General features: G+C 70.6%; 51 protein-coding genes and 1 pseudogene (2 of these 52 only partly in view). 24 read left to right on the top strand and 28 right to left on the bottom strand.

Annotation, left to right across the window (positions count from 1 at the left end):
• Positions 1-225 carry the end of an ATP-binding protein gene (locus ACFQV6_RS24185; RefSeq protein WP_378029847.1) on the top strand. Its footprint begins 453 nt before the window's first position, so the window shows 225 of its 678 coding nt (coding positions 454-678); the start codon falls outside the window, past its left edge; its stop codon occupies positions 223-225.
• On the opposite strand, the gene ACFQV6_RS24180 is transcribed toward ACFQV6_RS24185, so the two are convergent.
• Positions 114-377 carry a PaaX family transcriptional regulator C-terminal domain-containing protein gene (locus ACFQV6_RS24180; protein ID WP_378029846.1) on the bottom strand — a complete coding sequence of 88 codons (264 nt, stop codon included), beginning with the start codon at positions 375-377 and terminating at the stop codon, positions 114-116. The two genes, ACFQV6_RS24185 and ACFQV6_RS24180, sit on opposite strands and share 112 nt — an antisense overlap.
• Positions 378-549: 172 nt before the next feature.
• Here ACFQV6_RS24180 and ACFQV6_RS24175 point away from each other — a divergent pair, with 172 nt between their 5' ends.
• From ACFQV6_RS24175 to ACFQV6_RS24165, 3 genes are all read left to right on the top strand, one after another.
• Complete coding sequence (locus tag ACFQV6_RS24175) at positions 550-1878, top strand: PHB depolymerase family esterase (protein ID WP_378029845.1); 1329 nt, start codon at positions 550-552, stop codon at positions 1876-1878.
• Positions 1879-2100: 222 nt separating this feature from the next.
• Positions 2101-3204, top strand: coding sequence for a ricin-type beta-trefoil lectin domain protein (locus ACFQV6_RS24170; RefSeq protein ID WP_378029844.1), 1104 nt, complete (start codon positions 2101-2103; stop codon positions 3202-3204).
• 3 nt (positions 3205-3207) lie between these two features.
• The gene (locus ACFQV6_RS24165) at positions 3208-4839 is read left to right on the top strand and encodes a glycoside hydrolase family 27 protein (protein WP_378029843.1); all 1632 of its coding nucleotides are present in this window, start codon (positions 3208-3210) and stop codon (positions 4837-4839) included.
• 465 nt (positions 4840-5304) lie between these two features.
• Here ACFQV6_RS24165 and ACFQV6_RS24160 read toward each other — a convergent pair whose 3' ends face one another.
• Positions 5305-6738 (bottom strand): non-reducing end alpha-L-arabinofuranosidase family hydrolase, encoded by a 1434-nt coding sequence (locus ACFQV6_RS24160; RefSeq protein WP_378029860.1) that lies wholly within the window; start codon positions 6736-6738, stop codon positions 5305-5307.
• 608 nt (positions 6739-7346) lie between these two features.
• On the opposite strand from ACFQV6_RS24160, the gene ACFQV6_RS24155 reads away from it, so the two are divergent.
• From ACFQV6_RS24155 to ACFQV6_RS24145, 3 genes are all read left to right on the top strand, one after another.
• Positions 7347-8822 (top strand): sigma-70 family RNA polymerase sigma factor, encoded by a 1476-nt coding sequence (locus tag ACFQV6_RS24155; RefSeq protein ID WP_378029842.1) that lies wholly within the window; start codon positions 7347-7349, stop codon positions 8820-8822.
• A 217-nt stretch (positions 8823-9039) separates the two neighbouring features.
• The gene (locus ACFQV6_RS24150) at positions 9040-10464 is read left to right on the top strand and encodes a non-reducing end alpha-L-arabinofuranosidase family hydrolase (RefSeq protein WP_378029841.1); all 1425 of its coding nucleotides are present in this window, start codon (positions 9040-9042) and stop codon (positions 10462-10464) included.
• A gap of 48 nt (positions 10465-10512) precedes the next feature.
• Positions 10513-11793: a cellulose binding domain-containing protein gene (locus tag ACFQV6_RS24145; protein ID WP_378029840.1), complete on the top strand. Its 1281-nt coding sequence runs from the start codon at positions 10513-10515 to the stop codon at positions 11791-11793.
• Positions 11794-11850: 57 nt separating this feature from the next.
• Here the strand turns inward: ACFQV6_RS24145 and ACFQV6_RS24140 are convergent, their stop codons facing one another.
• The 8 genes from ACFQV6_RS24140 to ACFQV6_RS24105 are packed head-to-tail and all read right to left on the bottom strand — an operon-like array spanning position 11851 to position 20324.
• Entirely contained in the window at positions 11851-12855 is a 1005-nt protein-coding gene (locus tag ACFQV6_RS24140; RefSeq protein WP_378029839.1) for a hypothetical protein, read from the bottom strand.
• Positions 12852-13733 carry a trypsin-like serine peptidase gene (locus tag ACFQV6_RS24135; RefSeq protein ID WP_378029838.1) on the bottom strand — a complete coding sequence of 294 codons (882 nt, stop codon included), beginning with the start codon at positions 13731-13733 and terminating at the stop codon, positions 12852-12854. The genes ACFQV6_RS24140 and ACFQV6_RS24135 overlap by 4 nt, the downstream gene beginning before the upstream one ends.
• Positions 13730-14629, bottom strand: a complete 900-nt coding sequence (locus tag ACFQV6_RS24130; protein ID WP_378029837.1) for a trypsin-like serine peptidase — start codon at positions 14627-14629, stop codon at positions 13730-13732. The genes ACFQV6_RS24135 and ACFQV6_RS24130 overlap by 4 nt, the downstream gene beginning before the upstream one ends.
• Before the next feature lie 9 nt (positions 14630-14638).
• Positions 14639-15991 (bottom strand): hypothetical protein, encoded by a 1353-nt coding sequence (locus tag ACFQV6_RS24125; RefSeq protein ID WP_378029836.1) that lies wholly within the window; start codon positions 15989-15991, stop codon positions 14639-14641.
• A 34-nt stretch (positions 15992-16025) separates the two neighbouring features.
• A complete protein-coding gene (locus ACFQV6_RS24120) occupies positions 16026-16559 on the bottom strand; it encodes a hypothetical protein (protein ID WP_378029835.1) in 534 nt (177 codons plus the stop codon).
• Positions 16560-16580: 21 nt separating this feature from the next.
• Positions 16581-17822: a hypothetical protein gene (locus ACFQV6_RS24115; RefSeq protein WP_378029834.1), complete on the bottom strand. Its 1242-nt coding sequence runs from the start codon at positions 17820-17822 to the stop codon at positions 16581-16583.
• Positions 17815-20019, bottom strand: coding sequence for a hypothetical protein (locus ACFQV6_RS24110; RefSeq protein ID WP_378029833.1), 2205 nt, complete (start codon positions 20017-20019; stop codon positions 17815-17817). The genes ACFQV6_RS24115 and ACFQV6_RS24110 overlap by 8 nt, the downstream gene beginning before the upstream one ends.
• On the bottom strand, positions 20019-20324 hold the full coding sequence (locus ACFQV6_RS24105; RefSeq protein WP_378029832.1) for a hypothetical protein: 306 nt from the start codon (positions 20322-20324) through the stop codon (positions 20019-20021). The genes ACFQV6_RS24110 and ACFQV6_RS24105 overlap by 1 nt, the downstream gene beginning before the upstream one ends.
• Positions 20325-20533: 209 nt before the next feature.
• Between ACFQV6_RS24105 and ACFQV6_RS24100 the strand changes: the two genes are divergently transcribed.
• Complete coding sequence (locus ACFQV6_RS24100) at positions 20534-21292, top strand: BTAD domain-containing putative transcriptional regulator (RefSeq protein ID WP_378029831.1); 759 nt, start codon at positions 20534-20536, stop codon at positions 21290-21292.
• Between the two features lie 85 nt (positions 21293-21377).
• The gene (locus ACFQV6_RS24095) at positions 21378-22028 is read left to right on the top strand and encodes an adenylate kinase (protein ID WP_378029830.1); all 651 of its coding nucleotides are present in this window, start codon (positions 21378-21380) and stop codon (positions 22026-22028) included.
• 18 nt (positions 22029-22046) lie between these two features.
• On the opposite strand, the gene ACFQV6_RS24090 is transcribed toward ACFQV6_RS24095, so the two are convergent.
• The 4 genes and pseudogenes from ACFQV6_RS24090 to ACFQV6_RS24075 all read right to left on the bottom strand — a co-directional run.
• Positions 22047-23699: a diguanylate cyclase gene (locus ACFQV6_RS24090; protein ID WP_378029829.1), complete on the bottom strand. Its 1653-nt coding sequence runs from the start codon at positions 23697-23699 to the stop codon at positions 22047-22049.
• 172 nt (positions 23700-23871) lie between these two features.
• Positions 23872-24726: a helix-turn-helix transcriptional regulator gene (locus ACFQV6_RS24085; RefSeq protein ID WP_378029828.1), complete on the bottom strand. Its 855-nt coding sequence runs from the start codon at positions 24724-24726 to the stop codon at positions 23872-23874.
• Between the two features lie 97 nt (positions 24727-24823).
• Positions 24824-25231 (bottom strand): hypothetical protein, encoded by a 408-nt coding sequence (locus ACFQV6_RS24080; RefSeq protein WP_378029827.1) that lies wholly within the window; start codon positions 25229-25231, stop codon positions 24824-24826.
• A 230-nt stretch (positions 25232-25461) separates the two neighbouring features.
• Positions 25462-25707, bottom strand: a pseudogene (locus ACFQV6_RS24075) (hypothetical protein); the annotation flags it as partial.
• A 13-nt stretch (positions 25708-25720) separates the two neighbouring features.
• Between ACFQV6_RS24075 and ACFQV6_RS24070 the strand changes: the two are divergent.
• Together ACFQV6_RS24070 and ACFQV6_RS24065 are read left to right on the top strand one after the other, a co-directional pair.
• Entirely contained in the window at positions 25721-26305 is a 585-nt protein-coding gene (locus tag ACFQV6_RS24070) for a sensor histidine kinase (RefSeq protein WP_378029859.1), read from the top strand.
• Complete coding sequence (locus ACFQV6_RS24065) at positions 26302-26973, top strand: response regulator (RefSeq protein ID WP_378029826.1); 672 nt, start codon at positions 26302-26304, stop codon at positions 26971-26973. Before ACFQV6_RS24070 ends, ACFQV6_RS24065 begins: the two co-directional genes overlap by 4 nt.
• 144 nt (positions 26974-27117) lie before the next feature.
• Here the strand turns inward: ACFQV6_RS24065 and ACFQV6_RS24060 are convergent, their stop codons facing one another.
• From ACFQV6_RS24060 to ACFQV6_RS24050, 3 genes are all read right to left on the bottom strand, one after another.
• Positions 27118-28107: a hypothetical protein gene (locus tag ACFQV6_RS24060; RefSeq protein WP_378029825.1), complete on the bottom strand. Its 990-nt coding sequence runs from the start codon at positions 28105-28107 to the stop codon at positions 27118-27120.
• On the bottom strand, positions 28104-28460 hold the full coding sequence (locus ACFQV6_RS24055) for a PadR family transcriptional regulator (RefSeq protein ID WP_378029824.1): 357 nt from the start codon (positions 28458-28460) through the stop codon (positions 28104-28106). Before ACFQV6_RS24055 ends, ACFQV6_RS24060 begins: the two co-directional genes overlap by 4 nt.
• 74 nt (positions 28461-28534) lie before the next feature.
• Positions 28535-30172 (bottom strand): PAS domain S-box protein, encoded by a 1638-nt coding sequence (locus ACFQV6_RS24050; RefSeq protein WP_378029823.1) that lies wholly within the window; start codon positions 30170-30172, stop codon positions 28535-28537.
• Between the two features lie 199 nt (positions 30173-30371).
• On the opposite strand from ACFQV6_RS24050, the gene ACFQV6_RS24045 reads away from it, so the two are divergent.
• From ACFQV6_RS24045 to ACFQV6_RS24035, 3 genes are all read left to right on the top strand, one after another.
• On the top strand, positions 30372-31331 hold the full coding sequence (locus tag ACFQV6_RS24045) for an SDR family oxidoreductase (RefSeq protein ID WP_378029822.1): 960 nt from the start codon (positions 30372-30374) through the stop codon (positions 31329-31331).
• A 37-nt stretch (positions 31332-31368) separates the two neighbouring features.
• A complete protein-coding gene (locus ACFQV6_RS24040) occupies positions 31369-32073 on the top strand; it encodes a VIT family protein (RefSeq protein ID WP_378029821.1) in 705 nt (234 codons plus the stop codon).
• Positions 32074-32164: 91 nt separating this feature from the next.
• The gene (locus ACFQV6_RS24035; protein ID WP_378029820.1) at positions 32165-34969 is read left to right on the top strand and encodes a TIM-barrel domain-containing protein; all 2805 of its coding nucleotides are present in this window, start codon (positions 32165-32167) and stop codon (positions 34967-34969) included.
• 215 nt (positions 34970-35184) lie between these two features.
• Here the strand turns inward: ACFQV6_RS24035 and ACFQV6_RS24030 are convergent, their stop codons facing one another.
• The 4 genes from ACFQV6_RS24030 to ACFQV6_RS24015 all read right to left on the bottom strand — a co-directional run bounded on the left by ACFQV6_RS24030 (position 35185) and on the right by ACFQV6_RS24015 (position 40192).
• Positions 35185-36750 (bottom strand): methyl-accepting chemotaxis protein, encoded by a 1566-nt coding sequence (locus ACFQV6_RS24030; RefSeq protein ID WP_378029819.1) that lies wholly within the window; start codon positions 36748-36750, stop codon positions 35185-35187.
• Between the two features lie 145 nt (positions 36751-36895).
• Positions 36896-37492: a hypothetical protein gene (locus ACFQV6_RS24025; RefSeq protein WP_378029818.1), complete on the bottom strand. Its 597-nt coding sequence runs from the start codon at positions 37490-37492 to the stop codon at positions 36896-36898.
• Between the two features lie 56 nt (positions 37493-37548).
• Positions 37549-38760 (bottom strand): sensor histidine kinase, encoded by a 1212-nt coding sequence (locus ACFQV6_RS24020; protein WP_378029817.1) that lies wholly within the window; start codon positions 38758-38760, stop codon positions 37549-37551.
• 73 nt (positions 38761-38833) lie between these two features.
• On the bottom strand, positions 38834-40192 hold the full coding sequence (locus tag ACFQV6_RS24015; protein ID WP_378029816.1) for a diguanylate cyclase domain-containing protein: 1359 nt from the start codon (positions 40190-40192) through the stop codon (positions 38834-38836).
• 805 nt (positions 40193-40997) lie between these two features.
• On the opposite strand from ACFQV6_RS24015, the gene ACFQV6_RS24010 reads away from it, so the two are divergent.
• From ACFQV6_RS24010 to ACFQV6_RS23995, 4 genes are all read left to right on the top strand, one after another.
• Positions 40998-41903, top strand: a complete 906-nt coding sequence (locus ACFQV6_RS24010; RefSeq protein WP_378029815.1) for an ABC transporter ATP-binding protein — start codon at positions 40998-41000, stop codon at positions 41901-41903.
• Position 41904: 1 nt separating this feature from the next.
• Positions 41905-42633, top strand: a complete 729-nt coding sequence (locus tag ACFQV6_RS24005; RefSeq protein WP_378029814.1) for an ABC transporter permease — start codon at positions 41905-41907, stop codon at positions 42631-42633.
• Between the two features lie 188 nt (positions 42634-42821).
• Positions 42822-44009, top strand: coding sequence for a sensor histidine kinase (locus ACFQV6_RS24000; protein WP_378029813.1), 1188 nt, complete (start codon positions 42822-42824; stop codon positions 44007-44009).
• A complete protein-coding gene (locus ACFQV6_RS23995; protein WP_378029812.1) occupies positions 44006-44611 on the top strand; it encodes a DNA-binding response regulator in 606 nt (201 codons plus the stop codon). Before ACFQV6_RS24000 ends, ACFQV6_RS23995 begins: the two co-directional genes overlap by 4 nt.
• Position 44612: 1 nt before the next feature.
• Here the strand turns inward: ACFQV6_RS23995 and ACFQV6_RS23990 are convergent, their stop codons facing one another.
• On the bottom strand, positions 44613-46955 hold the full coding sequence (locus ACFQV6_RS23990) for an SDR family NAD(P)-dependent oxidoreductase (RefSeq protein ID WP_378029811.1): 2343 nt from the start codon (positions 46953-46955) through the stop codon (positions 44613-44615).
• Between the two features lie 143 nt (positions 46956-47098).
• Positions 47099-47554 carry a hypothetical protein gene (locus ACFQV6_RS23985; protein WP_378029810.1) on the bottom strand — a complete coding sequence of 152 codons (456 nt, stop codon included), beginning with the start codon at positions 47552-47554 and terminating at the stop codon, positions 47099-47101.
• Between the two features lie 128 nt (positions 47555-47682).
• Between ACFQV6_RS23985 and ACFQV6_RS23980 the strand changes: the two genes are divergently transcribed.
• From ACFQV6_RS23980 to ACFQV6_RS23970, 3 genes are all read left to right on the top strand, one after another.
• Complete coding sequence (locus ACFQV6_RS23980) at positions 47683-47931, top strand: hypothetical protein (protein ID WP_378029809.1); 249 nt, start codon at positions 47683-47685, stop codon at positions 47929-47931.
• 3 nt (positions 47932-47934) lie between these two features.
• The gene (locus ACFQV6_RS23975) at positions 47935-48291 is read left to right on the top strand and encodes an HAD family hydrolase (protein ID WP_378029858.1); all 357 of its coding nucleotides are present in this window, start codon (positions 47935-47937) and stop codon (positions 48289-48291) included.
• A gap of 133 nt (positions 48292-48424) precedes the next feature.
• A complete protein-coding gene (locus tag ACFQV6_RS23970; protein WP_378029808.1) occupies positions 48425-48772 on the top strand; it encodes a nitronate monooxygenase in 348 nt (115 codons plus the stop codon).
• Here ACFQV6_RS23970 and ACFQV6_RS23965 read toward each other — a convergent pair.
• From ACFQV6_RS23965 to ACFQV6_RS23945, 5 genes are all read right to left on the bottom strand, one after another.
• On the bottom strand, positions 48769-49770 hold the full coding sequence (locus tag ACFQV6_RS23965; protein WP_378029807.1) for an NAD(P)H-dependent glycerol-3-phosphate dehydrogenase: 1002 nt from the start codon (positions 49768-49770) through the stop codon (positions 48769-48771). The two genes, ACFQV6_RS23970 and ACFQV6_RS23965, sit on opposite strands and share 4 nt — an antisense overlap.
• Before the next feature lie 143 nt (positions 49771-49913).
• Positions 49914-50483: a hypothetical protein gene (locus ACFQV6_RS23960; protein WP_378029806.1), complete on the bottom strand. Its 570-nt coding sequence runs from the start codon at positions 50481-50483 to the stop codon at positions 49914-49916.
• 139 nt (positions 50484-50622) lie between these two features.
• Complete coding sequence (locus tag ACFQV6_RS23955; protein ID WP_378029805.1) at positions 50623-51228, bottom strand: lytic polysaccharide monooxygenase; 606 nt, start codon at positions 51226-51228, stop codon at positions 50623-50625.
• A 245-nt stretch (positions 51229-51473) separates the two neighbouring features.
• Positions 51474-53327, bottom strand: coding sequence for a S8 family serine peptidase (locus tag ACFQV6_RS23950; protein WP_378029804.1), 1854 nt, complete (start codon positions 53325-53327; stop codon positions 51474-51476).
• Between the two features lie 99 nt (positions 53328-53426).
• Positions 53427-54302 carry a LysR substrate-binding domain-containing protein gene (locus tag ACFQV6_RS23945; RefSeq protein ID WP_378029803.1) on the bottom strand — a complete coding sequence of 292 codons (876 nt, stop codon included), beginning with the start codon at positions 54300-54302 and terminating at the stop codon, positions 53427-53429.
• Between the two features lie 195 nt (positions 54303-54497).
• On the opposite strand from ACFQV6_RS23945, the gene ACFQV6_RS23940 reads away from it, so the two are divergent.
• The 3 genes in view from ACFQV6_RS23940 to ACFQV6_RS23930 are tightly spaced (at most 35 nt apart) and all read left to right on the top strand, a layout consistent with a single transcriptional unit that may run on beyond the window.
• Complete coding sequence (locus ACFQV6_RS23940) at positions 54498-55199, top strand: GNAT family N-acetyltransferase (RefSeq protein ID WP_378029802.1); 702 nt, start codon at positions 54498-54500, stop codon at positions 55197-55199.
• Positions 55200-55234: 35 nt separating this feature from the next.
• The gene (locus ACFQV6_RS23935) at positions 55235-56197 is read left to right on the top strand and encodes an ATP-binding cassette domain-containing protein (protein WP_378029801.1); all 963 of its coding nucleotides are present in this window, start codon (positions 55235-55237) and stop codon (positions 56195-56197) included.
• Positions 56194-56803 carry the 5' portion of an ABC transporter permease gene (locus ACFQV6_RS23930; protein WP_378029800.1) on the top strand. The gene runs 176 nt beyond the window's last position, so the window shows 610 of its 786 coding nt (coding positions 1-610); the start codon lies at positions 56194-56196; its stop codon lies beyond the right edge, outside the window. The genes ACFQV6_RS23935 and ACFQV6_RS23930 overlap by 4 nt, the downstream gene beginning before the upstream one ends.

Raw genomic sequence — 56803 nt, 5'->3', positions numbered from 1 at the left:
GGGCGCGGGCTGTGGCTGGCCCGGCGGGCGGTGAGCAGCTTGCAGATCAGCACCAGTCCGTTCGGCGTACGGGCCACGGTGACGATGAAACTGCACTTGAGCACGGTGAACCGTCAGCCCCTCCCGCTGCCACCGGTCAGGCCGGCCGCCAGCTCGGCGACGGCGTGTGCCTCGATACCGGACGGCGGATCGCCGGTGAAGCGCGCGGCGACGGCCCGGACGTGATCCTGGGCGTTCGCGGCGAGCCCGTCGTAGACGGCGGTGAACAGGTCGCGAGCGGGTTCGCGCAGCCACCCGGGCGGAAGGAGCCGGCTGGGCAGCCCGGGGTCGAGGATGGGCAGGCGCCGATAGGTGCCCCATGACTTCGGTACGCGCACGCACGGCCTCGGGGCCGAATATCTGACCGGCGTGGATCCGGGTGCCCGCGCCCCACGGTTTTGATCGAAGGATGTCGATTGACAGTTTGTGCTCTCGGGGGGACGCTAAGTGTCACACATTGCTGGTTGCGCCGGGCGGAGCGCGCCGACCCTTCCTCCCAGGAGTGACCGCATGAAGATCAGACGCAAGCTGCTGCTGGCCGCCGCCACCTCGTTGGCCCTGGTCGGCATCGCTGCACCCGCCACCCGGCCCGCGTTCGCGGCCGCACTGACCGAGGTGACGAACTTCGGCAGCAACCCGGGCGGGATGCGCATGCACATCTACGTGCCGGACTCGCGCCCGGCCAACCCGGCGATCGTGGTGGCCATGCATGGCTGCGGCGGGTCGGGCCCCGCGTTCTACTCGAGCAGCGAGTTCGCCTCGCTCGCCGACCGGTACCAGTTCATCGTGATCTACCCGTCCGCGATGCAGGAGGCCGGCTTCGGCAAGTGCTTCGACACCTGGTCGGCGGCGGCCAAGCAGCGCAACGGCGGCAGCGACCCCGTCTCGATCGCGTCGATGGTGGCCTACGCCGGCAGGCAGTATTCCGCGGACCTCAACCGGGTGTACGCCACCGGCAGCTCGTCCGGCGGCATGATGACCCAGCACATGCTCGCCGTCTACCCGGACCTGTTCAAGGCCGGCGCGTCGTTCATGGGCGTGCCGTTCAACTGCTTCGCCGGCGCGGCCGACTACCCGCCGGGCGGCCAGTGCACCAGTGGGAGCATGAACCGGACGCCGCAGCAGTGGGGGGACGCCGTGCGCCAGGCGTATCCCGGATATGCCGGTCCGCGCCCGCGGGTGCAGCTGTGGCACGGAACTGCGGACACGCTTGTGCCGTACCAGTTGCTGCAGGAGTCGATCGAGCAGTGGACCGATGTGTTCGGGCTCAGTCAGACGCCTACCTCCAGCGATACCCCGCAGGCCAACTGGAACCGCCGGCGCTACGCCGATGCCGCGGGAACGGTGCAGGTGGAGGCCTACAGCGTGCAGGGTGCCGGGCACAGCCTGCCCAGTAGCGGGATGGCGGCTTCGGCGATTGCGTTCTTCGGTCTCACCACAACGCCGTCGCCGTCCACTTCGGCGTCAACGTCCAATTCACCGTCGCCGTCCACTTCACCGTCCACTTCGCCGTCTTCTTCTGGGGCGTGCCGGGTCACCGGCACGATCAGTGCCTGGAACACCGGGTTGACCGCGAACCTCACCATCACGAACACCGGTGCCACTGGTATCAACGGCTGGTCCCTGGGCTTCACCCTGCCGAGCGGACAGACCATCACCTCCGGATGGAACGCCACCTACTCCCCCACCGCCGGCCAGGTGACGGCCCGCAACGTCGGATACAACGCGGCCATCCCGGCCGGCGGCTCCGTCAGTGTCGGCTTCCAGGCCACACACACCGGTAACACCGCAAAACCGGCATCCTTCAGCCTCAACGGGATGCCCTGCGCCGTCGCTTGACACCCGGCCGACCAAAAAGTGTTACAGGCGGCGGCGCTAAATAGTCGAGGCGCTGATCAGCGTAGAAGTCCATTCTCGTACTTGAATGTCTGGAAACGTTCTGGCAACCTTACGAATTGAGATGTTAACGCTCTCATTTCTATCCGGAACGCCCAGCCATCCGGTTGACCAGCGGGTCCCGCACCGCGACCGGGCGTATCGATTCCAGCTCTTGGAGAACCGATGCAGAGACGAAGAACATGGATGCTCGCCGCGGTGCTCGCCACCGCGCTCACGCTGATCGGCGCCGTCCCACCGACCGGCGCCTCGGCCGCGGAGTCGAACGGCGGCGTCCGGGTCATGCCGCTGGGCGACTCGATCACCGAGGGAACCCAGGTTCCCGGCGGTTACCGCACCGGGCTCTGGCAGCGGGTGTCCGGTGCCGGGTACCGGGTCGACTTCGTCGGCAGCCAGTTCAACGGTCCCGCCGCCCTCGGCGACCATGATCACGAGGGTCATCCGGGCTGGCGCATCGACCAGATCGACGCCAACATCACCGGGTGGCTGGGCAGCACCAGCCCGCGCACTGTCCTGCTGCACATCGGCACCAACGACGTACTCCAGAATTTTAATCTCTCGACCGCGCCGGCCAGGCTCTCCACCCTCATCGACCGCATCACCACGGCCGCACCCTCCGCCGACGTGTTCGTGGCAACGATCATCCCGCTCGCATCGGCCGGGCAGGAGGCGGCTGCCCGTACGTTCAACTCCGCCCTGCCCGGCATCGTGCAGAACAAGGTGAACAGCGGTAAGCGTGTCCACCTGGTCGACATGCACGCCGCGCTGACCACCGCCGACCTGATCGACGGCATCCATCCCACCGCCGGTGGTTACGACAAGATGGCCGCGGTCTGGTACAACGCACTGCGATCGGTCCCCGGCAGCATCGGCGAGACCACCGGCACCCCGGCGAGCGGAGCCCTGGTGAGTGCCGCCTCCGGGCGCTGCCTGGACGTGCCGAACAGCGCCACCGCCAACGGCACCCAGCCGATCATCTGGGACTGCAGCGGCCGCGCCAACCAGCAGTGGGCCGCCAACGGTCAAGCCCTGCAATCGCTCGGCAAATGCCTCGACTCGCCCACCAGCGCCGCGGCGGGAACCAAGGTGCAGCTCTGGGACTGCTCGGGTGGAGCGAACCAGCGCTGGAACCGCAACGCGAACGGCACAATCAGCAACGTGGCGTCGGGCCTTTGCCTGGACGTCAACGGCAGAGGCACCGCAGCCGGCAGCCTGGTCATCCTCTGGACCTGCACCGGTGCCACCAACCAGGTCTGGACGGTTCGATAACCCATGAAGCGCTGGAAAACCATGCTCGCCGCGGGCCTCCTGCTGCTGTCGGGCACCGCCTTCGTCGCCACCGCCTCACCCGCGCAGGCCCTCGACAACGGGGTGGGCCGCACGCCGCCGATGGGCTGGAACAGCTGGAACACCTTCTTCTGCAACATCAACGAGGCGCTGATCCGGCAGATGGCCGACACCATGGTCAGCTCCGGCATGCGCGACGCCGGCTACCAGTACGTCGTGGTCGACGACTGCTGGATGAACCCGAACCGGGACGGGAGCGGCAACTTGCAGGGCGACCCGACCCGGTTCCCCAGCGGGATGAAGGCACTCGGCGACTACATCCACGGCAAAGGGCTGAAGTTCGGGATCTACGGTGCGCCGCTCGACCAGACCTGCGCGCAGTACTTCGACTCGTACCCGGGCGCGACCGGCAGCCAGGGTCACGAGGCCCAGGACGCACGGCAGTTCGCCGCCTGGGGTGTCGACTACCTGAAATACGACTGGTGCTCCCCCAGCGGCAGCATCAACGAGCAGGTCACCACGTTCGCGAAGATGCGTGACGCGCTCGCCGCCACCGGCCGGCCGATCCTCTACAGCATCAACTCGAACAGCATCCACTCGAAGACGGGACCGCAGCGCAACTGGGGTGACGTCGCGAACATCTGGCGTACGACCGAGGACATCCAGCTCTCGTGGGACACCGGCCAGACCAACGGCTACCCGATGGGTGTCAAGAACATCATCGACGTCAACGTGCCGCTGGCCGGGTACGCGAAACCGGGCGGCTTCAACGACCCGGACATGATGGAGGTCGGCCGGGGCACCCTGACCGACACCGAACAGCGCTCCCACTTCGCCATGTGGGCGGTCATGGCCGCACCACTGATAGCCGGCAACGACCTGCGCAACATGAGCACCGCCACCCAGACGATCCTGAAGAACCCGCGCCTGATCGCGATCAACCAGGACACCCTGGGCCTGCAAGCCGCCTCGGTGATCGCCGACGCCAACCAGCGGGTGCTCGCCAAGCGCCTGTCCAACGGCGACGTAGCGGTGGCCCTGTTCAACCAGAGCAGCACCACCCGCACGATCACGACCACCGCCGCGGCGATCGGCAAGACCGGCTCCTCGTTCTCGCTCGTCGACGCCTGGACCGGCAACACGACCACCAGCACCGGCGCCATCAGCGCGAGCGTCCCCGCCCACGGAACCGCCGTCTACCGCGTCAGCGGCGGCGGCACCGGCAACCCGCAGCCGCCGGCATCAACCAGCCTGGTCAGCACCTCCTCCGGCCGCTGCCTCGACCTCCCGAACAGCAACACCGCCAACGGCACCCAGCCGGTCGTCTGGGACTGCAACGGCGCCGCCAACCAGCAATGGACCGTGTCCGGCCAGTCCCTGCAGGTCCTGGGCAAATGCCTCGACGCCCCGATCGGCGCGGCGGCCGGGGCGAAGGTGACGATCTGGGACTGCAACGGCGGCACCAACCAGCAGTGGACCTTCCAGTCGAACGGCACCGTCCGTGGGAACCAGTCAGGCCTCTGCCTGGACGTCAACAACAACCAAACAGCCAACGGTACGCAGACCCTGCTCTGGACGTGCACCGGCGCCGCCAACCAGCAGTGGACCCGCCGCTGACCTGCTAACGATCGCCCTCGCGCACGCCGCGGACCTTTGGGTTCGCGGCGTGCACGGCCCGCGGCCCGGTCGCCGGTCGCCGGTCGCCGGTCGCAACGCGTGCACTTAATGCCACACGTTATCCATAACGTGTGGCATTAGCCGCACACGTTACGGCTAACGTGCGGCAATAGGCGCACACGTTACGGCTAACGTGTGCAAGTAGGCGCACACGTTAGCCACGGCGGCAGTAGCTGCACACATTGGAGTTCTGTGCGAGCCGGCAACGCCTATGACGTGGGTAAAAGCGCACGCAACACGACCGTGTGCGCCTACCCCCGCTCCAGCCGGGCCGCTCCAGCCGGACCGCTCCAGCCGGACGAACACGAGGCAAACGCAAACAGGCGCGCTCAATTACGGAGCCGAAAATGGAAACGCGAAGACGGCCGCGCCCAGAAACCCGGACGCGACCGCCATCGAAAACCGTCAGCGACGCAGAGTCAGCAACCCCGGCCGATACGGCAGCAGCCCGTAGTCACCCCCCGAACTCGGCGACCGCCCCTGATAAAGCAGCTGCAAATTACACGGATCAACAGTCATCGTCTGATCTGCACTCGTCCGAATCAACTCGCCGTGACTGATGTCGTTGGTCCACGTCGCACCACTGTTGGCCTTACCGGCGAACGGGTTGCTCTCCGTCGCCGCCTGCGGACTCCACGAACCACCCAAACTGCTGGCCGTGAACGACCGGAAGTACCGCCCGTTAGCACCGATCGCCTCGACGATCATCAGGTACTGGTTCTGACCCCGCACCTTGTAAACCTGCGGCGCCTCGAACAGGTTGTTCGTACTGTCGCTCATGATTGTCGTGTAGCTGGAGCCGAAACTACCGGGGAAGTTCCCGATCGGCATGCTCGCCCGATAGATCTTGCCGTTGTCGCCGGCGAAGAACAGGTACATGTTGGTGCCGTCACCGATCAGAGTCTGGTCGATCGGCCCCGTGCCGGACCCGGTGATGCTCCCCGTGAACAGCGTCTGCGGCGAAGACCATCCGTTCGCATTCGTCGGGTCGCTCGACGTCCGGTAGGAGAATGCCGTCCCACCCCACTGATACGCGAGCACCCAGATGTTCTTCGGCGCGAAGTAGAACAGCGACGGCGCCACCGTGGCCGACGACATCGCATTCTGGCTGGCCGACGCGAGATCGGACCAGTTGGTGATGAGCCCGAAGTTCATCGATCCCCAGGACGTCCCGTTGTCATGGGTAGTCGCATAGACCAGATGCCGGCCGTTGTAGGGAGCCGTGGTGAAGTCCTTCAGCGAGGCCCAGCCCGACCGCGGGTTCGCCAGCGAGCCCGTCGAGTTCCAGCGGTAGGTCGACGGAAGGGTGCACGTGCCGCCGGTCGGCGTGGTGGTGGGGGTGGTGCCGCCGAGCCGGACGAGTTGCCACTGCTGGTTGGCGCCGTTCCAGTCGGAGTACTGGACGATGTTCGCGCCGTCGGCGGTGGAGGCGCCCTGCACCTCGACCGCCTTGCCGCTGTTGCGGTTGATCAGCTGGATGTAGCCGTCGATGTCCTGGATGCTGAACTGCTGGTTGGTGGTGTTGTTGTCGGTCCACTGGACGATCGCGCCACCGTCGGCGGTCGACAGGTTGTGAACGTCGAGGACCTTGCCGGAGTGCCGCGACTTGAGCCGGTAGAAGCCGCTGCCGGAGTCGACGAACTGCCACTGCTGCTGGGCACCGTCGTTGCGCGACCACTGTGTGATCCGGGCGCCGTCGCTGGTAGCCAGGTTGTAGACGTCGAGCGCCTTACCGCTGTTGCGGTTGACCAGCACATATGAGGCGTTCGTGTCGATGGTCGCCGCCGAGGCGGACGAGGCGGTCACCGCGATGGCACCGCCTGCGGCGAGCAGGACCATCGCGGCCAGGGCGCTGCGCCACCGATTGCGGCGCGTCACCGTTGGTGCTTTTTCGGAAACTTCTGGGGGTACGGGGAAGCTGTTCATGATCGTGTCAGTTCCTCGGGGGATCGGTGGGGATGGCGGCACTACTCGTCCCGTAGATGAGAACGTTCTCAACCTGTTTCCGCATATTGCCAGAGCATTTCGCCCGACTCAAGGCCACTTCTCGAACAACAGCAAGTCGGCCGCATCACTGCGCACAGAATGTCATATAAGACCAGCTCAGAGGACTTTCAAGAAAGCGACAGGACCATGCGACTCGACGACAATGCCCGACATAACAACTCGCCGGAAACAGTTCCTCAAACCTTCTCCAGATCGCACACTGTGCGCGATAACAGCGGGTCGACAGGCGCTCGCGACTACGCAGGGCGGGTCCGCGTAACACTTTCCAGCAACCGAACTTTCCAGATGGCCGGTGATTGCCTCTTCCCGTCGCTATGCCGCAAGCGAGTCCTTATCACCCACCGTTCCCCAGGATCGCCGGAGCACGATTGACTCGCACGCGGATGTCGTCCACAGTCACCGATACGCTTTGAACCGCTGAAACGGTGGACGGTGAACGGATGAGAGCCACACCCACCGGGGCGACCGGAACCGCCCTCGTCTCGGCCGCACGCGACGGCGATCGCGACGCGCTGAACGAGCTCGCCAGACGGCATCTCCCGCTGGTCTACAACCTGGTTCGCCGGGCGCTGAACGACAGCCCGGACATCGACGACATCGTGCAGGACGTCATGCTGCGCGCGTTGCGACAGTTGCCGAAGCTGCGTACCCCGGAGAGCTTCCGTCCCTGGCTGGCGGCGATCGCCCTGCGCCAGATCGCCACCCATCGCAGCACCGGCGAGGTGGCCGCGCGGCGCCTCGCGTCCCTGGACCAGGCAACGCATCGGCCGGACCCCCGGGCCGACATCGAGCAGCCGGCGATCCTGCGGGCCGAGGTCACCCGCCAGCGACGCCAGGTGTCGCAGGCCGCCCGGTGGCTCACGGCCGAGGAACGCGCGGTGTTCTCGCTGTGGTGGCTGGAGACCGCCGGCGAGCTCGACCGGACCGAGACGGCCGCCGCGCTGCACGTGTCGGTCGCCCACGCCGGAGTCCGCCTCCAGCGCATGCGCACTCAGCTCGACCTCAGCCGATCGGTGGTCGCGGCCCTGGAGGCCGTCCCCGGCTGCCCCGGCCTGGACAGCGCCCTGACCGGGTGGAACGGCACGCCCGCACCGGCCTGGCGTAAGCGCCTCGCCCGCCACGTCCGCGAGTGCCCCGTCTGCCGGCAGGCCGTCGACGGCTCGGTGCCCACCGAACGGCTCCTCCTCGGTCTCGCCGTGTTCCCCGTGCCGGCCGCGCTCACCGCCGGCCTGCTCAGCAAGGATCCGCTCGGCTCCGCGGCCGTCACGAGCAGCACGAAGGGCCTGATCCTGAGCAAGCTCACACAGCTGACCGGGTCGCATCCGGTCGCGGCCACCATGGCGGCGGGGGCACTCGCCATCAGCGGGACCGCCACCACCGCCGCCTGGACGGGCTCGCCGCACACCAGCGCCGCCGTGATCGCGGCTCCCCTGCCGCCGGGCACCGGTGTCCGGTCGGCCCCGCCCGTCGGCCCGGTGACGCTCCCTGAGGGGAAGGTCTCGCTGGAGTCGGTGAACGCCGAAGGCCGTTTCGTCTCGGCCACCGACCAGCCCGGCACGCTGGCGGCGCTCACCGCGAGCAGCCCGGCTCCGCAGCGCCGGGCGGCCACCTTCGAGGTCGTCCGCGGCTTCGCGGATCCCAACTGTTACTCGTTCCGCGCCGCCGACGGCCGGTACGTGCGCCACCAGTCGTTCCGGCTACGGCTGAGCCCGGACGAGGGCACGGTCCTCTTCCAGCGCGACGCCACCTTCTGCGCGCGGGCCGGTGCGGGCGCGGGCGCCGTGTCGTTCGAGTCGTTCAACTACACCGGCTACTTCCTGCGCCACCTCGACGGCGACATCTGGCTCGACCAGTTCGACGGCAGCACCACGTTCCGTGCGGACAGTTCCTTCCGCGCCCAGCAACCACTCGGCTGAGCCGCCGGCCTTTCCCTATTCGCAAGAAACACCGGTCCGAAAATGGTTACGGCGAAACTATCGGATCGGTGAGCTGGGCCTTCTCCTTGACAACGGATTGCCTCATTGAGGGCATGGGAGCGCTCCCGTAACATGCCTGTCGCGGCTGTTAACGCTCACCCGGCTTTGATGCCGGCGAATGCGCAATGCCGCCATCCCCCGGTAAGGAGATCCCCTCATGACCAGATCCCGAGCGACAAACGCCGGCCTCGCGTCGGCCGGCGTCGCGCTGCTGGCCGCGGCCGCGGTCGCCGTGACGTTACCGGCCGACGCCGCGGCCGCGGGCTGTTCGGTGAACTACGCCCTGTCGTCGCAGTGGCAGGGCGGGTTCGGCGCCAACGTGTCGATCACGAACCTCGGTGACCCGTTGACCAGCTGGACGCTGACCTGGTCGTTCGGCGCCGGGCAGACGGTGACGCAGGCGTGGAACACGACGCTGACCCAGAGCGGCGCGGCAGTCACCGCGAAGAACGTCAGCTACAACGGCTCGGTCGCCACCAACGGCACCGTGTCGTTCGGCTTCAACGGGTCGTCCGGAGCCACCAACCCGGCACCGGCGAGTTTCGCCGTCAACGGCGTGGCGTGCACCGGCAGCACCGGCCCGTCGCCTTCCCCGAGCGGTTCACCCTCCCCGAGCAGCTCACCCTCCCCGAGCAATTCCCCCTCGCCGAGCACTTCGCCCTCGCAGCCCGGCACGTGCACCCTTCCCTCGTCCTATCGCTGGAACTCGACCGGCTCGCTGGCGAACCCGAGATCCGGCTGGGTCTCGCTGAAGGACTTCACCACGGCCCCCTACAACGGCAAGCACCTCGTCTACGCGACGACCCACGACCACGGGTCGTCCTGGGGCTCGATGAACTTCAGCCTCATCACCAACTGGTCCGACCTCGCCTCGGCGAGCCAGAACGCGATGTCCTCCGGCACCGTCGCTCCCTCGCTGTTCTACTTCGCGCCGAAGAACATCTGGGTACTCGCCTACCAGTGGGGTCCCACCGCGTTCAGCTACAAGACCTCCAGCGACCCCACGAACGCCAACGGCTGGTCAGCACCGCAAACGCTGTTCACCGGCAGCATCACCGGCTCCAGCACCGGGGTGATCGACCAGACCCTGATCGGCGACGGACAGAACATGTACCTGTTCTTCGCCGGCGACAACGGCAAGATCTACCGAGCGAGCATGCCGATCGGGAACTTCCCCGGCAGCTTCGGCTCCTCCTACACCACGATCATGAGTGACTCGACGAACAACCTGTTCGAGGCGCCCCAGGTCTACAAGGTCCAGGGCCAGAACCAGTACCTGATGATCGTCGAGGCGATCGGCGCCAACGGGCGCTACTTCCGCTCCTTCACCGCCACCAGCCTCGGCGGCACCTGGACCCCGCAGGCCGCGACCGAGAGCAACCCGTTCGCCGGCAAGGCCAACAGCGGTGCCACCTGGACCAACGACATCAGCCACGGCGAGCTGATCCGCACCAGCGCCGACCAGACGATGACCGTCGACCCGTGCAACCTGCAGCTGCTCTACCAGGGCCGTTCGCCCAGCTCCGGCGGCGACTACGGCCTGCTGCCCTACCGTCCCGGCCTGCTGACCCCGCGCCGCTGACAGGGAGGTTTTCCGATGACACAGCGAACAACACACAAAAGCAGGTTCATGGGTACGGCGATCGCGGCCTCGGCGATGCTGATCGTCGCCGGCGTGGCGGTCCTGACCGGCGGAACCGCGTCGGCCGAGCAGACCGGCGCTCTCGCAGCCACCGCCGGGTGCGGAAAGGCACCGACCCTGCGCGACGGCACCTACACGATCCAGAGCGGCGGCCGGGCGCGCACCTACATCCTGCGGCTGCCGGGCAACTACACCAGCAGCCAGTCGTACCGGCTCGTCGTCGGGCTGCACTGGCTCAACGGCAGCGCCAACGACGTGGTCGGCAACGGGTTCTACGGGCTGCAGCAACGCGCCGGCAACAGCGCGATCTTCGTGGCACCGCAGGGCCTCGACGCCGGCTGGGCCAACACCGGCGGGCGCGACGTCACCCTGGTCGACGACATCCTGCGGACGGTCGAGAACGACCTGTGCGTCGACACCTCCCAGCGGTTCGCGCTGGGCTTCAGCTACGGCGGCGCGATGAGCTACGCCCTGGCCTGCGCCCGGCCCACCGTGTTCCGGGCGGTCGCGCCGATCGCCGGTGCCAACCTCAGCGGATGCTCGCCGGGCTCCCAGCCGGTCGCCTACTTCGGCATCCACGGCATCCGGGACAGCGTCCTGAACATCTCGTCCGGCCGGTCGATCCGGGACACCTTCGTCCGCGCCAACGGCTGCACGGCGCAGAACCCCCCGGAGCCGGCACAGAACAGCGGCACACACATCACCACCGCCTACTCGGGTTGCCGAGCCGGGTATCCGGTCCAGTGGGCCGCACACGACGGCGACCACGTACCGCTGCCGACCGACCGCAACGCCTCGTCCTCCTGGGTCTCCACCGAGGTGTGGCAGTTCTTCAGCCAGTTCGGCAGCACGACCCCGCCCTCCAGCCCCACGCCCAGTCCCAGCTCACCCGGCCCCGGCTCGCCGAGCCCGTCCCAGCCCGGCAGCCCGAGCCCGTCCCAGCCCGGCGGTGCGGCATGCCGTGCCACCAGCACGGTCAACGCGTGGAACAGCGGGCTGACGGCCGGCATCACCGTCACCAACACCGGCAACTCCACCATCAACGGCTGGAACCTGGCATTCACCCTCGCGTCGGGTCAGACCATCACCAGCGGCTGGAACGCCACCTACTCCCCCGCCTCGGGACGGGTGACAGCCACGAACGTCTCCTACAACGCGGCGCTGGCACCGGGCGCGTCGGTCAGCTTCGGCTTCCAGGCCACCCACACCGGCAACAGCGGGCCACCGACCGCGTACGCGCTCAACGGCTCCACCTGCACCACAGCCTGACAGCGGCGCGATGTGGCGGCGCCGGGATTCCGGCGCCGCCACCGGCTGGCAGCGGCGTCATGGGGTGGTGACGGGTTTCCGGAGCCGCCACAGGCGTACCGGGGTGGAGAACCGGACGCCCTTCGTGTCGAGTTTTCGCTGCCACAGGGCCTGGGTGAAGGTGGTGATCTCGGCGTCGAGGGTGGTCGTGACCTCCCGGGTCAGGCCCCGGGTGAACTGGTCAAGCCAGTAGATGCGCCGGCTCGACCCGGTGAAGTCGACGAGCAGCATCACGCTGTGTGTCGCGTCGACGAGGGAGAGCCCGAAGGCGTACCAGCAACCGCTGTTGGGCGCACGGTCGACCACCGCGGCGAGCACGCTCGACCGTAGCGAGACCGGCGCCAGGCTGCCCGCGCGCCGGCCCCGGGAGTCGTTGAAGTCGATGACCAGCGGGCCGGTGGCGCGGCCCTGCCGGACCAGCTGGTTGAGGGCCCCGTCGACGGAGTTGACCGTCAGGACGCCCATCGGCACGGTCCGGGGCCGGCGCGGCATCGCCGAGGTGCGGCCACGGGCCGGGTGGTCGGCGGTGCGCAGGCTCAGCAGCCGGCCGAGCCCGACGTTGAGCATCACGATGCACGACGCCCGGTCGATGTTCTGGCCGGGCGGGTCGGAGGCCGCCGCGTCGACGTTCTCCTCGTACAGCCGGACGGTCTGAGCGGCCTCGTCGGCGGTGAAGCAGTGCGTCCAGCGCTGACGCCGGGGTGTCTGGAACTCGTCCTCCTGAGCCGTACGCCGAGCCGCCAGCGCCCCGGCCACCCGCTCCGCGTCGTCGTCAGTCTCCCCCTCGAGCAACACAGACGAAGGCAGCTCAGACGAGAGCGACTCAGGCGAGAGCAGCTCAGAATCGAGGAATTCCGGCTCGGCCAGCTCATCCTCCCCGGGCTCGAAATACTCCGGCTCTGCCGCGCCGAGGCCCGCCAGATACTCCAGCTCCGTCTCGGTCAGGTCGGCCTCGGCCTCCTCGGGTGCCTCACCGCGCATCAGCGGGCCAGGCTCCGGGACCAGCCGGAAAGTCGGGCTCATCTGCTCACTCCTGTCAGGTCGGGCATCCAGGACCGGATCAGCGTCAGCGTGTCCGCGTCCAGATGGCGGGCCTTGTTGGCGGTAACCGGAAGGTTCAGCCCGGTCTTCGCGTCCCGCAGCACGCGGGCACCGAGATGGATCCCCGCGAGGTATCGGCTGCCGTCGGTCGTGCGGAGCCACACCGGCGCCCCGCTCTGGCCCTCGAAGGTGTCGGCGTCGTACAGCAGCCGGCCGGGCAGCGTGGCGGCGAAGCTGACCGTGCCGTGGTGCACGAACGGCACGCTGGCGAAGTCCCGCCGGTCGCACTGCGCGCCGCGTACCTCACGCCCGCACCGGTCGGTGGGATAGCCGCACACGGTGACCGGCCTGCCCTTGAGGAAATCGCTGCCGAGCGCGCGCATCCGCGTCCGCTGACCGAGCTGCGGGTGTCCCCAGTGGCCGAGCATCTGGCCGGCGGGCCGGCCGGCCGGAACGATCCGGTCGATGTCGCGATCCAGCGTGATCATCGCGACGTCGACGGCCGACCCCGCGCGAACCTTCATCGCGCTGCCGGGCGGGGTGGTCAGAAAGGCCGACGGCACGCTGAAGGTGGAAGCGGTGAACGTGCCGACGGGAAACGTGCGCCCGGACCGTCCGGGGATCACCTCGACCGTCACCGGACCGGCCCCGTCGCTCTTGCGGTAGAGGCAGTGTGCGGCCGTCAGCACCTGCCGCGGGCCGACGAGCAGGCCCGTCCCGCGTCCGGCCGGCCCGGTCGCGTAGGTGATCCGCAGCGAGCAGATCCAGCGGAACGGAACAGCCCAGGTGTCGGTCACCGCTCGCCGGTCGTCGGTGCCTATCCGCTCCGCATCGAGGGCGTAGCCGGCCGGGGCGCTCATACGACGTTCACCCCCGGCATCCACGACTTGATCAGCGTGACCACCTCGGTGCTGAGGTGGACGGCATGGTTGTTCAGGGTCAGGCCGGTCGACGCGTCCTTGGTGCCGGGCCCGGTGTGGATGCCGATCAGATAGCGGGTGCCGTCGCGGAACCGCATCCAGACCGGCGAGCCGCTCTGCCCCTTGTGGGTGTCGGCGGTGTGCAGCAGCACCCCGGGCAGCCGCTGGTCGAAGGCCACGACCCCGGTGCCGGAGAACGGCACCGTCGACTGGTCGCGCAGCGCGTCGCAGGGCCCGTCACCGAGCCGCGCGGTGCCGCAGTAGTCGCCCGGGTAACCGGCGACGGTCACCGGTTTCCCGGCGAGGAACGTGCTCTCCAGGCCCCTGAGGTGGGTGAACCGGCCCTCGTGGAGGTGTCCCCAGTGGCCGTACGGGCGCGGATCCTTGGCCCGGTCGTGTACCACGTCGGCGACGTTGCGCTCCAGCGTGACCAGGGCGATGTCGAACCGCGAGTTCACCCGTGGGCCCCGGATCGTGGTCCGGCCCACGACCAGATCGCTGAGGTACGCGCTCGACACGCTGTACGCCACCGCCTTGACCCGCCCGATCGGGTCGGTACGGCCGTTGCGCCCCGGTGCGGCGTACACCGACAGCGGGGTGGCACCGTCACGGGTCCGGTAGATGCAGTGTGCGGCCGTGAGCACCTGCCGCGGACCCACCAGGACCCCGGAACCACGGCCGAATCGGTCCGGGTCGTTTCCCGGCCAGGTCACGTCCAGCGAGCAGACCCAGCGGTGTGGCACAGCCGAGGTGTCCCGGATGCGCGCGCGTGAGTCGTCGGCGCCGACACGTTCCCGCTCCGTCGCCGCGCCGACGACCGCGAAGGGCGTCTCCATGACGGCTCCTCAGTGGTTTCCGTTGCGTGAGGCGCTGGAGACCGCCGGTACGGGCGGCGCGCTCATCATCGGCGGCGCCGGGTTGAGGGTGGCGGCCGGCGCGACCTGCCTGCCGGTGCCACCACCGGCGGCCGAGGACGCCCGTGCGGCCGTGGGCAGGCCCGGTACCCGTACCGGCTGGTTGGGCCGGTCCTTGACCCGGTCACCGGTGGCGGACTGCCACAGGTCGATGATGCGGTTCATGTCGCGCCGCACCCCCTCGTTACCGGCGATGTCCAGGAACAGCGTCTCGGCGTCCTCGCCCCGGTCGAACAGGCCCAGCTCGATCGCCCGCAGCAGCGCGGACATCAGGTCGGCCAGTTCGAACAGCTCGTAGGAGCGCGGCGCCGCGGACATGCCGACCCGCTCGGCGATCTTCGCCAGCCGGTCCGCCGGGTTGGTCGCCTCGGCCTTGAGGTCGGCCACGATCGGCGTGTCGGAATCCAGGGTGAGGTGGAACCAGCTCAGCGTCGTGACGTGCACGAACTCCTCGCGGGCCAGCTGACCGCCGCGACGGCGCATGGTCATCATGTCGCGCAGGGACTGGCAGAGGAACGCGACGTACTCGCGGTCGGTGGCGTTCGGGCCGATGCCGTTGCGGGCGTTCTCGAAGCCCAGCCACACCTGGCGCAGCAGCTCGGTCCACTTCTCCCGGAAGCCGGAGTTGACACCCTCGCCGGTGTCGGCGCGCCAGCTCTGGTCGGCGTGGCCGAACTTGCGGTAGCGGGCGGGCACCTGGTGCGGCGGTTCCATGCCGAACATCCGCCAGTAGTTGTTGCGCCGGGTCACCCGCAGGTCCGGGCGGGCCTCGCTGACGATGCCGGAGATCGCGAACAGCGGTGGCTCGCGCAGGAACAGCTCCTCGGTTGCCCGTACCCATCGTGTGCCGTCGGCGCTGAGGGTGTTGAGCGTCTCGCCCACCGCGAACCGGCGGACGACCTCGGCCATCACCTCGACCACGCCGGTGCACTCCAGCAGATAGGCGTAGATCAGGTGGTCCCAGATCAGCGGCAGGGTCCCGCTGAACACCTGCCCGTTGAAGGTGCCGACGTCGGCCGGGTTGATGCCCGACGGGAACGGCGGTGCGACAGTGGCCGCCGACGGCGCCGGCAGGTCGAGGATGTCGACGATCTGGTCACTGCCGAGGAACGGCAGGGCGTTGACGGTACGGACACCGAACTCGGGTACCGTCCGGGCGGACACCCATGCCTCCTCCAGCCAGCGGCTGAGCTGGAACGGGTGCACGCGGAACACCTGGATCGCCGGGCCGGACGGGCCCAGCTCGGGAGGCGCGGTGATCAGCCGGGCCAGGTTGCGGAACATGGATTCCTCGTCTCGTCTCGATGAGAAGGTGGCGTCAGGACACGGGTGCCAGGCGCGGGCCGAGCGCCACGGCAAGATCCGCGGCGTCGCGCAGTTCGATCCGCGCGATCGGCTGGTCGTCGGTGACGTTGGCCAGCACGAACCCGACGACGGGTTCGCTGCCGCCGTTGCCGCGGCGGGTGCCCCGCTGCTTGCGGACCAGGTCCACGATCGGACCGTCGTCGAAAGCGATCTCGGCCACCTCGTCGGGCGCGACGCTGCGGCGGGTGAAGACGGCGACCTTGGCGGCGGTGGCCGGGATCTGCCCGTCGAACACCACCACCTTGTCGGTGAACCTGGTCGCCCCGACGGTGCGCCTGTTCCCGTCGGCCTGGCGGCCCACGAGCTCACGCAGCACCAGGTAGTCGACGATCGCCGTGGACTGGTCCTGGCTGGCCTGGCGTTCGTCCGCGTTGTCGACGATCAACTCGGAGCCGCGGTTGACGGCGGCGGCGATCGACTCGAGCGCGGTCAGGATCTGTGCGAGCGTCTGGTCGTACGGTGGCGGGTTGGTGTTCGTGGTGGCCATGAGAGGTCCCTTCGCGGAGAGTCAGGCTGCGCTGGGCAGCGGGATCGGTGCGAGTTTCGCCAGCCAGCCGTGCAGGCGGCGGGTGGCCGCGGCGGCCCGCGCGGGGTCCGGCGGCTCGTCGCGGGTCAGCAGCGCGACCACCTGGAGGGGCCGCCGCCGGGCGAGATGGGCCGAGGTGAGCAGGGCCGGCCCGGCCTGGAGTTCGAACGCCTCAAGGGCCGCCGGGGAGACCAGCCCGGGATCGGCGAGCGCGGTGATCGCCCGGCCGCCGAACGCCGGGAACGCCATGGTCAGGCAGGTCTCGGCGAGCCTCGGCAGCATCGGCAGGCTGGCCATGGCGACCCGGGCTCCGGCGGACTCGGCGCGCCGCGGGTCGTGCCGCAGGGTCCAGGTCCTGGTCAGGTCGTCCCAGGGCCCGGCGCCGTACGCCGCCCGGCACAGCTGCGCGTTGAACATCACCCGCAGCCACGCCGGCGGGTGCGGGTCGCCGATCCGGATCCGGTGCACGGCCGAGGTGGGCCCGTCGACGACCCGGGCCAGCGCCGGGATCGGTGACCAGCCGGCCAGCACGAAGGCGTGCACGTCGGCCGCGATCTCGCTCGCCCAGCCGGGCCACAGGTCCGCGACGGCCGGCGAACCGCCGGCCAGCACGCTGTGCAGGGCGTCCGCCAGCTGCGGCACCCAGCCGGTCAGGGCCGCCACCTGGTGGCCGGTCTCGTGGAACAGCGCGGTCGGGTGGCCGAGGTTGTGCCGGGTGAGCTTGATGGCGGCCACCGGCGACACGCCGCCCGGCCCCCACAGCCGTACGCCGGCCCGCAGGATCGCGGCGCCCATGCCCTTGTCGACGTAGACCAGAGCCGGCGGCACCTCGATGCCCAGCGGGCGCAGCACGATCTCCATCGAGTCGCAGGCGAGCGTGTCCAGCCCGCCGAGCACGGCGCCGAGCGCCGCGTTCGTCCGGGAGTTGACGGCGTCGCCGTAGAAGTCGACGACCGTTTCCACCTCGATGTACCTGCGGCGCAGCACGAGCAGCCGCTCGCGGATCCGGTCCGGCGACTCACCCACGTCGAGCGACACGGCGATCGCGCTGCCCTCGGCCGCCAGCACGGCGATCGACCGTTCGAGCCGTTCCCGCAGGCGCAGCCGCAGGTAGTCCTCCAGCATCGCCCAGGCGGCCGGTGCGGCCACCGTGTCGAGGTCGGACAGGCCCGTGATGGCTCCCCGCCAGTGGGCCAGCTCGGCGCGCAGGTACTGCTCAGTCATGGTGCGGCCCCGGCCGTACGGTCATCGTCGGCTCGCCGGGCTCCCCGCTCTGCAGCGCCTGCCGGTCGGCGAAGGTGAAGGCGAACGTCAGCGTGATCCCGGCGGCGGGATCCTTGATGGCCGCCAGGATCGCCGCCGCCGACCCCGGCAACTGCGCCGACAGCGCCCGCAGCATGCTCTCGACCAGATGGTTGGCCAGGGCCTCGCCGCGTGCCGGTGCCACCGCGGCGCCCACCGCCCGGCGCAGGCGCAGCACGAGCTTGCCGGCCAGATGGCGGCGGACGACCGGCCCGACCAGCTTGGTGACCGCGCCCAGCGCGTCCGGGTAGGCCTGCCGGGTCAGGTGGCCGGCGAGCACTCCGCTGCTGCGCTCGCCGAGGCGCAGGTGCAGCCGGAGCGCGGGCTGCGCTGCCGCACCGTCGAGCCGCACCACGAGGCGGGGACGGCGGCGCTTCAGCGTCCGTCCCGGCACCACCAGCCGGAAGAGCCGGCGGCCCGGCCCGAACGGCCGCGCGCCGGGCGGGAAGTGGCGGCCCAGTCCCGGGCGGCCGAGCAGCAGGGTGGCCACCTCGGGTGTCAGCTCCTCCAGCTCTCCGGCGTCGGCGGTGCCGGACTCGTCCTCGAACGCGCCGAAGTGACCGGGCCGGGTGCCGGGCATCGTCTCGAAGAGGCGCACCTCGCCGGTGACCGGCCACCTCTCGACCCCGGCCTCCTGCAGCCGCTCCTCCAGGGTGTCCTCGCCGCGCAGCACGATCGCGCGGGCCTGCGGGCGGCTGATGGTGACGTCGAAGACCCGGCCGTAGGTGCGGTAGCGGCGGCAGCGCGGTGTCCGCCGCGGCATCAGCACCCAGGTGGCCTCACGGTCGCCGGACTCGAAGGTGTCGAGGTCGGGTCGCAGGGCGGCGGCGGGCAGCAGCCGGGCGGCGGCCTCGGCCAGGGCGATGTCGGTCGCCGACTCCAGGCGCACCGGGTCGGCCAGCGACGCCTGCGGTAGCTCGAGGACCGTACGCACGGCCTCCTCCAGCGTGTCGGTGAGCGCCTCGGCACCGAGCCGCTCGGGGACCTCCGCCTCCAGCGAGAGCAGCCGCAGGCCGGTGTCGGCGATCCGCGGCGCGAGCGCCTTCGCCGCCTCCGGGCCGATGTGCGGCTGGATGAGGGTGGCGAGATGCGTGGCGAGGAACCGCACCACCCGATCCCGCCCGATGATCTTCAGACCGGTTCGGATCAGCGGCATCGCCGCCATCACCGCCGGGATGAACTGTTCGAGCTCCTCGGTGGGGGCCCGCCCCGGGTCGGCGCCGGCGAGCTGCTCGGTCAGCGTCGCGCGGGCCCGGTCCAGCCCGGTCAGCGGATCGGGTGCCGGCGCGGAGGCCTCCGCCTCCCACTCGGTGAGCAGTTCCTCGGCCAGCCCCTCGGTCGGTGCCGTCAGCAGCTGTGCCAGCTCCTGGTCGAACAGCTCGCCGGTGGAGAACGCCTCGGCGGTCTCGTCCTCGCTCAGGCCCAGCTTGGCCGCCAGGGTCCGGGCCGGTTCCTGCAACGGCGCCGGCAGCCGCCCGAGGGCCTTGTCGAGGACCCGCTTGAGCAGCGGGCGCGCCAGGCGGCGGATCAGCCGGAAGACGTGCCCCATCGGGAGCACCTTGCCGAGCACCTTGACGCCCGCCTTCGCCACCTTCATCGCCTTACGGACCAGGCCGCCGAGGAACTGCTCGGTCGCCGCGGCGGGTGATTCGTCACCGGACCGGCCTCCGATCGAGTCGGCGAGCGCCTCGGCCTCGGCCTCCGACAGGAACCGCTCGGCGTACTCCCCCTCGAGCCGGGTCAGCGCCCGGTCGACGACCTCGGCCTGGCCCGCCAGCCACGCCTCGACCTCCTGAGCGGCGGTGTCGGCGGTGTCGTTGCCCATCGGCGTACGGGAGCGAGCCCGCAGATAGCGCCCGGCCGCCTCGTCGGTGAGCGCCTCGAGGGTCTCGTCGAAGGACTCGTCGGCCAGCTCGTCCACCAGCGACTGCCAGCCGGCCTCCTCAGCCTGACGGCCGTCGGCGTCGCCCATCGCCTCGGCGAACGGTGACGCCGGGCCCGGTGAGTACCGCTCGAACGCCGGTGCGGGCAGCTCGGCCTCCCCCGCGAGGGCGCCCGGGCCGACCCTGGCGCCGGCGAACGGGGAGGTCCAGTCTTGCGTCGACTCCATCGTGTCCATCAGGTCTCCTCATCGCGGCCCTGCTGTCGGTCGGACACGCTAGGGAACGGCGCGATGCCCGACCGTCGTCGTGGCGTCTCCCCTTCGTCTCCGGGCGCCGGCCCGGCCTCGGGGGCGTGCCCGGAGAACTCGTCGAGCCACCGGGCGAGTCGGCGGCCGGCGGCCGAACCGGACGGCTCGTAGAACACCACCGCGCCGCGGTCGGCGTCGGCGAACGTCATCCGGACGATGCACCGCCCCTCCTGCACCCAGGCCCGCACCACGACGGTGGCCCACGGAAAGGAGGGATCCGGGTAGTCCGACATGGACCCAGGATTCGGCCGCGGCGCTCGCCCACCGTCCCTCCACCGTCTCCCCCGCGTCCCCGCCGCGGCGCAACCGGGACGGACCGGCCGGCCGGCCAAGTGTCGGCAGTCGGACCCCACGCGCGTCGCACCGGGAGACGATGCGTTGACGCTGAAGGCTTACGGTGGGACTGCAAAGGTGATCCGGCGGCTGGGGGGGTGCCCGGTTCATGTCAGTTCTCACCGCGGATGCCGCGCCGGCGCTGTCGGTTCTCGGAGGCTTTCAGCTGTGCTCCGGCGACACCGCCGTGGCGTTACCGTCGAACGCCCAGCGCGTGCTGGGCTTCCTGGCGCTGAACCGCACCAGTCATCAGCGCCACGTCCTCGCCGGGCGGCTCTGGACGAACGCCTCGCAGGAGCGCGCCCAGGCCAACCTGCGCACCGCGATCTGGCGGGTCCGGCAGAGCGTGCCGGGCGTCGTCGACTGCTCCCGCGACAGCGTGCGGCTCTGCCCGGCCGTGACCGTCGACTACCGATGGATGCTCGCGGTCGCCGAGCAGCTGTTCCACCGCGATCTCGGACCGGAGCAACTGCGGCAGGTTCCCTGCGGGCTGCTCGCCTCCGAACTGCTGCCCGGGTGGGACGAGGACTGGCTGCTCATCGAGCGCGAGCGGCACCGCCAGCTCCGCATGCACGCTCTCGAAGCCCTGAGCACGCAGCTGACCGACATCGCGGAGTACGGCCTGGCCGTCGACTGCGCCTACGCCGCGATCGGCATCGAGCCGCTCTGCGAGTCCGCCACCCACGCCCTGCTGCGGGCCTGCCTGGCCGAGGGCAACCGGGCCGAGGCGCTGCGGCAGTTCCACCGGTTCCGTCACCTGCTCGACGGCGAGACCGGCCTGCGGCCCTCGCCCCAGCTGATGGACCTGATGGGCGGAACGCTCGCCGGTGCCGGTGCCGCCGGCAAGGGTTCGCGCAGAGGTCCCTGAGGCGCGGTCCCGCACGGCGCGGGCTTACCATCGTCAGCGTTACGCTGCGGCGTCGGCGCCGGGCCGTCGGTGGAAGGACATGCGCATGCGGGTCTTGCTGGTCGCACCGCCCGGAGCGGGCAAGGGCACACAGGGCGCCCTGATCGCCACGCACTTCGGCATCCCGCACATCGCCACCGGTGATCTGCTGCGCGATCACGTGGCCCGGGGCACCGAGCTGGGCCTCGCCGTCCAGGACCACCTCGGCCGTGGTGAGCTGGTTCCCGACGAGATCGTGCTGGACATGGTGCGTGCCGCCTTCGACGAGGCCAAGCACACCGGTGGCGGCTACGTCCTGGACGGCATGCCGCGCAACATGGCGCAGGCGCGCGCGCTGTACGAGATCGGCCGCGGCCTGGAGATGACCGCGAACGTGGCGCTGCACCTGAAGGCCGACGACGAGGAGCTGACCCGCCGGCTGCTGGCGCGGGCGGCTCTGGAGGGCCGGTCCGACGACACCGAGGAGGTCATCCGCCGCCGGCTCGACCTCTACCACGAGGTGACCCACCCGATCGTCGACTGGTACGCCTCCCGCGGCATCCTCGTCGCGGTGGACGCCATGCGCCCGGCGGAGCGGGTCGGCCGGCAGATCCTCACCGCCCTGGAGGCGATGCGGCCTCTGGTCAACCTCGTCCCCGAGCACGCCCGGCGCTCGGTCGACCTCACCGGCCTGGGCGCCGCGTTCGGCACCAGCTGACCGCCGGATCAGTGCCGGTCAGCCGGCGTGCACCCGGTTCCGGCCGCTGCGTTTCGCCTCGTACAGCCGCTGGTCGGCCCGGCTCATCGCCTCCGGAAGCGACGCCGGGCCATTGATCTCGGCAAGACCGAGGCTGATCGTGACGGCCAGGCCCGGCTCGATCTGCTCCCACGGGTACGCCGCAACGCTCGCCCGCAGAAGGTCGCACTTGATCCGCGCGTCCTCCAGCCCGGCGGCGTGCAACGCGATCAGGAACTCCTCACCGCCCAGCCGGGCCACCAGGTCCGACTCCCGGACGTGGTCCAGCAGGATCCCGGCGATCCGGCGCAGCACCTCGTCGCCGACGAAGTGCCCGTACTGGTCGTTGACCCGTTTGAACAGGTCGACGTCGGCCACCGCCACGCAGATCGGGCCACCGTCGGCGGCCAGCTTCGGCAGCCGCTCGTCGACCGAGCGCCGGTTCGGCAGGCCGGTCAGCGCGTCCTCGGTCGCCTGACGCTGCCAGAGCAGGTTGTCAGCGGCCAGTTCGTCGCTGCGGGTCCGGTGCAGCTCGGCCTCCAGGCGGGCGTTCTCCGTCTCCAGCCGGGCGTTGTCCAGCTCGAAGTAGTACGCCGCCATCCGGGCACGGGCCGCGGCGACCTGGCTGTGCAGCTCGCGTTCGAGGTCGTGGAAGTTCCGGTAGTGGCCGAGCGCCGCCAGGTAGTCGCCGACCAGCTCGTACGCGCCGGAGAGCTCCCGCGAGATCTCCATCGCCATCGGTTTCTCCCCCGCCTCGCGGGCCCGGTCCAGGGCCAGGAGCAGGCCCTCGATCGCTTCGGCATGGTCGCCACGCATCAGGCGTACACGTGCCTGGTGTTGAAGTGCCCCTGACTCCAGCGTGCGATAACCGGCGCGGACCGCGATCTGGCGCGACTGCTCGATCGACTGCGCGGCACCGTCGAGATCGCCGGCCAGGGCCAGCAGCATCCCGTGGTTGTCCAGGCTGATCGACTCGCGGAACGGGTGGTTCGCCGCCCTGGCCAGCTGCAGCGCCTCCGCCACGTAGCCCAGCGCGCCGGTCAGCACCCGCTCGGCGGCCTCGGCCTCACCCCGGCCACGCAGCCGGCTCACCTCGTACACCGCGTTGTCGCCGACGTTGTTGAGGATGCAGAACCGGGCCTCGTCGTCCATCCCGTCGACCATGCTCAGCGCGCGCATCAGGTAGTCGGTGCTCAGCTCGTGGTCACCCATGCTGCCGTGCACCACACCGGTGCGGTTGTGCACCCAGTAGAGCAGGTCCCGGCTGCCCAGCCGCTGCGCGATGTCACGGGCCCGGGCCAGCGCGTCCAGGGCCTCCTCGTGCATGCCGAGCTCGATGAGCGGCATCGCCTCCAGGGTGAGCACCTCGCAGACACCCACCGCGTCGCCGAGCGCCTCCAGCTTCACGACCGCCTGCCGGCAGGCGGCGACCGCCTCTTCCTGCTGGCCCAGCCGCAGCAGCTGGTTGGCGAACGAGCGCAGCGCCTGGGCCTCACCGGCGGCGTCACCGGTCGAGGCGGCGAGGTCCGCGGCCCGGCGGGCCACCTCGCAACCGGACCGGTAGTCGCCGCCGAGCCGCATCTGCTCGGCGAGCGCGAGCAGGGCGTGAACCGTCTGCATCGAGTGATCCTGCACTACGTCAACGGTGGTCACGCCGTCCTCCCCAAGCACCGGGGACCAAACGGCCGCCGATCGAGCGTGACGTGCCCATCGGCCCGCCTCGCGCGATCGTGAGAACTTGCCATCGAGCAAATGTGCCGAGCGCCGGCCAGGAAACCTCAAGACAAGGCAACCGCGTTTTCCGTACGCGTGAGCCGCGCCTTTGTCAGCCGCCTGGGGTTGCGACGATCTGCTGGGTTCCGATGACGGAGAGGAGCTGCATCTTCTCGTAGGTCTCGCTGCCGGGAACGGCCGTGTAGACGAGCAGCATGTGCGACTGGATCGGATCGCACAGCGTCTGGCACGTCAGCTCGAGGACGCCGAGCTCCGGATGCACGTACCGTTTCTGCTCGCTGAAGTGAATCCCGACCTCATGCTCGTTCCACAGGGTGCGGAACTCCTCGCTGCGCTCCAGCAGCAGGTGCTGGAGTTGAGCGGCCCACGAGCCCGGCCCGCGGCGCGTGACCGTCTCGCGCAGGCCGGCGGCGAAGACCCGGGAGTAGTGCGCGTGGTCGTCGGGGTGGTACAGATCCCGGCCGGCCGGGTGCGCGAACCACCGGTATCCGATACTGCGGTCCGGGCCGGAGAAGCGGGTCAGGTCGCCGGTGAGCGCGACACCCAGCGGGGTCTGCCGCAGCGTCTCGCCGAGCTCGGTGACGATCTCGGCCGGTGTGTCGGTGAGCCGGTCGAGGATACGCAGCAGACCGGGGCTGATGTGCTCGCTGCTCGCGCCCTTCTGCGGCGGCTGGTGCCCGGCGAGCCGGAACAGGTGGTCACGTTCGGCGTGGGACAGGTGCAGGCCCTGCGCGATCGAGGCGATCATCTGCTCCGACGGGTGCGGTCCGCGCTCACGCTCCAGCCGGCTGTAATAGTCGGCGGAGATGTGGCAGAGCGTGGCGACCTCCTCGCGCCGCAGACCGGCCGTCCTGCGGCGCTGCCCGCGCGGAAGGCCGACGTCCTCCGGCTGCAGCGACTCGCGACGCCGCCGGAGAAACTCGGCGAGCCCGGCTCGATCGATCATGGCGGCGCCCTCCCGGCTTCCGGTCGGTCCTGTTCTACCACCGGAGCCCGGCCCACAGCCTCGGATTGTCGATCCCCCCATAGCCCGGGGACCGCCCTCATGGGGTGCAGAGGGTCACCTCGGGATGGCGCGCCGACGGCCGGTCCAGCAACGGCCGGGGCGCTCCGCGCAGATGCCGGTCGAAGAATGCCCGCACGTAGGCGCGGGTGATCTCCAATGACCGCGTCCCGGACAGTTCGGCACCGGTGTCCAGGCCGATCTGCCCGGCCAGCACGGCCACATCGGTGAACGAGGCGTGCACCGCGCCGGTCACCACGAGCCAGCGCTTCCAGCCGGTCAGGTGCTGCCATTCGCGTTCCCAGGTCGCCGCCGCCGGCATGCCCGGGGTGAAGTTGGACCGGCGGCCCAGGAAGAGGAACGGGCGGGACAGCACGGTGCCGCGGAGCGGGTCGTAGGTGAGGCCGTCGATGTCCACCCCGGCGCGCAGCCGGGTGTCGGCGGCCATCGCGGCGAGCGTGGCGGCTCCGCCGGCCGAGTGCCCGGCCATCGCGATTCGGGACGGGCGATCAGCGTGGCCCCGCCCCACGTGGCGTCCGGCCGGGTCAGCTCGTCGAGGACGAAGGAGACGTCGGCCGCCCGGCCCTGCTCCAGCTTCTTCCAGAACGCTTCGGTGCGGTCGGTCACCTCACACGCGGCGCAGGTGGTGACCCGGCCGTCCGGGAACGAGGTGCCGACACTCTCGTAGGTGTGCTCGATGCCCGCTACCACGTAGCCGTGGGCGGCGAGGTCCTCGGCCAGTGCGGTGAGGACGCTGCGGGGCTTGGTGAAGCCGGGTGAGAGCAGGATCAGCGGCAGCGAGTGCCGGCGCCCGGCCGGACGGGTGCCGGTGAACGCGTTGGTGGTGGTCCGGCTGAGAGTGTCGTAGGGGACGGTGGTGATGTCACCGTCCTTCAGCAGCAGCTCGGACTCGGCCGGTGTCATGTACAACGTGAGCATGATGGTCATCCAGGCAGGTGCCGCCCGCAAGGTCCTGGCCACCGGTCCCGACCAGGCGCGGGAGGCGCTGCTCGCCGTCGAAGCCGGTGGGCGGGCCGCGATGTCCGAGCTGCGGCACGTCATGGGGTTGCTGACGATGAACGCCGACGACCTGAACGGCCCGGACCAGCTGGTGCCGCAGCCGGGCCTGGACCGGTTGGACGCGCTGATCGCGGGCGTCCGTGCCGGCGGGGTGCCGGTCGACCTGACCGTTTCCGGGCGGGTCCGCCCGCTGCCGGCCGGTGTCGAGCTGGCCGCCTACCGGGTGGTGCAGGAGGCGCTGACGAACACCGTGAAACACGCGGGCGGTGCCCGGGCGACGGTCGTCGTCGACTTCGGCGGCGACCGTCTGCGACTGGAGATCAGCGACACGGGTGGCACCGGCGCCGGCGGTACGGCACACGGACCGGCCGCCACCGGCGACGGGCGGGGCCTGATCGGCTTGCGGGAGCGCCTCGCCGTCTACGGTGGAGCCCTGCACGCCGGGCCACAGCCCCAGGGCGGGTACCGTGTCCGCGCCGACATCCCCCTGGAGGCACCGTGACCGAGCCGCTGCGCGTGGTCATCGCCGACGATCAGGCCCTGGTCCGGGCCGGTTTCCGGATGATCCTCACCGGCGAGGGCATCAACGTGGTCGCCGAGGCCGCCGACGGTGTCGCCGCCGTCGAGGCGGTCCGGCGCACCAGCCCCGACGTGGTGCTCATGGACATCCGGATGCCGGAGCTGGACGGCCTCGAAGCCACCCGGCGCATCCTGACCGGGGCGCCCGGTGAGCCGCGCGTCATCATGCTCACCACGTTCGACCTGGACCACTACGTGTACGCGGCCCTGTCGGCCGGCGCCAGCGGCTTCCTGCTCAAGGACGTCAGCCCGGAACAGCTGGTCGCGGCAGTGCTCCTGATCCGCTCCGGCGACGCACTGCTCGCCCCGGCGATCACCCGCCGCCTCGTCGAACGGTTCGCCCGCCGCGACGCGGACACCCCCGCACTCCACCGCGACCTGGGCACGCTGACCGCCCGGGAGCTCGAGGTGCTGCGCCTGCTCGCCGAAGGCCTCAGCAACGCCGAACTCGCCGCGCGCCTGCACCTGTCCGAGGCGACCGTCAAGTCACACGTCGCCCGGATCCTGGCCAAGCTCGGCCTGCGCGACCGTGTCCAGGCTGTCGTCGTCGCCTACCGCACCGGCCTGGCCAGTCCGGCACCCCCGAACTGAGCGACTGCCTTCGAACCCCTCACTGCGTCTCCCTCGAACCATTACGGCGGCCAGTGCGATGCCGCCGCGGCGTCCTGGCGGGTCCAGGCGCCGCGCGTCGACGTCGACAGGGCTTGGCGCCGGCCGGGCTGCTATCGCTTCCTGCTATCGCTTCGCGCTGTCGCTGCGCTCGCCGGCGTGGGTGAATGCGACCCGCCGTTGAACCATCAGAGCAGCCGACCCGACGATCGCCCCGGCAACCGCCACGATGATCACCGCCGCGGTCAGTGTCGTACGGTCCGCGTTCGGCCCGCCGCCGTACAGTCCGACGGCGAGTTCCTCGGCCAGCGGATGAAGCCACATCATGCCGATCGGGACGAGCAGCACCACCAGCGCCCAGGCACCACGAAGGTCGTTGCGCGCAGCCAGCCCCACGGCGACGAACAGTGCCACCAGCAGAAGCGCCGATCCGGCAGCGGGCAGGAGTTGCCCGGCGGGCCAGCCGTAGTACATGAGGCCGCCGCCGCCACGGGTCAGGCTCGCCGTTACGGGCAGGGCCACGGCGGCGCCCGCGAGGGGCAGCAGTCGTAGCCACAGGGGCAGCCGGCCGGGAACGCCGAGCGCCACGAGTCCGAGGCAGGCCTGGGCAGGTAGTACGAACAGCGGAGGCCGGTACGGGAGGACGACGGCGGAAAGCGGTACGACGGCGACGGCGAGGACCAGGGCGAAACCGATCGCCAGGCGCGTCCACCGGCCGGGTGCCACCACGTGCACCACCGCCGCGAGCAGCCAGGCCGCCCATACACCGAGACCGAGCGAGGCGGACGTGCCGTGCTGCTCGAAACCGAACCACGCCGCCGTCCACGGATTGAGCTCCAGCACGGTCCAGCCGCCGGCCAGAGCCGTGGCGGCCGACAGTGCCAGAATCGCGGCCAGTTGCAGGCCCGAGCCGAGTCCGGTGGCGCCGACAGCACGTAGGCGCTGGCGCACCCCGCCTCCGGCCAAGTCGGCCGCGTCGGCTGCCGAAGGCCACCGCTGGTCCGGCGAGGACAGGGCGAGGTACGTACCCACGATCTCGGTGCCGCGCTCCTCCCGGTAGCCGGCCGGATAGAACATCCGCACCAGTCGCAGATAGCGGCGTTCCAGGTCGCTCATGCGATCCCTCCACTGAGGCGGGGCGTGCCCCGGCGGGCATGGGCCTTCAACCGCGCGGTCGCGGCCTCGACGTTGCGGCGCATCCGTTCGGTCTCGTCGGCGAGCAGGTCACCGCCGTGCTCGGTGAGCCGGTAGTAGCGGCGCAACCGGCTGTCCACCACCTCCTCCCGCTCGACGGTGACCAGACCAGCGTCAAGCAGCCGGTCGAGGGCGCCGTAGAGCGTGCCGGGCCGCAGCGACACGCGGCCACCGGAAAGCCGGTCCACCTCGGTGATCAGCCCATAGCCGTGCAACGGCTCCGCGGCCAGCGCCGTCAGGATCAGGAACGTGGGCTCGCGTATCGGTGTCTCCACCCCGGAAATATATCGGCTGCGAAGATATAACGGCAGAGGTAACGTGCCCCACCGAAGAGGAACGCGGCTCAGACCTAGTAGCGGAACTTGTGCCGAGCGCTGCGCCGGTTCACCCACGCTGGCAATTCGTCCAAATTGTCGCGTTGGGGCAGCTGCTCGTCCGATTCATGGCCCTGGGTGAAATCCCGCATGGTCACCACAAAACCCTGGACCAAGCGGTCCTCGCGCAGGTCGCGGTACGTGGCTTCGACCATCGCCCGGCTCCCGTCGGCCCGTAACAGCGAGCAGAACACCACACCGTCGCCGGAGCTGCGGAGGGCCTGGCGCAGCTGGTCGCGGTCGTCGGGATGCACCAGATCGTCGAGGGTGGCCAGCGGCGGAAGGTCGTCGGCACCGAGCAGCTCGCGCAGCGAAGGACTGGCGTATCGGATGCGCTGGTCGTCGTCGATCACCACCATGATGTCCGCGCTGTTCCGGATCACCGCGCGCAGATAGAGATCGCTGTCGCGGCGGCCGACCGCCTCCACCAGGGAGATGCGATCCAGTGCGAGCGCCGCCTGACCGGCGAGCACACCGAGGGTGTCGCGAGCGGCGGTGAGGGTGTCCCGGCGGCCCACCAGGATCAGGGCTCCGCCGCTGGGCCGGGCGACGGCGAGCGGTTCCAGCCAGAGCGGACAGACCAGTGTGGCGTAGTTGCTGTCCACGTCCTCGATCCACCAGCTGCGGGTCGGTGGGCCGGCCTCCGGGCCGGGCACCGCTTCGAGCGTGAGCTGGCGGTCGTCGACGGCGAAGACGATGCTGCGGACAGCGTCCGGTGGCATGAGCTGGGCGATCGCGGCCCGGACGGCCTCGTCCACGGCCTTGGTGTCGGCGGCGGCGACCAGCGCGGCGCTCGCCTGCCGCAGGCCGCGCTCACGCGTCAAGGCCTGGCCGTTCAGGCTCACCGCGTCGGTCAGCCGCGTGATGGTCAGGAGGATGGTGATCGCACTGGCCACGGCGATCACCACGCCGTCGCCGACCGTGCCGTGGACCGCCTCGATCAGCAGAACGACCGGCGGGGTGGCGACGGAGATGCCCAGCAGCGTCGCCCAGCGCGCGAGCCACGGGCTCTGACGCGGCTCCGCGGGCTCGGTGAGCCTGACCATCGACGGGTGCAGAGCGGCGGCGCCCCAGGCCAGGTAGAGCACCACGAACCCGGACTCGCTCAGCCGGCCCGGCCACAGCGGCTGCACGATGTCACTGACCAGGACACCCACCGCGCCGATGACCAGCAGCACGGCCGAGATGTTCCGGCCAACGGCGACCAGCAGGCGGGCGACGACAGCGAGGAGCAGCAGGGCTCCGATGACGTACGCCCCGGAGACGTCCCCGATCGGGTCCTCGTCGCCGATGACGAACACCCAGACCACCAGCAGCGCCGAGCATGCGAACGCGAGGAGGTCGATGAGCCGTGCCCGGTCGACGAGAACCGCACCGGCGCGGGTCAGCTGCAGCAGACTGCAGGCGACCAGCACGAACATGGCGTAGAAGCAGACGTCGGCCACGCGGGGCCGGTTCAGCGCGGTCAGCACGTCGCCGGCGGCGCTCGCCACGATGGCACCGGCGAGCAGCAGCCAAGGTCCGATCCGGGCGGGTCGGTGACGACGGACGCCGTAGACGATGGCGGCCGCGCTACCGAGTCCCAGCACAATCCATTCGATGGCCCTCAGCACGCCTAACTAGTACCAGCGGCGTTGCTGTGTGTCCATGTCGTTATATACGTAGCGCTATGACTTGCACCATCCGTACACAACTCAGCGACCACGGTTCCCGGGCGCGGCGAGCCTGGGATCGCAAGGCCGTGGATAGCCCCGCGGAACAGGCGCAACCTCGGATGCAGCAGTTGTCGATCCGAGAATCTCAGGAGCAACCATGGCACGCACCGCCCCGGACATCACCGTTCCCCGCCTCGCCGGCAAGCTCGCCGTCGTCACCGGTGCCAGCGACGGCGTCGGGCTGCCCCTGGCGGCCCGCCTCGCCGCCGCCGGAGCCGAGGTCGTCATGCCGGTCCGCAACCGCCGCAAGGGTGAGGCCGCGATCGCGAAGATCAAAGAGCGGCACCCGGGGGCCGCGCTGTCCCTGCGGGACCTGGACCTGTCGTCGCTGACCTCGGTCGCCGCGCTCGGTGAGACGCTGCGCGGCGAGAACCGGCCGATCCACATTCTGGTCGGCAACGCCGGCGTGATGACCCCGCCGGAGCGGCAGACCACCGCTGACGGGTTCGAGCTGCAGTTCGGCAGCAACCACCTCGGTCACTTCGCCCTGGTCGCGCACCTGCTGCCGCTGCTGCGCGCCGGACGGGCCCGGGTGACCTCGCAGCTCAGCGTCGCCGCGAACGAGAACGCCGTCAACTGGGACGACCTGAACTGGGAACGGTCGTACTCGGGGCGCCGCGCGTACAGCCAGTCCAAGATCGCGTTCGGGCTGTTCGGGCTCGAGCTGGACCGTCGTAGCCGGGCCGGCAACTGGGGCATCACCAGCAACATCTCCCATCCGGGCGTCGCGCCCACGAACCTGCTGGCTGCACGCCCCGAGCTGGGCAGGACCAAGGACACGGCAGGCGTACGCCTGGTCCGCGCTCTTTCCCGGATCGGCATCCTCACCGGCACCATCGATTCGGCAGCGCTGCCGGCCCTGCTCGCCGCCACCTCCCCGGACGCACACGGTGGCCGTTTCTACGGCCCGAAGGGTTTCGGCAACCTGTCCGGCGCACCCGCCGAGCAGGCCGTCTACTCCCGGCTCCGCAGCGGCGACGACGCCCGGCGCATCTGGGAGGTCTCCGAGAAGCTCACCGGCACCTCCTTCCCGGCCGTCCGCGTCACGGTCCCCTGATGCGGAAGCCCCTGGCCGGCCGGAGCACGATGTCGTCATGCATCTCGGCGAACCGCACACCGACGACAGCCTCGCCACCCGGCTGAACTGGCTCCGGGCCGGGGTTCTCGGCGCCAACGACGGCATCGTCTCGACAGCGGGTCTTGTCGTCGGCGTCGCGGGCGCGACCCTGGACAGCGCCCCGATCGCCACGGCGGGGGTGGCCGGTCTGGTGGCCGGCGCCGTCTCGATGGCGCTGGGTGAGTACGTCTCGGTGAGCAGCCAGCGCGACACCGAACGGGCCCTGCTCGCCAAGGAGCGCACCGAGCTCGCCGAGTTCCCCGATCAGGAGCTCGACGAGCTGACCGAGCTGTACGCGGCGAAGGGCCTGACCCCGGCCACGGCACGCCGGGTGGCGGAGGAGCTGACCGCCGGTGACGCCTTCGCCGCCCACGCGGACATCGAGCTGCGCATCGACCCGGACGCATTGGCGAATCCGTGGCACGCCGCGGGCGCCTCCGCTGTCGCTTTCACCGCCGGATCGCTGCTCCCGCTGATCGCGATCCTGCTGCCGCCACCCGGCCTGCGGGTGGCCGTCACCTTCGTGGTGGTCCTCCTCGCCCTTGCGGTGACCGGCGCCCTCAGCGCCAGGCTCGGCTCGGCCCCGGCCGGGCGCGCGATCGCCAGGCTGGTGTGCGGCGGCACCGTCGCGATGGCCGTCACGTTCGGCATCGGACAGTTGGTCGGCATGACCGTGACGTGACGTACCCGCGTTCTTGATCCATTGACTTCTGTTGCCGGCGAATGACAGCGTTGTCATCGATAGGTTTCCTCGCTATCGATGGGAAGCTCCTGTGCGCGATCTTGTTCGACGGAGGGTCGCCGCCGCGGCCTCTCTGGTCCTGGTGGCGGGCGGTCTGGTACTGACACCGTCCTCGCCCGCCCGGGCCACCACCACCAAGCTGCAAACCGTCGTCTCGGGCAACGCCCGGTTCCAGGTGCTGTCGCCGACGCTGATCCGGACCGAGTACTCCCCCGGCGGCCGGTTCACCGACAAGGACACCTTCAACGTGATCGGCCGCGACGATTTCGCGCCGACCCGGTTCGCCAGGCGGATCTCGCAGGGCTGGCTGACGATCGAGACCGGCGCGGCCACCCTGCGCTACCGGGTTGGTTCCGGTCCGTTCACTGCGGACAATCTCACCGTACGCCTGAAAGCGGGCCGTCAGACGGTGACCGCCGCCCCCTGGGCCGGCCTGGGCGCACCCGACTGCGCACCCGGCGCCCTGTGCGAGGCCGAGGCGCTCGCCCTCAACGGCGTGAGCGTGGCCACCGACCACCGCGACTTCACCGGCCAGGGGTTCGCGGCCGGTTTCGAAGGCACCGGCACCTCGCTCGCCTTCGCCGTCACTCCCGCGGCCGCCGGCGCCCAGCAGCTCACCGTCCGCTACGCCAACAGCACCGGCGGGGACGGCCAGAACGTGGCCCGCACACTCACCGTCACGGTCGACGGTGTCGCCGCCGGTACGCTCACCCTGCCGCCGACCGCCAACTGGGACACCTGGGGCCTCGCCTCGGTCCCGCTCAACCTGACCGCCGGCCGGCACGAGATCAGCCTCGTGCGCACGGCGACCGACTCCGGCAACGCGAACGTCGACAGCCTGGCGGTCCTCGCGCCGGGCGCCGCCTACCCCGCGCCCACGCCGCCCAGCCCTCAGCCCTGCGCGTTCGGCGCGGTGTGCGAGGCGGACACCGGTGCGCAGGCGGGCGGGGCACGGCTCGCCGACGACCACAACGGATACTCCGGCGACGGCTTCGTGGCCGGCCTGGAACGCACCGGTGCGGGAGTCGCCCTCACCGTGACCGGCGTACCGGCCGCGGGTGACTACCGCGTGCAACTGCGGTACGCGAACGGTCAGGCCGGCAGCCAGCCGGTGCAGACACGGACGATGACCGTGACCGCCAACGACGCCACGCCGGTGACGGCGACGCTGCCGTCCACGAGCGGGTGGGACTACTGGCGTACACAATCAGTCTTGATCTCTTTGAGGGCCGGAACGAACACGGTGGCGCTCGGCTGCCCCACCGACCAGAGTTGCAACGTCAACCTGGACACCGTCGCGGTCACCGCGAAGGACGCGCCGGTGCTCGCGCCGCACGCGCCCCTCGGCGGCTACCGGCGTGGCCTGGACAACGTCAACGGCGGCGCGCGCACCTACGGCGGGCTGCTCTACCAGGACGGCTGGTCGCTGCTCGACGACTCCGCGTCGGCGCTCTACCGCCAGTCCACCGGCGCTGTGACGCCGCGCCCGGCCGCCGGCCAGGACGGATATGTCTTCGCCTACGGCCAGGACTACCGCCGCGGCCTGCGCGAACTGTCCACCCTGACCGGGCCGACGAAGCTGCTGCCCCGATGGGCCTACGGCGTCTGGTACTCGGAGTACTACGACCGCACGGCCGCCGAGTTCCAGGACATCGTGTCGCGCTTCAAGAGCGAGGGTGTGCCGCTCGACGTGCTCGTCGTCGACACCGACTTCAAGGCGCCGGACAAGTGGAACGGCTGGGGCGTCGACGCGACCCGGTTCCCCGACTGGAACGCGTTCGCCGCGAAGCTGCGCTCACAGGGTGTTCGCACCGGACTGAACGTCCACCCGAGCATCCTCGGCTCCGACCCGAAGTTCGCGCGGGCGCAGGAGATCGCCAAGGGCAAGCTGCAGCGGACCGGCTGCAACGGCGGACCCGACTGCTACGTTTTCGACTTCGGTGACCCCGACCAGCTGAAGGCGTACTTCTGGCTGCACGACCAGATCGGTGCGAAGAAGCTCGACTTCTGGTGGCTGGACTGGTGCTGCGACGCCTCCCGCTCCACCCAGGCCGGTGTCACACCGGACGCCTGGATCAACCAGAAGTACGCCGACGAGACCGGGTTCGCCTTCTCCCGGGCGTACGGTTCGCTGCAGGCCGGCGGCTACGGCAACCCGGGCCCGGTGCCGGCCGGGCCGTGGGCCGACAAGCGGACCACGCTGCACTTCACCGGCGACACCATCTCCAACTGGGAGACCCTGCGGTTCGAGGTCGGCTACACGCCCGGCGAGTCGTCGGCCACCGGGCTCGCGGCGATCAGCCACGACATCGGCGGGCACACCGGCGGGCTCCAGGAACCGGGCAGCGAGCCCGGCAGCACGAAACTGCCGGACGACCTGTACGCGCGGTGGGTGCAGATGGGCACGTTCCAGCCGATCGACCGGCTGCACTCCAACCACAGCGACCGCCTGCCCTGGCAGTACGGCGAGGCCGCAAACGCCTCCGCCAAGAAGTTCCTCAACCTGCGGAGGAAACTGCAGCCCTACACGTACGCCGCGGCGGCCGAAGCCACCCGCACCGGCACCCCGATCGTCCGGGCGATGTACCTCGCCTACCCGGGCGAGCAGGACGCCTACGCGACGGCGGGCAGCCAGTACATGTACGGCCGTGACCTGCTCGTCGCCCCGGTGACCACGCCGGGCACGACCGCGTCGACATCGGTGTGGTTCCCGCCGGGCAGCACCTGGACGGACTACTTCACCGGCAAGCGGTACGCGGGCGGCACCACCGCCTCCGTCACCACGACCCTCGACACGATGCCGGTCTTCGTCCGCTCCGGAGCACCCCGGCCGTAATCCGGCCGACGGGTGAAACACGGGGGTGCCGGGCGATCGCCCGGCACCCCCTTCACCGTCCCCGGCTGGCTCTCAGCGTTGTTTCGCGGGCCGCAACAGGCCTCTCACGCCCAGCTGGCCTTGCCCGGCTGGCTTCCAGTGCAACTTCGCGGGCCGGGACACCCAGCTGGCGCTGAGTGGGGCCTCGGCGACAGCACCCACGGGGCGCGTGGGGATCAGCGGCGGAACCCGTTGACCAGCTCCGTCAAATCGCCGGCCATCGCCGTGAGATCGGAAGCGGCCCGCTGCGTCGCCCGCGCGTTGTCGGCGGTCGCCGAGGCGATCTGGGCGACACCGGACACGGTACGAGCGACGTCGCCACTGTTCGTCGCAGCGTCAGCCACCGACCGGCTCATCTCCGCGGTCGTCGCCGTCTGCTCCTCGACCGCCGAGGCAATCGTCGTCGTGTAGTCACTGATCTTGCTGATCGCCTCGGCCGCCGCCCCACTCGACGCCTGGATGGCCCCGATACGAGCGGTGATGTCCTCGGTGGCCTTGGCCGTCTGCTGCGCCAGCTCCTTGACCTCACCCGCCACCACAGCGAACCCCTTGCCCAGCTCTCCCGCCCGCGCCGCCTCGATCGTCGCGTTCAGGGCCAGCAGGTTCGTCTGTTCCGCGATGCTGGTGATCAACCGGACCACGTCGCCGACCTCCGCGCTGGCCGCACCGAGTTCCGCGACGCGGTCAGTGGTCTGCTGCGCCACGGACATGCCCTGCTGAGCGACCTGCGCGGCCTGCCCGGCGTTGGCGGCGATCTCGGTGATCGACGCGCTCATCTCCTCCGAACCGGCGGCGATGGTCTGCACCCCGGCGTTCACCTCTTCGCTGGCGTGCGACGCGGATCCGGCTTCGGCGGACGCCTCCGCGGCGCCGGTCTGGAGCTGGGTGCTGACCGTCGACAACTCGGCCGCCGCTGACGACAGCGCCACGGCGACGCCGGCCATCCGGTTCACGCTGGCGGCCACGGCCGTGGTGCCGGCGTCGAGGTCGGCGGCCATCCGCCCCAACTCGTCACGGCCGGCGACTCCGGCGCGTACCGTCAGATCTCCGGTTGCCAGCGCGTGGGTCACCCGGCCCACCCGGGACAGGGTTGCGGTGATGCCTCGGACCACCAGAAACGCCATGCCGAGCGCCAAGATCAAGCCAACCACCAACAAGACGATCATCATCGTACGGGCGGACCGGTACGCCGCGGCCGTCTCCGCTCGCTTGTCCGCGGCAACACCCGTCTCGATCGTCACCAGCTCGTCCAGCGCGCCAACCGTAGCCGTCAGTGCCGGGCGGCCGGCGTCGTCGCGTACCTTCTCGAACCCGCGCACATCGCTGGCCTGCGCCAACGGCACCAACCGCTCGTCGCGCACCTCCCGCATCCCCGCCAAGGCGGTGCGGAACCGCTGCACCGCCTGCTCGCGGCCGGTCATGTCGGTGGAGGCGTACTCGGCGAACACCTCATCCACCCGCGCGTCCGCCTCGGCCATCGACGCGCGGTCGGCGGCCATCCCCGCCTCCTGCTGGCTGACGAGCGTGTCCAGCAGCGCCCGCCAGGACCGCTGCACCTCGTTCTGCACCGTGCCCAACTGCGCGACCGGCACCAGGTTGTCGCGATACAGGTACTCCGCCGCGTCGGCCATCTGCGACGTCTTCTGCAGACCGACCACCCCGACCGCGGCCGCCGCCAGGCCGGCGATCGCCACCGCCGTGTAGATCTTCAGCCGGATCGACAGATCGTTGAACCACCGCATCGCGACCCCCGCAACTCAGCAAGCGATACCAGCCTCATCGGCAGCCCGCACGAAGCGGCTGAGTGCGAGCGGCAGGGCGGTCTCCCCGCCCCGCCGCTCACCGCCCCGTGGGCGGCCCGTCGCCCCGCAGCCTGGCCCGCCGGGGTCAGCGACCGGCGGGCGGCGCCGTCAGCTCGGCGTGCCGGACCGTGTAGTTTCCGCGGGTCACTGTGGCGAACGCGGCCGGCGCCAGGCAGGTACCCACCCGGGCCTCACCCCACTGGCCGTTCTCGTCCTGGTCGGCGCTCGCACTCCAGGTGAAGCCGACCCGGTCACCCGCACGGCCACCGTCCTGCACGCTGAAACCGACCCTCTTACCGACGAAGTCCTTCGCGAGCTCGTCGGCCCGCGTCACGATCGCGGTGAGCGTCGCATGCCCGGGGCTGGTGATCATGCAGTCGACGGCCGCCTCGAACCGCACGGTGAGATCCTGCTCGGCCACCCAGTGCGAGACCCGGACAGTCCCCTCAGCGTCCGCGGGCGAACCGTTCTCGCCACCTTCGATCGGGATCGGCCGGCTGTACGGCACCGACCGTGCGTCGAAGGCGAACGAGCGCACGTCACCGTCCCGCCCGTACGGCAGCACGAACTCCGCCGAGCCACTCACCCGCGCCGGCCCACGCTCCGCCGCTTGCGCGGGCACCACCCCCGCCGTGACGATCGCGGCCGCCGCGGCGATGCCCCACCCGAGTGTCTTACGCACGATGTTCCTCCCCATCCGGCCGCAGGTCGCGGCCTGTCGACCTCCACAGTCGGCGATCAGCGAGAGGTTTCGATCCCTCCGCCGAGGGAGATCGCTCCCCCGCACGCGGGAAACGCGCCGGGAACGCGCGGTCCGGCGAAGGGGACGACGGCGGTGATCTCGTAGCCGCCGTCGGTGGTCGGGCCGGTGTCGAGCGTGCCGCCCAGGGCCGTCACCCGCCGGTGCATGCCGGTCAGACCGTTGCCGGCGGCATGGCCCCGGTTCGGGTCGGGGTGGTCCGGCCGGGTCGGAGCTGTGTTCCGTACGCCCAAAAGCAAGGACCCACCCGCGACCGTGACGCTGAGACGGACCGTGCTGCCCGGGGCATGGCGCGCCGCGTTCGACAGTGCCTCCTGCACGACGCGGTGCACGGTCAGCGCGGACGCCGCGGAGATGGCTACGTCGCCGGCCGCCGGATCGAGACACGCCTCCACGCTCAGGCCGGCGGCCTCGGCCCGGTCGACCAGCGTGCGCACGCCCTCGATGCCGGGCAGCGCCGGGCCGCCGGCCAGGACACCGACCAGGCAGCGCATCTCGTTCAGGGCGTCCCGGGAGGCACCCGCGATCGCGGTGAACTCGGCGGGCTGATCCTGCGGGCGGCTGTGCAACCGGTACGGTGCCGACTCGGCGCGTACCGCGATCAGCGACATGTGATGCCCGACCACGTCGTGCAACTCCCGCGCGAGAAGCGTGCGCTGCTCCTCCAGCGCCCGCCGGGTCTGCTCCGCCGACTGCCGTGCCACCACCCGCCGGCGGACCTGCACGCCGGTCACCGCGACCACGGCGACCAGCGCGACCACGGTGACCGCGTCCTGCGGCGAAACCCGAGCCACCATCGCCGCGCACGTCAGAACACCCACCCAGGCGACCACACCGGTACGGTGCCGCAGCGCCACCGCCAGGACCGTGCCCGGCAGCACCAGGAGCTGCACCGGGTGCCACGGCCAGGCGAGCCCGCCGGAAGCGACCTCGGCCGGGACGGTCACGAGGGTGGCGAGAGCGGCGAGACGCCAGGCGATCAGCGGGCTGAGGTGCACCAGTGCCACCGGGCCGGCCGCTGCAACGGCGAGAGTGGCACGTACCAGCGGCCCGGTCCCGGCCTCGCCGAGGCCGGCGAAGACGTACATCGCGAGAGCCAGCGCCGGTATCGGCCACAGCGGGCCGCCGGCGCGCCCGCGGGCCGGCACGCGGTCCGGGCCGAACACTGCCGCCAGGCCGTTGGCAATCATGGGTTCAGTCTCGGCCGCCGGCCGGAGCTACTCCATCCCGCGAGCCCCCCAGCCGATGGTCGGGTTAGCCAGACTATCGGGAGACGGTTGTGCCGTGCTTGACCGCGTACATCGCTGTGTCGGCCCGCTCGACGAGCACTGTCGCGTCGGCCGCGGCGGAGTCGGCGGTCGCTGACCCGATGCTCGCGCCGACCTGCACGGTGCGGCCGGACAGTACGAACGGCAGGCGCATCGCCCCGGACAGCTCGGCGACCAGGTCGTCGACGGCGCGGACACTGGGCACACCGCTCAGGATGGCGGCGAACTCGTCCCCGCCGAGACGGCACAACTCGTCCTCCGCCCGCAACCCGCCGCGGAGCCGCTCGGCCGCCGCCACCAGCAGGGCGTCACCGGTGGCGTGCCCGTACGCGTCGTTCACTCCCTTGAACCCGTCAAGATCGATGTAGAGCAATGCCACCAGGTGCCCGGGACGGGCATCCGGCAGCGCGGCCGCCAGGCGCCTGCTCATCTCCGTACGGTTCGGCAGCCCGGTCAGCCCGTCGTGCGCCGCCGCGTGGGCGAGCTCGTCGTGGAGCAGGCGGCGCTCGGTGACGTCGCGCTCGTTGCAGACGATGCCACCCACGGCCGGATCGGCGAGCAGGTTGCGCATCGTGGTCTCGTACCACCGCCACGCCCCGTCGCGCCGCCGCGACCGGCTCTCGAAGCGCACCTCGGCGCCGTCACCCCCGGCGATCACCTCGTCCAGGGCGGCGCGGGCCGCGGGCACGTCGTCGGGGTGCACGAACACCATCCGGTCCAGGCCGAGGACATCGTCCGGCTCCCAGCCCGCCACGTGCCGGATCGCCGGGCTGATCAGCGTGATGTGCGCGTTGGCGTCGAGCACGGCGACCACGTCGGAGGACTTCTCCACCAGTGCCCGGAAGCGCGCCTCGGCCTGGTGCAGCGCAGCGGTGGCCTCCTCGCCGCTGGCTGCCGACACCCCGACGTTGTTCAGCGCGGTCACCGCCAGCAGCAGCCCCCAGATCGCGGCACCGTCGGAATACTTCAACGGGATGATCGACGCGGCCAGCCCGGCGTGGACGGCGGCCTGCGCGGCGAGCGTGACAACAGCGGTGATGGCGCCGGCCGCGAGCCGGCTCCGCGCCCCGGACCAGCCGATGTGGACGGAGGCGATGAGGACCGCCCACGCCGGAACCATGAAGCTCCAGCCGGCGTAGGTCATCATCACGGCGGCGCCGACGTTCGCCACCGCCAGCCGCAACACGATGCGGTTGTGCATGTGGCCGCCGCCCAGCAGGCGCTGCCAGCGCTCGTGGCTGCCGGCCAGGAACAGCGCGAGCAGCCCGGTCATCACGATCGGCGAGGCCATCGAGAGACCCCACCGGTAGAACGCGTGCGTCACCAGGAACATCGCACCGACATACAAGATCATTCCCGGCACAAACGGTACGCGTCCCAACGCCCACCTAGCGCCGCCGACCGGAGGTGGCACCGACGTCGCCGTATCCATCAGGTCCCCTCTCGCGACATGCCCCTGTGCCTCATCGGCCGCGGCAGGTGAGACTTGAGCGCGGCGGGTTACCGAGACCATCTTCACCAGCCGGACCACCGGAAGCCAAGAGCCACCGCCGCCCCTCCTCCGCCACCGCCCCTCCTCCGCCGCCGCCGCCCGCCGCCGCCGCCGCCCCGCCTCCGCGGCGCCGCCCCGCCTCCGCGGCGCCGCCCCGCCTCCGCGGCGCCGCCCCGCCTCCGGCCGGGCCGCCACCGGCGGCGCGGGCGGCGGCGATGTCGCCGCGAGCGCCACCAGCACCGCGACCGCGGCGTTCACCGCGGCCGCGCACCCTCGGCCGCCACCTGCCGCGCCGCCGCCACCGCCGCGGGCGCCGCCGCGGCCGCCGGGAGTGCAGCTGGCGGGGTATGCGCGAGCGGGACGGTTTTGGGCGGGGATGGCCCACGCAGGACCGTCAGGCTTGATATCCCGCGTGGGCCATCCCCGCCCAAAACCTTGCGACTCAGGCTCCGTGTGGCGCGATGCGGTCGGGGGTTATCCGTGGTGCCGGTTAGTGCGGAGAGTTGCTGTCTGCGGAAATTCGGTGTTGCTGGGGGCGCCGTGAATTTCCGCAGTCACGGCCTTCGGCGTCTTGCGAGTGGCGGCCGTGGCGGCGGGACATTTGTCATGGGGGATTGGGGATTGGTGGATCTGCTGGGGTGGGGCGCGCGTTCATAGCGTGGTGGGCATGGGTGATTTCGTTGTGCGACTCAGGGGGATCGGGCGCCGGTTCGGGGAGGTGCGGGCTCTCGGGGGGCTCGATCTGGATGTAGGGCGGGGCACTGTTGTCGCGCTTCTTGGGCCCAATGGTGCCGGTAAGACGACTGCTATCTCGATCATGCTTGGGCTTTTGCGGGCGGATGAGGGCGCTGTGACCGTGTTCGATCAGTCGCCGGAGGAGGCGGTGCTGGCCGGGCGGGTGGGTGCGATGTTGCAGGAGGCTGGGTTTGTGGCGGGGGCGACTGTGCGGGAGGTGGTTGAGCTTGCGCGGGCTCTGTACCCGCGGCCTCTCGAGACTGCGCGGGTGCTTGCGGTGGCGGGGCTGACGGAGCGGGCGGGGCGGCGGGTCGACAAGTTGTCGGCGGGTGAGACGCAGCGGGCGCGGTTTGCGTTTGCGCTGGCTGGGGATCCGGATCTGCTGGTTCTGGACGAGCCGACTGCGTCGATGGACGTGGCTGCGCGGAGGGCTTTCTGGGATGCCGTTCGGCGGTATGCGGAGGAGGGGCACACCGTTTTGTTCAGTACTCATCAGTTGCATGAGGCTGACGAGTTCGCTGATCGGATTGTGGTGATCGCTTCCGGTCGGGTGGTGGCTGACGGGACGCCGGCGCAGGTTCGGGCGATGAGCGGTTTGGAGAGCACCGCTTCGCTTGATGCGGTCTTTCTGAGCCTGATCGAAACGGTCACGGCGACCCGGGCTGAAGCGGGTGCGGTGGGCGGAGCCGACACGGGTGTGGCGGGCGGAACTCAGGCGGGTGTGGCGGGCGGAGCTGACGCGGGTGTGGCGGGCGGAGCTGACGCGGGTGTGGCGGGCGGAGCTGACGCGGGTGTGGCGACCAAAGACGCGGGCGTGGCGACTGCGGAGGAGCACTGAGATGCGGGCCTATTTGCGGTTTGAGTTGCGGCGGTTGGTTCGGGATCCCCGGGTGCTGATTTTTTCGGTGTTTGGGCCGGTTGCTACTTATCTGATCTTTTCGGGGTGGTCGGCCAGTGATCGGTTGGAGGGGGTGGCGGGGCCTGCCGCGATCATGATCGGGCTGGCTGGTTATGGGGCTGTGGCGGGGGCGCTTTCGGTGGGTGCGGCGGTTTCGCAGGAGCGTGCGGCGGGGTGGTTGCGGCAGCTGCGTGTCACTCCGCTGCCGGCTTGGCGGGCGGTTTCGGTCAAGGCCTTCATCTGTACGGTCAACGCGGTGCCGCCGGTCGTAGCGGTCGGCATCGCCGCGCGGGTGCAGCACGATGTCGACCTGGGTGCCGGCCGGTGGGTAGCGCTGTTGTTGCTGATGTGGGCCGGGACGGTGCCGTTCGCCCTGCTCGGGCTCGCCATCGGGTACGGACTCGGCCCGCAGCTGGCCCAGGCGGTCAACTTCCTGGTCTTTCTCGGGCTGGCGGTGCTCGGCGGTCTGCTGGTGCCCGCGACATATTTCCCGGACGTCCTGCGCCAGGTGGCCCACGCGATGCCGACCTATCGGTACGCCGAACTCGGCTGGCGAACGGCGGCCGGCCTGGTGCCGAGCGGGGTGGGGCTGGCGGTGCTCGCGGCGTGGACAGTGGTGTTCGCGGCGGTCGCGGCTGGGGCGTACCGGCGTTCCACCGCGCGCGGCTGACGATCGCTAACGTGTCGATCATGCCCGATTTCCCGGCGGTGACACCCGCACGAAGCTCGACATCCGCAGAGAGCTCGACACCTACAGGGCGGCTGGCACCGGTGGGGCAGGCACCCGTGGGGCCGGCACCCGTGGGGCCGGCACCCGTGCGGCGGCTGACAACTGTGCGGCGCCGTGGGTTCGCGCTCGTGGCGGCGCACACGCTGTGGCTGTGGTTCCTGCTGCCGGCGGCTGCCGCGATCGGGAACGGTCAGGTGCGGCCGACGGTTCCGGCGGCGGCGGGGCTTGTCGTCTTCGCGGTGCTTTACATCGCGCTCGTGGCGGTGCCCGTGGCGAGCCTGCCTGTCCGGCCTGTTGTGCACCACGCCGGGCTGGTGGTGCTGGCGCTGCTCGGTGCCGGGCTCGCCGCCGTGTACGCCGGTGGGCCGGAGGGCTGGCTGATCCTGTTGCTGTACGTGTGCTCGGCCGGCGCCGTGGGCCTGACCAGGACGGCCTGGGCGTTCGGCTGGGTTGCGGGCAGCACCGGTGCGGTTCTGGTGATCGGCGCGGCGCACCGGCTGCCCGCCGGTGACACCGTCCAGGCGGCGCTGATCACCCTGCTGGCGGGTGCGATGACGCTCGCCTTCACCCGGTTCGTCCGCCTGGTCGAGGAGCTTCGCCGCACGCAGCGGGAACTGGCCCGTACGGTGGTGGAGCGGGAACGGCTGCGGTTCGCCAAGGATCTGCACGACCTGCTCGGGCACACCCTGTCCCTGGTGGTGGTGAAGGCTGAGGTGGTGCGCCGTCTCACCCCGACCGATCCTGATCGTGCCGCGGCGGAGGCGGCCGACATCGAGCGGATCGGCCGGACCGCGCTCGCCGAGGTACGCGAGGCCGTCACGGGGTATCGGGAGCACACGTTCGACCGCGAACTCGACAACGCGCGGGCGGTCCTGGCGGACGTCGGCATCGCGGTCTCCGTACAGGAAACCGGGTCTGACCTTGATCTTGAGGCCGGTGACGCGTTCCGCTGGGTGCTGCGGGAGGGTGTGACGAACGTGCTGCGGCACAGCCGGGCACGACGCTGCGACATCACGGTGAGCGTTGATGACGGCGAATCGGTGCTCACCGTGCGCGACGATGGTGTGGGTGGCCGGCCGGAGCCGGGGAACGGCCTGCGCGGTCTCAGCGAACGGCTCGAGCAGGCGGGTGGCACGCTGGAGGTCGGACCGGCGCGCGGCGGCGGAATGCTGCTCACCGCCCGCGTTCCCGCACCAGCGTCAGAAACGGCGCACGAAAAGACGCCGGAAAAGACGCCGGAAAAGGCGCCCGCCACGGCGCCCGAAAAGGCGCCCGAGGAGACGTCCGAAAACGCCCATCGGAGGGCGACCGGATGATCCGGCTGCTGCTCGCCGAGGACCAGGGGATGATGCGCGGCGCCCTCGCCCTGCTGCTCGGCCTCGAACCCGACATCGAGGTGGTGGCCCAGGCCGGGACCGCCGCCGAGACGCTCGAGGCCGCCCTCCGGGTACGCCCGGACGTGGCCCTGCTGGACATCGAGATGCCGGACGGCAGCAACCTCGACACCGCGGCCGTGCTGCGCGAGAAGCTGCCCGGCTGCCGGGTGCTGATCCTGACCACTTTCGGACGGCCGGGCTATCTGCGGCGGGCGATGGAGGCCGGCGCCGCGGGTTTCCTGGTCAAGGACGGTCCGGTAGAGGAACTGGCCGCGTCAGTGCGCCGGGTGCTTGCCGGTGAGCGGGTCATCGATCCGGCGCTGGCTGCGGCCGCGCTGTCGACAGGCCCGAACCCGCTGACCGAAAGGGAACAGGACGTCCTGGCCGCTGCCGTGGACGGCGCCACGGTTGCCGACATCGCCGCCCGGCTGCACCTGTCCGAGAGCACGGTCCGCAACTACCTGTCGGCGGCGATCGGCAAGACCGGGACCCGCAACCGCATCGAGGCCGCTCTCAGCGCTCGGGACAGCGGCTGGATCTGAATCACCGCTCGCGCAGCGGTTTTCCGGTCGCTGTGCGGCGCAGTTCGGCGACGACGACGATCTCCCGCGGGCGCTCGGCACGGGACAGCCGCGTGCCCAGCCACTCCCCCAGCTGTGCGGCGGTCAGCGACCGGCCGGGCCGGACCTCCACCGTGGCGCGCAGCCGCTGACCGAATTCCGCGTCGGCGACCGGTTCCAGCAACGCGTCGGCCACGTCGGGGTGGCTGGTGACGATCGCGGCGACCGGGCCGGGATACACGTTCTCCCCGCCCGAGACGATCATGTCGTCGAGCCGCCCGTCGACGAACAGCCGGCCCGCCAGGTCGACGTGGCCCAGGTCGCCGGTCGCGAACCACCGGCCGCCCGGGTGCCAGCCCCGGACCTGGATCTCGCCGATCCGGCCCGGCGGCAGCGTCGTCCGGCCCGGCGGCAGCGTCGTCCGGCCCGGCGGCAGCGTCGTATCGTCCGGCTCGACGACCCGGATGCCCACCCCTCGCGGGGCGCGGCCGACCGTACCGGGGGCCGCGCGCAGGTCAGCCGGGGTGGCCATCGCCGCCCATCCGGCCTCCGTGGTGCCGTACATGTTGAACACCCGGTCACCGAGGCGTTCGCGCAGCCGCTCGCACAGGTCGGCGGTCAGCGGTGCGGCGCCGCTGACCACACAGCGGAGCGAGTCCAGGGCCGGCCATCGCGGCAGGTCGCACATCCGGCGCAGCTGAATCGGCAGCGCGAACAGCAGGCCGGCGCGGTGGTCGGCGACCGCGTTCAGGATCCGTTCCGGGTCGCCGCCGGGCACCAGGACCACCGGGGCGCCCAGGGCAAGTCCGGCGGAGAGGTAGGTGAGGCCGTACCCGTGATCCGGTGGGGTGGCCACGACGATGGCCTCGCCGGGCCGCACCGGGGTGAGCCGCAGGTGGGCGGTCACCGGTCCGAGCAGCATGCGCAGGGGGAACGGGCGGGACACGCTGCGCGGCACCCCGGTCGTGCCGGAGGTCAGCACGGACACGCGCCCGGCCCTGCTCACCGCGGGTTTCCCACCGCCGTGCCCGGCGAGCAACTCCGGCCAGGACATCGACGGCAGGTCACCGATGCCGCCACCGGGTTCGTGCACCAGACCGGCGGCGCCTTCGCGGCGCAACACCTCGGCGGTACGGTCGCGGGGCAGATCCGGCGGCAGCAGCACCACGTCGACGCCGAGCCGGGCCAGCCCGGCCGCCGCCGCCACGAAACCCCGATGACCGGCACAGGCCAGCCCGACCCGGTCGCCGGCTCGCACGCCGAGCCCCACTGTCGCGTTGACAGCGCAGGCGTCAGCCAGCGCGTCCAGCTCCGGATAGGTGACCGGCCCCTCCGCGTCCACGAGCGCGAGCCCTTCCGGCGGCCCCGCCGCGAGCGCCGCGGCCAGGCTGCGCCCGTGCCGGTGACCGGCGCGCAGCATCCGCACCACCCGTGCCGGGCGCCACAGCCCGGCCGCCGCCAGCACCCGCAGCGGCTGGGCGGCGTCGAGAACCCGCACCCCAGCGGCCAGCGCGCGCTCGACGGTCCGGGGCATCACCGCCGACACCACCGCCCCGATCCGGGCCCACCACGGCCACCACGACCGGCGATGCGCCACCGCACGGCACACGATCTCCGCTGCCTCGGCCGCCGACATCACCGGAACCCGCTGGTAGTGCGGCGTCGGCGCGCTCATCCGGGTGCGGACCAGGTTGCAGTACACCGTGCTGACCGTGACGCCGTCCCGCCGCAACTCCACAGCCGCACTGCGCAGCCACGTATCGAACGCCGCCTTGGAAGCGTGGTAGGCCGACCAGTTCGGCGTGGCCATCGACAGCCCGGCCGTCGACACGTTCACGATGTGCCCACCACCGGCCGCCCGCATCGCCGGCAGCAGCACCAGCAGCAACTGAGCGGGCCCCAGATAATTCAGGCTCGTGGTCCGCTGAACGTCGTGAAACCGGTCGGCCGTGTCCGCAACCGATCGCCGGATGGACCGACCGGCATTGTTCACCACAACATCGATCCGGCCATACTGCGACACCAGGTCCGCGGCGAGGGCGGCGGCTGCGTCCGGCAAGGACAGATCAGTCTGGTGTACGAATGAGCGCCCACCCGCCTCTTCGATGGCCACCCGCACCCGCTCGAGCCGTTCGGCGGTGCGCGCCACCAGCAGCACAGTCGCACCGGCCGCCGCGAGCCGCCGGGCCGTCGCCGCGCCGATCCCCTCCGACGCCCCGGTCACCAGCACGATCCGGCCGTCCACCGCCGCCCGGAGCCGCCGCTCCCGCGGCCCGCGCCCGGTGATCCCCGCCGCGATCCGCACCCACCGCCTGAGTTGATCCACCGCGCCATTGTGTGGTGCCACGGCACGACCGCGCTCCCCCGGCGGTGATCGCCCCCGGTGGCTGCCCCGGCCGGCCCCCAGTGCTCCTTCACGCGCCCGGGTGCCCTGCGCCGATGAGAAGTCGGCGCAGGGCGGTGTATCGATCAGTGCCAGACCGTGTAGCGGACGACCTGCGGTGCGGGTTCGAGGTAGTCAATCTGGTACAGGACCCGGAACTGCACCCCGGCCGGTACGCCCGTGGCGAGGACTGTGCGGACCCGTGGTGTGGGCGAGCACGCTTCCACCGGCTCGGTGTAGGTGGGATCACGCCCGTCTGCGGACAGCAGGGCTACCAGGAAGGTCTGGCAGGTGTCGGCGGAGTTGGCGGCGTCCCTGATCCCGGAGACCGAGATCGTGGTGCAGGCCGCATTGTCGTCGTTGATCGGCTTGGAGGCGATGCGGCCGCCGGCGTAGAAGTCCGCGCGGGGCCGGGCGGGCGTACACCGCGGTGCGGAGCCGGAGCCGGAGCCGGAAGCGGGCGCGGCGCCGGCGGGAGTGGGTGAGATCGCGGCAACGCTGGTAGTCAACGCCGCGGTGATGACGCAGGTGAGTTTCTTCATGCCGACACCGTCCTCTCGCAGTCACCCAGAGTGCCGACTTCGCCACTCAGCTGGCACTTAGCCGGGAGATACGCCAGCCACGGCGCTTGTACCCGGAGCCGCTGGACGTCGATGCGTAAAGTCCGCTCATGGCGATTCGGGCGGTTGTCTTCGATGTCGGGGGCGTGTTGGCGCTGGTGGAACCGATGGACTTCGACCGGCGGTGGGAGGCCGAGCTCGGCCTGCCCGAGAAGACCACCACCACTGTCATGGCCGACGTCTGGGACGCCGGAGCGGTGGGCGGGGTGACCGAGGCCGAGGTGCACCGGGCCATGGCTGAGCGGCTGGGGCTCACCGCGGAGCAGGTCGGCGCCGTGATGGCTGACATGTGGCGGTAGTACCTGGGTGTCGCCAACACGGAACTGATCGAGTATGCCCGTGCGCTGCGACCGGCATATCGCACCGGGATCCTGAGCAACAGCTTCGTCGGGGCGCGTGAGCGGGAGCACCAGCGGTACGGCTTCGGCGACCTGGTCGACGACTTGATCTACTCCCATGAGGTGGGGATGAACAAGCCGGACCCCGCCCTGTGGGAGCTGACGTGCCGCCGCATGGGGGTGGCGCCTGACGAGATGGTGTTCGTCGACAACGTGCCGCAGCTTGTGGACAGCGCGCTGGCGTTCGGCATCAACGCCGTACTGATGAAGGAGACGGGTCAGGTGATCGCCGACATCAACGCGATGCTGTCCGTCGGCTGACAGGCTCGGCGCGACGATCGTGCCATCGTCGACCGGATGGAGCTGCGAACCAGGTTCACCGAGGAGTACGGGCTTTCCACTCCGATCGCGCAGGCCGGGATGGCGTTCGTCGCGATGACGCCAGGTCGGATCGGTGGACGCGGCGAAACAGGCGGTCGACGACGGGGTCGACGTGGTGGTCGCTCAGGGCCTGGAGGCGGGCGGGCACAACTATGCGACGCTGCCGACGTTCGCGCTGGTGCCGCTCGTGGTGGACGCCGTCGCGCCGGCGCTGGTGCTCGCCGCCGGCGGGATCGCTGACGGGCGCGGGCTGGCGGCGGCGCTGATGCTGGGCGCGGACGGGGATCGGGCGGACCAGCCTCGGTGGCCAGGAGATCGACATCCCCCGGTTCTCCAACCTCGTACCGATGCGCGTCACCACCGGCGACCTGGACCAGATGCCGCTGCTGGTGCCGGGCGCAGCTGGGCCGGCGGTTCCTAGCCGGGTTCGGATTCGTGGCCGGCGGGGTGGGCGCGGAGCAGGCCGTCGTAGGCGCGCTCGGCGGTGATGTCGCCGGTGATGACGCGGTGGATCGTGCGGGTGATGGGCATGGCCAGGCCGTGGAGGTCGGCCAGGCGGACCGCGGCGTGCACCGTCTTGACTCCCTCGGCGACCTGGCCCATCTCGGCGAGGATGTCGTCCAGGCTTCGGCCGCGGCCGAGTTGCTCGCCGACGTGCCGGTTGCGGCTGTGCGGGCTGATGCAGGTTGCCACCAGGTCGCCCATTCCGGCCAGACCGGCGAGGGTGTTCGGCTCGCCGCCCATCGCGACCGCCAGTGTGGTCAGCTCGGCGAGTCCGCGGGAGATCACCCCGGCTCGGGTGTTGTCGCCGACGCCGAGGCCCTGGGCGATGCCGGTGGCGATCGCCACGACGTTCTTCAGCGCTCCGCCGACCTCGCAGCCGATTACGTCGTGGTTGGTGTACACGCGCAGCAGACCCCGCCGGAACACCCGCTGAATCTCGGTGGCGACGGTCAGATCGTCCGTGGCGATCACGGTGGCCGCCGCCATGCCCGCCATGATCTCCTTGGCCAGGTTGGGGCCGGTGAGCGCGGCGGCCGGGTGTCCCGGCAGTACCTCCTTGATCACCTCGGTCATCCGCAGCAGGGAGTCACGCTCCAGGCCCTTGCTGAGGCTCACCACCGGGATCCACGGGTGCAGATCGGGCCGGACCTGCTCCAGAGTGGCGCGGAACGCTCCGGTCGGCACGCCGACGACGAGCAACTCCGCGTGGGCTGCCGCCTCGGTGAGGTCCGCGGTGGCGCGGAGCCGGCCGGGAAGCGGAAAGCCCTCGAGGTAACGCTCGTTGCTGTGCTTGGTGTTGATCTCGTCCGCGGTGGCCGGACTGCGTGCCCAGATCAGCGATTCGTGATCGCGGCGGGAGAGGACGGACGCAACCGTGGTACCCCACGAACCGGCGCCGAGCACGGTGATCCGCATGCTTCCCCTTTTCCGTCGGCACGCACCTCGCCCGGCCCGCACGGCTGGGCTCACCCGGGTGGACGGGCCACCGCGGTGCCAGTTGACAATACGGTGGCAAGGGGCGCTTCAGGTGCCGTCGACGCGCGAAAGAACACGGTGTGTCAGAGGCCGGCGGCGTCGTGGTAGCGGGCGCGCAGGCCGGTCATCTCCGACTCGGACAGCGCCTCCTTCTGTGCCAGCTGCGCGTACTTGTCGGGGAACATCTCGCGTAGCCGGTCGATGAACTTGACGTCGTCGGTCGCCTCGACCACCTGGATGCCGGGAGGCTCGGTCGACATGTCCAGGATCACCGGGCCGGCCAGCTTGACCGCCACGTCCCAGGGCCGTTGCGGCTCGGCGACACCGCACAGGTGAAACCCGTAGACCGTCTGCACGTCGGCGAGGGTGCTGACCTCGGAGGGCTCGTACCCGTAGACGCGGACACCACAGATCACCGCAGGTTTCGCAGGTCCGGTAGAAGCCGGCCCGGCGGAAGCGTGCCCGGCGTGGTTGTGCTGCCCGGGGTCGGACTGTTCGAGCTCGGTACGCATCCGGCTCATGATCTGGGTCTGCAGATCCGCCGGCGCCGGCTTGTTCAGGAGGACCACACCCGCGGACACAGCCAGCAGGGTCACCGCCGCCCACACGTAACGGTTGGGGAACCACCGCGCGAGACCCGCTCGGGAGATCATTTTCGTTGCTCACCTCGTCGCCGGTTCGGGGGGTTGGGGCGGACCAGTCTCCGGCCCAGGACGTCGGCGATGTCCCGGGCCGGATCGGCGCTGCGATGGCCGATGCTGCGATGGCCGATGGTGCGATGACCGGTGCGGATCAGGCGAAGTTCACGTCGCTGCACCACATGTAGGCCTGGTCGAGGTGCGAGGCCTGCCAGATGACGAAGAGGATGTGGTGTCCGGTGTATCCGGAGGTGGAGATGTTGAACGAGATGTTCTGCGCCGGCGCGTACCTGCCGGTCTGCGTGATGAAGTCGAGGTTCCCCCAGCCGAGGCGCTGGGTGGCCGGGTTGAACCCCTGCTTGCTGACGTAGACGCGGAAGTAGTCGGCACCGTGGCTGGCCTGGTCGTACAGCTTGACGGTGAAGCTGCGGCTGAGGCTCGTCGTCTTCCAGGCTCCGGGCTGGTTCAGGCTGTCGTTGCGGGAGAGGCCGTTGCTGCACAGCTGGCCGTCGGGGGTCTTCGCCTGGAACTGGGCGCCCAGGCCGTCTCGTAGCGCGCTCATCCAGTTCCACATGGTGTCCGGGTTGGCCTGGAAAGCGCCCCAGCACATCGGGTCCTGCGTCTGCATGACCGGGTTCATGTGCTGGCTTCCCCAGGTCTGCCAGCACTGGTAGGCGCGGGAGGCGGGGCTGACGATGGTGCCGTGTGCCTGTGCCGCGCCGGCCCAGGGCAGCATGCTGATCACGGTGGCGAGCAGCACGGCAAACACTTGGACGGGCCGGCGGAGGGTTGAGCGGGAGTGCCGGCCGGATCGATTGGACTCGTGTGGACGCACAGTACGTCCTCCCATTCTTCGGCGTTCTGGCGGTGGGAGCGCTCCCAGGTAATCATTGCATCAGTGTTTCCGGATATCAACGCCCGTCTATTAATTTGCCCAGCGCGAATCGATCAGAACGCCGAAGGGCGACGGCCAGATGACCGTCGCCCTCAAACGTTCCGCTGTTGTCAGACCCGGCCGAAGTCCTGGGTCCAGTAGGTGGTGCCGTCGGCCTTGATGACCAGGCCGACACCGACGGCGATGCTGTTGCAGTTGAGGATGTTGGCACGGTGCCCGGAGCTGTTCATCCAGCCGGTCACGACCTCCTGCGGGGTGCGGTAACCCGAGGCGATGTTCTCGGCGGACGCACCGGAGTAGCCGGTCCGGACCACCCGGGTGACGAAGTTGCTGCCGTCGGAGCCGGTGTGGCTGAAGAATCCCTTGGCCGCCATGTCGGTGCTGTGTGCGCGGGCCGCCGTGGTCAACCGGTCGTCGATACGCAGCGGGCCACAACCGTTCGCCGTCCGCTGCGCGTTGGTCAGCGTGACAACCTGCGTCTCGAAAGAGGACGAGGCGGGAGCGGACGAAGTGGGAGCGGGAGCGGACGAGGTGGGAGCGGGAGCGGACGAGGTGGGAGCGGGAGCGGACGAGGTGGGAGCGGGGGCGGACGAGGCCGGAGCGGAAGAGGTGGGCACGGAACGAGTGGGCACGGGCCGAGTCGGCGCGGAGGAAACCGGCGCAGAGGAAGCCGGAGCGCTGGAAGGAGCCGAAGACGGGACGGTGGAAGGGGCAGAGGAGGGCGCGGAAGACGGGGCGGTCGAGGGGGCAGTGGAGACCGGAGCGACGGAAGCCAGCGCGGCCACCGGGTCGATACGCCCGTTGCCGTAGTCGTTGTCGAAGCCCTTGGACCCGAGGTCGACAGCGGTCTTCTCCAGCGCGGCCTCGACCTGGTCCGGCGTCAAAGACGCGTTGGCACCCTTCAGCAGCGCGACCACACCCGCGACGTGCGGCGAGGCCATCGACGTGCCGCTCATCGTCTTGTACCCGTTGCCGAGCGCGGTCGGATAGGTGTTCGTGATGCTGCTGCCCGGCGCGGCGACGTCCACGTAGCTACCCGCGTTGGAGTAGCCGGCGACCTTGTCACCGGAGTCGGTGGCGGCCACCGCGATCACGCCGGCGTCGGCCGCCGGGTAGTTGACCGGGCTGCCGGACGAGCGGCTGTTGCCGGCCGCCGCAACGACGGTGACACCCTTGTTGCGGGCGTAGTTGATCGCGTTGGTGACCGCGGTGACCTTAGAGGTCGAGCCGAGCGACATGTTGATGACCTGGGCACCGTGGTCGGCGGCCCAGATGATGCCCTCGGCCGCGTCGGACATGTTGCCGCTGCCGTTCGAGCCGAGCACCTTGACCGGCAGGATCTTCGCGTCCGGCGCGATGCCGGAGACGCCCACCCCGTTGCCGGTGACCGCGGCGATCGTGCCCGCGACGTGGGTGCCGTGCCCGTTGGCGTCGGTGACGGTGCCGGCCTTGTTGGCGATCGCGTCGTATCCGCTCAGCACGTTGCCGGCCAGGTCCGGGTGCTTCGCGTCGACGCCGGTGTCGATCACCGCGACGGTGACGCCCGCGCCGGTCGACTTCTTCCAGGCGTCGGCGACCTTCAGCTTGGCGAAATCCCACTGCTGGCCGCGTGACGGGTCCGAGCCGGTCGGGACGCCGAGCGCGTACATCGTGGCGTCGACCTCGACGCTCACCGCGTCCTCGGCGTTCTGGCCGTCCTTGACCAGCTCCGCCGCCGACGCCATGTCGGTGGCCTCCTTCACCGAGATGACCGGCTTGCCGTCCTTGCCGACCGTGGTCACGACGACCCGGGCGGGCTGCTCGGCGGAGACGGTGGCCGGGAGCAGCTGCTCCGGACCGGCGGTCAGACCGTAGGTGACGGGCTCCCAGCCCACCGAGCCGGTCGGAAGGGCGAAGACACCGACAGCGGCGATGGCACTGGCGGCAACGGCACCCATGGCGAACCTGCGGATCTGAACCTTCATCAACAACGTCCCCTCCCCCGTTTTGCTTACGGGTTCCAGATTCGGAGGGGCCGGTTGTGACGCCAGATGTCAGACTGTTGCACCTGGGTAGTAGCGGGATCAGGCCTCGCTGACCGCTCGGAGGAAGGCGCGGACCAGCGGCGTCTCACCGTCAGCGCGCCACACCGGTGCGTAATGCATGACCGGACCGTTGGCGATCGGCAGGAAGGTGACGTCCTGGCGCACCCGGGAGGCGGCCGCGTAGGACCCGATGGGAGAGATGACACGGCCCGCGCTGATCGCCGTGAAGGCTTCCGCCAGCGTGGCCACCGGAGCCCCTCGCGAGATGGGCCGCCCGGCCGGTGTCACGGAGGGGGTGTGCGCCTCCCACATGTAGTCCGGAATGGGCCCGTCCGGATAGACCACCGGGTGATCGCCGAGATCCTCCATGACGACCTGGTCCCGCTCGGTCAGCGGATGACCGGGCGCGACGGCCAGCACCATCGTCTCGGTGAACAGTTCCGGTCCGACGACCAGGTCCGGCTCGCGGACCGGCAGCCAGAGCACCGCGACGTCGACCCGGCCGGCTCGTAACCCGCCGAACGGATCGGTGGGAAGGACCTCGCGCATGCGCAGCTCACACTGCGGATGCCGCTGGCGGAACAGCTCCAGGACGTCCGAGATCATCTGGTGCTGGGTGTCGAAGGCGCCGACGTTGAGGGTGCCGGCATGCCCCCGAGCGGTGGCGGCAGCCTCGTCCAGGGCTGCCGTGATCTCGCTGTAGGCCGCCTTCAGCCGGTCACGGAGCCGCTCGCCGAGCGGGGTCAGGCGCACGATACGGCTGGTCCGCTCGAACAGGGCACCGCCGATCCGGCGCTCCTGCTGCTTGATCGACTGGCTGACACGAGCCTGCGAGACGCGGAGCCGTTCGGCCGTACGCCCGAAGTGAAGCTCTTCGGCAAGAGTCAGAAAAATCTCGATGTCCCGCAGCTCCACCGGCCCGTCTTCCCCTCAGGTCGCAACGCGCCCGCGATCAGGACGACAGGTCGCATCGTGACCGAGATCGTAACGACAGCTCGCCACGGGCCGGTAACGAGGACCACGCCTGGCCTCGAACGATAACCAGAGGCTTAACCGGCGATGCGATCTCTCGCGTTGTTCCGCGCCGATGACCTGGCGATCGTGAATGCCATGAACGAACGGATCAACATTGTCGCGGTGCCGGATCAACCCGGGTGGCGGGCTGTCACGGCGCGCGGTTCCCCAGCCGGGACGGCCGGCCTTCGGCCGATCAACCCGTTCGAGGTGGGCGCGGCCGAGCTGACGTTGTTCGTGAAGCCGCGGTGGCGGCGGCGCGGTATCGGCTCCCGGCTGCTGGCCGCCGTTCGGGAGCAGACCACCGAGCCGCGCCTGGTGGTGGACGTGGAGGCAGGTTCGCCGGGCGAGGCGTTCTGCCTGCGGCACGGCTTCCGGCACACCGGGTCCAGGCGGCACGACCTGCTCATCTTCTGCGACGTTCACCAGGCCTGGCTGGCCGAGCTGATCGACGCCGACCACCCCGGCTATCGCCTGATCCACTGGACCGGCGACCTTCCCGGCCACTCCGTGCTGACCGCCGCCGAGGCGAGCGGTGACCTTGCGGCCTACGCCATGGCCGAAGTCGGCGCGCCCACCCGCCAATACGGTCCGGCAGTGCGTCCCGGCCACCGTGGGCGGCGACTGGACCTCTGGGTCAACGCCGCCCTGATCAAGCGCTTGCGCGACATCCACCCGCACATCACCGAGATCGAGACCGCCACCGCCGAGGACGACCACCAGCTGCTGGCCGCGCGCCGCCACCTCGGCTTCCGCCCACACCGCCGAACCCGCCTCTACGAACTCGCCCTGTCGTGAGACCCCGGATCCAAGAGCACAAGGAGCAAACCCCCATGACAAACTTCGCCATTTCCGCGTACGGGCTACGCAAGTCCTACGGCGACAAAGTGGTACTGGACGGCGTCGACCTGGCCGTCGAGCAGGGAACCATCTTCTCGCTGCTCGGTCAGAACGGCGCCGGAAAGACCACGGCCGTCAAGATCCTGTCCACGCTGATCTCCCCTGATCCGGCCTCGGGCTCGATCCGCATCGCCGGGCACGACCTGACCGCCGATCCGCAGGCGGTGCGCGCCGCGATCGGTGTCACCGGCCAGTTCTCCGCCGTCGACAACCTGATCACCGGCGAGGAGAACATGCTGCTGATGGCCGACCTGCACCACCTGTCCCGCGAGCAGGGCCGGCGCACCACGGCCCAGCTGCTCCAACGCTTCGACCTGGTGGATGCGGCCACGAAACCGGCCTCAACCTACTCCGGCGGGATGCGGCGCCGTCTCGACATCGCGATGACCCTTGTCGGCAGCCCGCGGATCATCTTCCTCGACGAGCCCACCACCGGCCTCGACCCGCGCAGCCGCCACAACATGTGGCAGATCATCCGCGAGCTCGTCGCCGAGGGCGTCACCGTCTTCCTCACCACCCAGTACCTCGAGGAGGCCGACGAGCTCGCCGATCGCATCGCGGTCCTGCACAACGGCCGGATCGCCGCCGAGGGCACCGCCGAGAAGTTGAAGCGGCTCATCCCCGGAGGGCATGTCCGGCTGCGGTTCACCGACCCGGTCGCGTACCAGTCGGCGGCCTCGGCGCTGCTCAGCGCCGCCCGCGACGACGAGTCGCTCGCGCTGCGGATCCCCAGCGACGGCAGCCAGCACGAGCTGCGCTCCCTGCTCGGCCTGCTCGACGCCTCCGGTGTCACGGCGGACGAGCTGACCCTGCACACCCCCGACCTCGACGACGTGTTCTTCGCCCTGACCGGCGGCTCCGGCGTCACCGAAAAGCCCAAGGAGACCGTCCGATGAGCACCCTCTCCCTCGCCGCCCGCGACTCGTCCACGATGCTGCGCCGCAACCTGCTGCACGCGCGGCGCTATCCGTCGCTCACCCTGAACCTGCTGCTCACCCCGATCATGCTGCTGTTGCTCTTCGTCTACATCCTCGGCGACGCCCTGAGCGCGGGGATCGGCGGCGGGGACCGTGCGCAGTACCTCACCTATCTCGTGCCTGGCCTGCTGCTGATGACCATCGGCAGCACCGTGATCGGGACCGCGGTCTCGGTCTCCAACGACATGACCGAGGGCATCATCGCCCGCTTCCGCACGATGGCGATCCACCGCGGCTCGGTGCTCGTCGGGCACGTCGTCGGCAGCGTGCTGCAGTCGGTCGCCAGCGTGGTCCTGGTGGGCGCTGTCGCGGTGGCCATCGGTTTCCGCTCCACGGACGCCACCGCTCTGGAGTGGCTGGCGGCGCTGGGGCTGCTGGTGCTGTTCGCACTGGCTCTCACCTGGATCGCGGTCGGCATGGGCCTGGTCAGCCCGAACGCCGAGGCCGCCAGCAACAACGCGATGCCGCTGATCCTGCTGCCGCTGCTGTCCAGCGCTTTCGTCCCGGTCGACAGCATGCCCGGAT

Source organism: Actinoplanes sp. GCM10030250 (assembly GCF_042666575.1).
GTDB lineage: Bacteria > Actinomycetota > Actinomycetes > Mycobacteriales > Micromonosporaceae > Actinoplanes.
This window is presented reverse-complemented; position numbering and strand designations above follow the sequence as displayed.

Excerpts from the sequence above, each read along its gene's own strand:
- ACFQV6_RS24135 (WP_378029838.1), bottom strand. The coding sequence starts at position 13,733 with ATGAGCGCCCCGGCCGGCTACGCCCTCGATGCGGAGCGGATAGGCACC.
- ACFQV6_RS24155 (WP_378029842.1), top strand. The coding sequence starts at position 7,347 with ATGAGAGCCACACCCACCGGGGCGACCGGAACCGCCCTCGTCTCGGCC.
- ACFQV6_RS24045 (WP_378029822.1), top strand. The coding sequence starts at position 30,372 with ATGGCACGCACCGCCCCGGACATCACCGTTCCCCGCCTCGCCGGCAAG.
- ACFQV6_RS23935 (WP_378029801.1), top strand. The coding sequence starts at position 55,235 with ATGACAAACTTCGCCATTTCCGCGTACGGGCTACGCAAGTCCTACGGC.
- ACFQV6_RS24105 (WP_378029832.1), bottom strand. The coding sequence starts at position 20,324 with ATGTCGGACTACCCGGATCCCTCCTTTCCGTGGGCCACCGTCGTGGTG.
- ACFQV6_RS24130 (WP_378029837.1), bottom strand. The coding sequence starts at position 14,629 with ATGGAGACGCCCTTCGCGGTCGTCGGCGCGGCGACGGAGCGGGAACGT.
- ACFQV6_RS24165 (WP_378029843.1), top strand. The coding sequence starts at position 3,208 with ATGAAGCGCTGGAAAACCATGCTCGCCGCGGGCCTCCTGCTGCTGTCG.
- ACFQV6_RS24145 (WP_378029840.1), top strand. The coding sequence starts at position 10,513 with ATGGGTACGGCGATCGCGGCCTCGGCGATGCTGATCGTCGCCGGCGTG.
- ACFQV6_RS23985 (WP_378029810.1), bottom strand. The coding sequence starts at position 47,554 with ATGAAGAAACTCACCTGCGTCATCACCGCGGCGTTGACTACCAGCGTT.
- ACFQV6_RS24120 (WP_378029835.1), bottom strand. The coding sequence starts at position 16,559 with ATGGCCACCACGAACACCAACCCGCCACCGTACGACCAGACGCTCGCA.
- ACFQV6_RS24100 (WP_378029831.1), top strand. The coding sequence starts at position 20,534 with ATGTCAGTTCTCACCGCGGATGCCGCGCCGGCGCTGTCGGTTCTCGGA.
- ACFQV6_RS23940 (WP_378029802.1), top strand. The coding sequence starts at position 54,498 with ATGAACGAACGGATCAACATTGTCGCGGTGCCGGATCAACCCGGGTGG.
- ACFQV6_RS24030 (WP_378029819.1), bottom strand. The coding sequence starts at position 36,750 with ATGCGGTGGTTCAACGATCTGTCGATCCGGCTGAAGATCTACACGGCG.
- ACFQV6_RS24095 (WP_378029830.1), top strand. The coding sequence starts at position 21,378 with ATGCGGGTCTTGCTGGTCGCACCGCCCGGAGCGGGCAAGGGCACACAG.
- ACFQV6_RS24080 (WP_378029827.1), bottom strand. The coding sequence starts at position 25,231 with ATGGCCGCCGACACCCGGCTGCGCGCCGGGGTGGACATCGACGGCCTC.
- ACFQV6_RS24115 (WP_378029834.1), bottom strand. The coding sequence starts at position 17,822 with ATGACTGAGCAGTACCTGCGCGCCGAGCTGGCCCACTGGCGGGGAGCC.
- ACFQV6_RS24005 (WP_378029814.1), top strand. The coding sequence starts at position 41,905 with ATGCGGGCCTATTTGCGGTTTGAGTTGCGGCGGTTGGTTCGGGATCCC.
- ACFQV6_RS24140 (WP_378029839.1), bottom strand. The coding sequence starts at position 12,855 with ATGAGCCCGACTTTCCGGCTGGTCCCGGAGCCTGGCCCGCTGATGCGC.
- ACFQV6_RS24085 (WP_378029828.1), bottom strand. The coding sequence starts at position 24,726 with ATGATCGATCGAGCCGGGCTCGCCGAGTTTCTCCGGCGGCGTCGCGAG.
- ACFQV6_RS24010 (WP_378029815.1), top strand. The coding sequence starts at position 40,998 with ATGGGTGATTTCGTTGTGCGACTCAGGGGGATCGGGCGCCGGTTCGGG.
- ACFQV6_RS24170 (WP_378029844.1), top strand. The coding sequence starts at position 2,101 with ATGCAGAGACGAAGAACATGGATGCTCGCCGCGGTGCTCGCCACCGCG.
- ACFQV6_RS23995 (WP_378029812.1), top strand. The coding sequence starts at position 44,006 with ATGATCCGGCTGCTGCTCGCCGAGGACCAGGGGATGATGCGCGGCGCC.
- ACFQV6_RS24060 (WP_378029825.1), bottom strand. The coding sequence starts at position 28,107 with ATGAGCGACCTGGAACGCCGCTATCTGCGACTGGTGCGGATGTTCTAT.
- ACFQV6_RS24015 (WP_378029816.1), bottom strand. The coding sequence starts at position 40,192 with ATGATCTTGTATGTCGGTGCGATGTTCCTGGTGACGCACGCGTTCTAC.
- ACFQV6_RS24040 (WP_378029821.1), top strand. The coding sequence starts at position 31,369 with ATGCATCTCGGCGAACCGCACACCGACGACAGCCTCGCCACCCGGCTG.
- ACFQV6_RS24160 (WP_378029860.1), bottom strand. The coding sequence starts at position 6,738 with ATGGTCCTGCTCGCCGCAGGCGGTGCCATCGCGGTGACCGCCTCGTCC.
- ACFQV6_RS23960 (WP_378029806.1), bottom strand. The coding sequence starts at position 50,483 with ATGATCTCCCGAGCGGGTCTCGCGCGGTGGTTCCCCAACCGTTACGTG.
- ACFQV6_RS24175 (WP_378029845.1), top strand. The coding sequence starts at position 550 with ATGAAGATCAGACGCAAGCTGCTGCTGGCCGCCGCCACCTCGTTGGCC.
- ACFQV6_RS23965 (WP_378029807.1), bottom strand. The coding sequence starts at position 49,770 with ATGCGGATCACCGTGCTCGGCGCCGGTTCGTGGGGTACCACGGTTGCG.
- ACFQV6_RS23980 (WP_378029809.1), top strand. The coding sequence starts at position 47,683 with ATGGCGATTCGGGCGGTTGTCTTCGATGTCGGGGGCGTGTTGGCGCTG.
- ACFQV6_RS24150 (WP_378029841.1), top strand. The coding sequence starts at position 9,040 with ATGACCAGATCCCGAGCGACAAACGCCGGCCTCGCGTCGGCCGGCGTC.
- ACFQV6_RS24125 (WP_378029836.1), bottom strand. The coding sequence starts at position 15,991 with ATGTTCCGCAACCTGGCCCGGCTGATCACCGCGCCTCCCGAGCTGGGC.
- ACFQV6_RS24070 (WP_378029859.1), top strand. The coding sequence starts at position 25,721 with ATGATGGTCATCCAGGCAGGTGCCGCCCGCAAGGTCCTGGCCACCGGT.
- ACFQV6_RS24020 (WP_378029817.1), bottom strand. The coding sequence starts at position 38,760 with ATGATTGCCAACGGCCTGGCGGCAGTGTTCGGCCCGGACCGCGTGCCG.
- ACFQV6_RS23950 (WP_378029804.1), bottom strand. The coding sequence starts at position 53,327 with ATGAAGGTTCAGATCCGCAGGTTCGCCATGGGTGCCGTTGCCGCCAGT.
- ACFQV6_RS24110 (WP_378029833.1), bottom strand. The coding sequence starts at position 20,019 with ATGGACACGATGGAGTCGACGCAAGACTGGACCTCCCCGTTCGCCGGC.